57 protein-coding genes (2 of these 57 running past the window's edge) are annotated in these 55540 nt (G+C 73.9%); 29 read left to right on the top strand and 28 right to left on the bottom strand.

Translation table 11 applies throughout. From position 1 onward, the window contains the following. Window positions 1-455, bottom strand: partial view of a phosphatase PAP2 family protein gene (locus GGQ55_RS06385; protein ID WP_179715633.1) — the 5' portion only. Its footprint begins 1243 nt before the window's first position; the window shows 455 of its 1698 coding nt (coding positions 1-455); its start codon is at window positions 453-455; its stop codon lies beyond the left edge, outside the window. A gap of 86 nt (window positions 456-541) precedes the next feature. Here GGQ55_RS06385 and GGQ55_RS06380 point away from each other — a divergent pair, with 86 nt between their 5' ends. Continuing rightward, window positions 542-1447, top strand: a complete 906-nt coding sequence (locus tag GGQ55_RS06380) for an ABC transporter substrate-binding protein (protein WP_366488856.1) — start codon at window positions 542-544, stop codon at window positions 1445-1447. A gap of 86 nt (window positions 1448-1533) precedes the next feature. On the opposite strand, the gene GGQ55_RS06375 is transcribed toward GGQ55_RS06380, so the two are convergent. Further along, entirely contained in the window at window positions 1534-2709 is a 1176-nt protein-coding gene (locus tag GGQ55_RS06375) for an acyl-CoA dehydrogenase family protein (protein ID WP_179715631.1), read from the bottom strand. A 90-nt stretch (window positions 2710-2799) separates the two neighbouring features. Next, window positions 2800-3834 (bottom strand): YihY/virulence factor BrkB family protein, encoded by a 1035-nt coding sequence (locus GGQ55_RS06370; protein WP_179715630.1) that lies wholly within the window; start codon window positions 3832-3834, stop codon window positions 2800-2802. 291 nt (window positions 3835-4125) lie between these two features. On the opposite strand from GGQ55_RS06370, the gene GGQ55_RS06365 reads away from it, so the two are divergent. After that, window positions 4126-4287, top strand: a complete 162-nt coding sequence (locus GGQ55_RS06365) for a hypothetical protein (RefSeq protein WP_179715629.1) — start codon at window positions 4126-4128, stop codon at window positions 4285-4287. Window positions 4288-4348: 61 nt separating this feature from the next. Here GGQ55_RS06365 and GGQ55_RS06360 read toward each other — a convergent pair whose 3' ends face one another. The 3 genes from GGQ55_RS06360 to GGQ55_RS06350 all read right to left on the bottom strand — a co-directional run bounded on the left by GGQ55_RS06360 (window position 4349) and on the right by GGQ55_RS06350 (window position 8523). After that, window positions 4349-6142, bottom strand: coding sequence for an acyl-CoA dehydrogenase (locus tag GGQ55_RS06360; protein WP_179715628.1), 1794 nt, complete (start codon window positions 6140-6142; stop codon window positions 4349-4351). Window positions 6143-6211: 69 nt separating this feature from the next. Continuing rightward, entirely contained in the window at window positions 6212-7981 is a 1770-nt protein-coding gene (locus GGQ55_RS06355; RefSeq protein ID WP_179715627.1) for an MDR family MFS transporter, read from the bottom strand. Next, window positions 7978-8523: a MarR family winged helix-turn-helix transcriptional regulator gene (locus GGQ55_RS06350; protein WP_366488854.1), complete on the bottom strand. Its 546-nt coding sequence runs from the start codon at window positions 8521-8523 to the stop codon at window positions 7978-7980. Before GGQ55_RS06350 ends, GGQ55_RS06355 begins: the two co-directional genes overlap by 4 nt. A 195-nt stretch (window positions 8524-8718) precedes the next feature. Here GGQ55_RS06350 and hrpA point away from each other — a divergent pair, with 195 nt between their 5' ends. Then, window positions 8719-12657 carry an ATP-dependent RNA helicase HrpA gene (gene hrpA / locus GGQ55_RS06345; RefSeq protein WP_179715625.1) on the top strand — a complete coding sequence of 1313 codons (3939 nt, stop codon included), beginning with the start codon at window positions 8719-8721 and terminating at the stop codon, window positions 12655-12657. A 4-nt stretch (window positions 12658-12661) separates the two neighbouring features. Here hrpA and GGQ55_RS06340 read toward each other — a convergent pair whose 3' ends face one another. Further along, a complete protein-coding gene (locus GGQ55_RS06340) occupies window positions 12662-13030 on the bottom strand; it encodes a hypothetical protein (RefSeq protein WP_179715624.1) in 369 nt (122 codons plus the stop codon). 191 nt (window positions 13031-13221) lie between these two features. Here GGQ55_RS06340 and GGQ55_RS06335 point away from each other — a divergent pair, with 191 nt between their 5' ends. The 3 genes from GGQ55_RS06335 to GGQ55_RS28240 all read left to right on the top strand — a co-directional run bounded on the left by GGQ55_RS06335 (window position 13222) and on the right by GGQ55_RS28240 (window position 15265). Further along, on the top strand, window positions 13222-13608 hold the full coding sequence (locus GGQ55_RS06335) for an ATP-binding protein (RefSeq protein WP_179715623.1): 387 nt from the start codon (window positions 13222-13224) through the stop codon (window positions 13606-13608). Window positions 13609-13681: 73 nt separating this feature from the next. Beyond that, window positions 13682-13849, top strand: a complete 168-nt coding sequence (locus GGQ55_RS06330) for a hypothetical protein (RefSeq protein WP_179715622.1) — start codon at window positions 13682-13684, stop codon at window positions 13847-13849. A 66-nt stretch (window positions 13850-13915) separates the two neighbouring features. After that, window positions 13916-15265 (top strand): cytochrome P450, encoded by a 1350-nt coding sequence (locus GGQ55_RS28240; protein ID WP_179715621.1) that lies wholly within the window; start codon window positions 13916-13918, stop codon window positions 15263-15265. On the opposite strand, the gene GGQ55_RS06320 is transcribed toward GGQ55_RS28240, so the two are convergent. Beyond that, a complete protein-coding gene (locus GGQ55_RS06320; RefSeq protein ID WP_179715620.1) occupies window positions 15262-16491 on the bottom strand; it encodes a CynX/NimT family MFS transporter in 1230 nt (409 codons plus the stop codon). The two genes, GGQ55_RS28240 and GGQ55_RS06320, sit on opposite strands and share 4 nt — an antisense overlap. 118 nt (window positions 16492-16609) lie before the next feature. Here GGQ55_RS06320 and GGQ55_RS06315 point away from each other — a divergent pair, with 118 nt between their 5' ends. From GGQ55_RS06315 to GGQ55_RS06305, 3 genes are read left to right on the top strand one after another with little or no spacing between them, the layout of a single operon-like run. Further along, complete coding sequence (locus tag GGQ55_RS06315; protein ID WP_179715619.1) at window positions 16610-18889, top strand: xanthine dehydrogenase family protein molybdopterin-binding subunit; 2280 nt, start codon at window positions 16610-16612, stop codon at window positions 18887-18889. Further along, a complete protein-coding gene (locus GGQ55_RS06310; protein ID WP_179715618.1) occupies window positions 18889-19374 on the top strand; it encodes a (2Fe-2S)-binding protein in 486 nt (161 codons plus the stop codon). The genes GGQ55_RS06315 and GGQ55_RS06310 overlap by 1 nt, the downstream gene beginning before the upstream one ends. Beyond that, window positions 19371-20186, top strand: a complete 816-nt coding sequence (locus GGQ55_RS06305) for an FAD binding domain-containing protein (RefSeq protein WP_179715617.1) — start codon at window positions 19371-19373, stop codon at window positions 20184-20186. The genes GGQ55_RS06310 and GGQ55_RS06305 overlap by 4 nt, the downstream gene beginning before the upstream one ends. 69 nt (window positions 20187-20255) lie before the next feature. On the opposite strand, the gene GGQ55_RS06300 is transcribed toward GGQ55_RS06305, so the two are convergent. The 7 genes from GGQ55_RS06300 to GGQ55_RS06270 form a co-directional block, all read right to left on the bottom strand. Continuing rightward, the gene (locus GGQ55_RS06300; RefSeq protein WP_179715616.1) at window positions 20256-21566 is read right to left on the bottom strand and encodes a sulfate adenylyltransferase subunit 1; all 1311 of its coding nucleotides are present in this window, start codon (window positions 21564-21566) and stop codon (window positions 20256-20258) included. Continuing rightward, window positions 21566-22474 (bottom strand): sulfate adenylyltransferase subunit CysD, encoded by a 909-nt coding sequence (cysD, locus tag GGQ55_RS06295; protein ID WP_179715615.1) that lies wholly within the window; start codon window positions 22472-22474, stop codon window positions 21566-21568. The genes GGQ55_RS06300 and cysD overlap by 1 nt, the downstream gene beginning before the upstream one ends. A gap of 89 nt (window positions 22475-22563) precedes the next feature. After that, window positions 22564-23295: an inositol monophosphatase family protein gene (locus GGQ55_RS06290; protein ID WP_179715614.1), complete on the bottom strand. Its 732-nt coding sequence runs from the start codon at window positions 23293-23295 to the stop codon at window positions 22564-22566. Beyond that, window positions 23292-23993 (bottom strand): PaaI family thioesterase, encoded by a 702-nt coding sequence (locus GGQ55_RS06285; RefSeq protein WP_179715613.1) that lies wholly within the window; start codon window positions 23991-23993, stop codon window positions 23292-23294. Before GGQ55_RS06285 ends, GGQ55_RS06290 begins: the two co-directional genes overlap by 4 nt. A 30-nt stretch (window positions 23994-24023) precedes the next feature. Then, the gene (locus tag GGQ55_RS06280; protein ID WP_366488849.1) at window positions 24024-25574 is read right to left on the bottom strand and encodes a sensor histidine kinase; all 1551 of its coding nucleotides are present in this window, start codon (window positions 25572-25574) and stop codon (window positions 24024-24026) included. A gap of 13 nt (window positions 25575-25587) precedes the next feature. Continuing rightward, window positions 25588-26316 carry a response regulator transcription factor gene (locus GGQ55_RS06275; RefSeq protein WP_179715612.1) on the bottom strand — a complete coding sequence of 243 codons (729 nt, stop codon included), beginning with the start codon at window positions 26314-26316 and terminating at the stop codon, window positions 25588-25590. Between the two features lie 103 nt (window positions 26317-26419). After that, window positions 26420-27193, bottom strand: a complete 774-nt coding sequence (locus tag GGQ55_RS06270; RefSeq protein ID WP_366488847.1) for a siderophore-interacting protein — start codon at window positions 27191-27193, stop codon at window positions 26420-26422. Window positions 27194-27476: 283 nt separating this feature from the next. Here GGQ55_RS06270 and GGQ55_RS06265 point away from each other — a divergent pair, with 283 nt between their 5' ends. Both GGQ55_RS06265 and GGQ55_RS28235 read left to right on the top strand, forming a co-directional pair. After that, window positions 27477-27686: a hypervirulence associated TUDOR domain-containing protein gene (locus GGQ55_RS06265; RefSeq protein ID WP_179715611.1), complete on the top strand. Its 210-nt coding sequence runs from the start codon at window positions 27477-27479 to the stop codon at window positions 27684-27686. Window positions 27687-27727: 41 nt separating this feature from the next. Further along, window positions 27728-28150 carry a DUF2795 domain-containing protein gene (locus tag GGQ55_RS28235; RefSeq protein WP_179715610.1) on the top strand — a complete coding sequence of 141 codons (423 nt, stop codon included), beginning with the start codon at window positions 27728-27730 and terminating at the stop codon, window positions 28148-28150. A gap of 22 nt (window positions 28151-28172) precedes the next feature. On the opposite strand, the gene GGQ55_RS06255 is transcribed toward GGQ55_RS28235, so the two are convergent. Then, entirely contained in the window at window positions 28173-28889 is a 717-nt protein-coding gene (locus GGQ55_RS06255) for a hypothetical protein (RefSeq protein WP_179715609.1), read from the bottom strand. A 275-nt stretch (window positions 28890-29164) separates the two neighbouring features. Here GGQ55_RS06255 and GGQ55_RS06250 point away from each other — a divergent pair, with 275 nt between their 5' ends. Beyond that, window positions 29165-31159, top strand: a complete 1995-nt coding sequence (locus GGQ55_RS06250) for an LCP family protein (protein ID WP_366488845.1) — start codon at window positions 29165-29167, stop codon at window positions 31157-31159. 100 nt (window positions 31160-31259) lie between these two features. Here GGQ55_RS06250 and pstB read toward each other — a convergent pair whose 3' ends face one another. From pstB to GGQ55_RS06220, 6 genes are all read right to left on the bottom strand, one after another. Next, window positions 31260-32039, bottom strand: coding sequence for a phosphate ABC transporter ATP-binding protein PstB (gene pstB / locus GGQ55_RS06245; RefSeq protein WP_179715607.1), 780 nt, complete (start codon window positions 32037-32039; stop codon window positions 31260-31262). Between the two features lie 31 nt (window positions 32040-32070). Beyond that, window positions 32071-33153 (bottom strand): phosphate ABC transporter permease PstA, encoded by a 1083-nt coding sequence (pstA, locus tag GGQ55_RS06240; protein WP_179715606.1) that lies wholly within the window; start codon window positions 33151-33153, stop codon window positions 32071-32073. Window positions 33154-33156: 3 nt separating this feature from the next. After that, window positions 33157-34050 (bottom strand): phosphate ABC transporter permease subunit PstC, encoded by an 894-nt coding sequence (gene pstC, locus GGQ55_RS06235; RefSeq protein ID WP_179715605.1) that lies wholly within the window; start codon window positions 34048-34050, stop codon window positions 33157-33159. Window positions 34051-34212: 162 nt separating this feature from the next. Then, a complete protein-coding gene (gene pstS / locus GGQ55_RS06230; RefSeq protein WP_179715604.1) occupies window positions 34213-35346 on the bottom strand; it encodes a phosphate ABC transporter substrate-binding protein PstS in 1134 nt (377 codons plus the stop codon). A 165-nt stretch (window positions 35347-35511) separates the two neighbouring features. After that, window positions 35512-36426, bottom strand: a complete 915-nt coding sequence (gene mshD, locus GGQ55_RS06225) for a mycothiol synthase (protein ID WP_281371493.1) — start codon at window positions 36424-36426, stop codon at window positions 35512-35514. Between the two features lie 34 nt (window positions 36427-36460). After that, entirely contained in the window at window positions 36461-37213 is a 753-nt protein-coding gene (locus tag GGQ55_RS06220; protein WP_179715603.1) for a winged helix-turn-helix domain-containing protein, read from the bottom strand. A 63-nt stretch (window positions 37214-37276) separates the two neighbouring features. Here GGQ55_RS06220 and GGQ55_RS06215 point away from each other — a divergent pair, with 63 nt between their 5' ends. From GGQ55_RS06215 to GGQ55_RS06180, 8 genes are all read left to right on the top strand, one after another. Further along, a complete protein-coding gene (locus GGQ55_RS06215; protein WP_218859182.1) occupies window positions 37277-38068 on the top strand; it encodes an alpha/beta hydrolase in 792 nt (263 codons plus the stop codon). Beyond that, on the top strand, window positions 38065-38895 hold the full coding sequence (locus GGQ55_RS06210; RefSeq protein ID WP_179715602.1) for a hypothetical protein: 831 nt from the start codon (window positions 38065-38067) through the stop codon (window positions 38893-38895). Before GGQ55_RS06215 ends, GGQ55_RS06210 begins: the two co-directional genes overlap by 4 nt. Window positions 38896-38920: 25 nt before the next feature. Then, the gene (locus GGQ55_RS06205; RefSeq protein ID WP_179715601.1) at window positions 38921-39610 is read left to right on the top strand and encodes an LmeA family phospholipid-binding protein; all 690 of its coding nucleotides are present in this window, start codon (window positions 38921-38923) and stop codon (window positions 39608-39610) included. 55 nt (window positions 39611-39665) lie between these two features. Continuing rightward, window positions 39666-40112 carry a thioredoxin family protein gene (locus GGQ55_RS06200; protein ID WP_179715600.1) on the top strand — a complete coding sequence of 149 codons (447 nt, stop codon included), beginning with the start codon at window positions 39666-39668 and terminating at the stop codon, window positions 40110-40112. Window positions 40113-40260: 148 nt separating this feature from the next. Beyond that, the gene (locus GGQ55_RS06195) at window positions 40261-40704 is read left to right on the top strand and encodes a DUF4395 domain-containing protein (protein ID WP_179715599.1); all 444 of its coding nucleotides are present in this window, start codon (window positions 40261-40263) and stop codon (window positions 40702-40704) included. A gap of 27 nt (window positions 40705-40731) precedes the next feature. After that, window positions 40732-41565 carry a sulfurtransferase gene (locus tag GGQ55_RS27600; RefSeq protein WP_179715598.1) on the top strand — a complete coding sequence of 278 codons (834 nt, stop codon included), beginning with the start codon at window positions 40732-40734 and terminating at the stop codon, window positions 41563-41565. 2 nt (window positions 41566-41567) lie between these two features. After that, entirely contained in the window at window positions 41568-41861 is a 294-nt protein-coding gene (locus GGQ55_RS06185) for a DUF1416 domain-containing protein (RefSeq protein ID WP_179715597.1), read from the top strand. Window positions 41862-41970: 109 nt separating this feature from the next. Further along, entirely contained in the window at window positions 41971-42576 is a 606-nt protein-coding gene (locus GGQ55_RS06180) for an NADPH-dependent F420 reductase (RefSeq protein ID WP_179715596.1), read from the top strand. A gap of 45 nt (window positions 42577-42621) precedes the next feature. On the opposite strand, the gene GGQ55_RS06175 is transcribed toward GGQ55_RS06180, so the two are convergent. Further along, the gene (locus GGQ55_RS06175; RefSeq protein ID WP_179715595.1) at window positions 42622-43398 is read right to left on the bottom strand and encodes a DUF4184 family protein; all 777 of its coding nucleotides are present in this window, start codon (window positions 43396-43398) and stop codon (window positions 42622-42624) included. Next, window positions 43382-44077, bottom strand: coding sequence for a TetR/AcrR family transcriptional regulator (locus tag GGQ55_RS06170; RefSeq protein ID WP_366488842.1), 696 nt, complete (start codon window positions 44075-44077; stop codon window positions 43382-43384). Before GGQ55_RS06170 ends, GGQ55_RS06175 begins: the two co-directional genes overlap by 17 nt. 118 nt (window positions 44078-44195) lie before the next feature. Here GGQ55_RS06170 and GGQ55_RS06165 point away from each other — a divergent pair, with 118 nt between their 5' ends. The 3 genes from GGQ55_RS06165 to GGQ55_RS06155 all read left to right on the top strand — a co-directional run bounded on the left by GGQ55_RS06165 (window position 44196) and on the right by GGQ55_RS06155 (window position 47482). After that, the gene (locus GGQ55_RS06165) at window positions 44196-45125 is read left to right on the top strand and encodes an NAD-dependent epimerase/dehydratase family protein (RefSeq protein ID WP_179715593.1); all 930 of its coding nucleotides are present in this window, start codon (window positions 44196-44198) and stop codon (window positions 45123-45125) included. Window positions 45126-45260: 135 nt separating this feature from the next. Beyond that, entirely contained in the window at window positions 45261-45794 is a 534-nt protein-coding gene (locus tag GGQ55_RS06160) for a heme-binding beta-barrel domain-containing protein (RefSeq protein ID WP_179715592.1), read from the top strand. After that, window positions 45791-47482 (top strand): DUF885 domain-containing protein, encoded by a 1692-nt coding sequence (locus GGQ55_RS06155; protein WP_179715591.1) that lies wholly within the window; start codon window positions 45791-45793, stop codon window positions 47480-47482. Before GGQ55_RS06160 ends, GGQ55_RS06155 begins: the two co-directional genes overlap by 4 nt. Here the strand turns inward: GGQ55_RS06155 and GGQ55_RS06150 are convergent. Then, window positions 47429-48214, bottom strand: coding sequence for a hypothetical protein (locus GGQ55_RS06150; RefSeq protein ID WP_179715590.1), 786 nt, complete (start codon window positions 48212-48214; stop codon window positions 47429-47431). The genes GGQ55_RS06155 and GGQ55_RS06150 overlap by 54 nt on opposite strands. A 117-nt stretch (window positions 48215-48331) precedes the next feature. Between GGQ55_RS06150 and GGQ55_RS06145 the strand changes: the two genes are divergently transcribed. After that, window positions 48332-49045 carry a gamma carbonic anhydrase family protein gene (locus GGQ55_RS06145; RefSeq protein WP_179715589.1) on the top strand — a complete coding sequence of 238 codons (714 nt, stop codon included), beginning with the start codon at window positions 48332-48334 and terminating at the stop codon, window positions 49043-49045. On the opposite strand, the gene GGQ55_RS06140 is transcribed toward GGQ55_RS06145, so the two are convergent. The 3 genes from GGQ55_RS06140 to GGQ55_RS06130 form a co-directional block, all read right to left on the bottom strand. Then, window positions 49026-49724 carry a hypothetical protein gene (locus tag GGQ55_RS06140; RefSeq protein ID WP_218859181.1) on the bottom strand — a complete coding sequence of 233 codons (699 nt, stop codon included), beginning with the start codon at window positions 49722-49724 and terminating at the stop codon, window positions 49026-49028. The genes GGQ55_RS06145 and GGQ55_RS06140 overlap by 20 nt on opposite strands. 330 nt (window positions 49725-50054) lie before the next feature. Next, window positions 50055-51356 carry a Na+/H+ antiporter NhaA gene (gene nhaA, locus GGQ55_RS06135; RefSeq protein ID WP_179715587.1) on the bottom strand — a complete coding sequence of 434 codons (1302 nt, stop codon included), beginning with the start codon at window positions 51354-51356 and terminating at the stop codon, window positions 50055-50057. Window positions 51357-51428: 72 nt separating this feature from the next. After that, the gene (locus GGQ55_RS06130; protein ID WP_179715586.1) at window positions 51429-52277 is read right to left on the bottom strand and encodes an aminotransferase class IV; all 849 of its coding nucleotides are present in this window, start codon (window positions 52275-52277) and stop codon (window positions 51429-51431) included. A gap of 38 nt (window positions 52278-52315) precedes the next feature. On the opposite strand from GGQ55_RS06130, the gene GGQ55_RS06125 reads away from it, so the two are divergent. The 5 genes in view from GGQ55_RS06125 to GGQ55_RS06105 are tightly spaced (each overlapping or abutting the next) and all read left to right on the top strand, a layout consistent with a single transcriptional unit that may run on beyond the window. After that, the gene (locus tag GGQ55_RS06125; protein ID WP_179715585.1) at window positions 52316-52801 is read left to right on the top strand and encodes a Fur family transcriptional regulator; all 486 of its coding nucleotides are present in this window, start codon (window positions 52316-52318) and stop codon (window positions 52799-52801) included. Further along, entirely contained in the window at window positions 52798-53886 is a 1089-nt protein-coding gene (gene ygfZ, locus GGQ55_RS06120; protein WP_179715584.1) for a CAF17-like 4Fe-4S cluster assembly/insertion protein YgfZ, read from the top strand. The genes GGQ55_RS06125 and ygfZ overlap by 4 nt, the downstream gene beginning before the upstream one ends. Continuing rightward, window positions 53883-54731: a beta-keto acid cleavage family enzyme gene (locus GGQ55_RS06115; RefSeq protein ID WP_179715583.1), complete on the top strand. Its 849-nt coding sequence runs from the start codon at window positions 53883-53885 to the stop codon at window positions 54729-54731. Before ygfZ ends, GGQ55_RS06115 begins: the two co-directional genes overlap by 4 nt. Next, window positions 54728-55285 (top strand): RsiG family protein, encoded by a 558-nt coding sequence (locus GGQ55_RS06110; protein WP_179715582.1) that lies wholly within the window; start codon window positions 54728-54730, stop codon window positions 55283-55285. The genes GGQ55_RS06115 and GGQ55_RS06110 overlap by 4 nt, the downstream gene beginning before the upstream one ends. Further along, window positions 55282-55540, top strand: the 5' portion of a protein-coding gene (locus GGQ55_RS06105; RefSeq protein ID WP_179715581.1) for an asparaginase. Its footprint extends 710 nt past the window's final position; the window shows 259 of its 969 coding nt (coding positions 1-259); the start codon lies at window positions 55282-55284; the stop codon falls past the right edge of the window. Before GGQ55_RS06110 ends, GGQ55_RS06105 begins: the two co-directional genes overlap by 4 nt.

The following is a 55540-nucleotide window of genomic DNA, read 5'->3' as shown; positions in this document are numbered from 1 at the left end:
CGCGGACGTTGCAGCGCCAGGGCCATGCCCGAGGCGAGGACGACGACCAGCAGCCCGGTCCCCAGCCACACGAACAGGTGCCGCCACCGCCGGATGACGATCAGGGCCACGAGGTTGGCCAGCCAGATGACCTGCAGCGCGGCGGGGGTGGCGAGCACCCCGGTGACGGTGGCCACGCGGGTCAGCGCGGGGGACCGGATGCTCTCGAACGCCTGCAGCACCCGGGTGTCGGCGAGGTCGAACACCGAGACGCTGCCGGTGGCCCAGACGGCGATCCAGGCCAGGACGACGACGCCGGAGGCGACCAGCCACCACTTGCCGGACTTCGCCAGGTGACGCGGCAGCGGCGGGGGCTCACCGGAGGGACGGCGCCGGCGGCGGACGCGGCGCAGCGCGGGAGGTGCGGGCCGCGCGACCGTCCCCGCCGCGGTCGCTGCCGGCGGCAGCGTCGCCATGCCGAGGAATGGTCCTCCCGGACGGGTGCCGCCGACACCCCTTTCGCGCCTACCCTTGCCCCCTTCCCGCGGCGAGGGGAGGAGCCGTGCGTGCTCGCCGGGCGTCCTGCGCGGTGGTCGCGGCCGTCCTCGCGGGGGTCGTCGGCTGCACCGGCGGCACGCCCCAGCGGGCCGCGCCGCCGTCCGACGGGACGATCCGGTTCGTCGCCTACGACTTCTCCGAGAACCAGGTCCTGGTCGAGGTCTACGCCGAGGCGGTGCGCCGGACCGGCCTGCCGGTGACCGTCGACCGGGCCGGCGCGACCCGGGAGGTCGTGGAGCCGGCGCTCGAGCAGGGCGTGGTCGACGTCGTCATCGACTACCTGGGCACCGTCACCCAGTTCGCGCTGCGGCAGGAGGTCCGCGGCCGGCCGCCCGAGGAGGTGCGGACCGAGCTGGAGCAGGCGCTCGGCCCGCGGGGGGTCACGGTGCTGGACCCGGCACCGGCCGAGGACCAGAACGGCTTCGCGGTGTCGAGCACCTTCGCCGGCGAGCACCACGTCGGCCGGCTCTCGGAGCTGGCCCCGCTCGCCCCCGACCTGGTCTTCGGCGGCCCACCCGAGTGCCCCGACCGGCCGCTGTGCCTGCCCGGGCTGGAGGAGGTCTACGGCATCCGGTTCAAGGAGGTGCGCAGCATGCCCTCGCGCGAGGCGACCGTGGAGGCGCTGCAGGTCGGCGACATCGACGTCGGGCTGCTGGAGACCACCGACGCCCGCCGGTTCTCCGCGCCGATCATCCTGCTCATCGACGATCTGGGGCTCCAGCCGCACGAGAACGTCGTCCCGCTGGTCCGCACCGCCGTCCTGGACCGGTGGGGCGACCGGCTGCGCAGGGCCCTGGACGAGACCAGCGCGCGGCTGACCGCCCAGGAGGTGGTGGCGCTCAACCGTGCCGTCGACATCGACGACCTCACCCCGCAGGAAGCCGCCAAGCAGTGGTGGGAACGCCAGTGAGGCAGCCGACGTGAGTCGTCCGGCGTGCTCTCGGCCCCGTTCCGGGTCCCACCCTGAGCGTGCGAAGGGTGGGGAGAACGGGGTCCTTAAACGATGGCGCCTCTACCGGTGATCGCGCGGCCGACGATGAGGCTGTTCACCTCGCGGGTGCCCTCGTAGGAGTAGATCGCCTCGGCGTCGGCGACGTACCGGCCCACGTGGTTCTCCAGCAGGATCCCGTTGCCGCCCATCAGCTCCCGCGCCCAGCCGACGGTCTCGCGCATCCGCATCGTGCAGAAGGCCTTGGCCAGCGACGCCTGCTCGTCGGCGAGGCGGCCCTCGTCCTGCAGCTGCGAGACCCGCGTGCACATCGCCGCGGAGGCGGTGATGTTGCCCAGCATGCGCACCAGCAGGTCCTGGACCAGCTGGAACTCCGCGATCGGCCGCCCGAACTGGGTGCGTTCGCCGGCGTAGGCCAGCGCGTGCTCGTAGGCGCCGCGCGAGCAGCCCACCGCCGACCACGCGACGCTCGCGCGGGTCATCCGCAGCACGTTGGCGGTGTCGCGGAAGCTGTTCGCCTCCTGCAGCCGGTTCTCCTCCGGCACGTGCACGCCGTCCAGGGTGATCAGCGCGTTCTGCACCGCCCGCAGGGCGATCTTGTCCTCGAGGTCGACCGTGGAGAAGCCGGGGGTGTCCTTCTCGACGACGAAGCCGAGCACCCGGTCGGTCTCCTCGTCGCGGGCCCAGATGACGACCAGGTCGGCGAAGCTGGCGTTGCCGATCCACTTCTTGTGCCCGTCGATCACCCAGCTGTCGCCGTCCCGGCGGCAGGTGGTCCGCAGGCCGCGGGCGACGTCGGAGCCGGACTGCGGCTCGGTCAGCCCGAACGCGCCGATCAGCTCCATCCGGGCCATCGGCGGCAGCCAGCGCTGCTTCTGCTCCTCGGAGCCGCAGAGGTAGATCGTGCCCATCGCCAGGCCGCCGTGGACGCCGAAGAACGTCGCGATCGACGGATCGCCGCGCGAGAGCTCCATCGCCACCATGCCGTCGGTGAGGAAGGACCGGCCCGGGCAGCCGTAGCCGCGGTACGGGTTGCCGGCGATGCCGAGCTCGGCCAGCTCGGGGATGAGCGGCTGCGGGAACTTGCCGCGCGTCCACCACTCGTTGATGACCGGCTCGACCTTCTCGTCCATGAAGGTCCGGACCCGCCGCAGCAGCTCGCGGTCCTCGTCGGGGAGAAGCCCGGCCAGGTCGTAGAAATCGGAGGCGCTGATGGTGTCCATGGGAGTCCTTCCCGGCTGCGCCTGGAGATCATCACACGTCAGTGGCCCTCTCACGCGCGGTGAGAGGGCCACTGACGTGTGTCCATCGCGCTACGTCGTCTGCTTGTCCTTGGGCGTCGCGCGGGCGTCGAGCTGGATCTCCTTGTCCGCCCGCGGCACGCCCTCCTTCAGCTCGCGGCTGCGCTCGATCTCCGAGTCCAGCTCGATGCCGAACAGCAGCGCCACGTTGGTCAGCCAGAACCAGACCAGGAAGATGATCACGCCGGCCAGCGCGCCGTAGGTCTTGTTGTAGCTGCCGAAGTTGGCGACGTAGAACGCGAACAGCGCCGAGGCGGCCGCCCAGATCAGCAGCGCGGCGCCGGCGCCGGGGCTGACCCACTTGAACCCGCGGAGGCGGACGTTGGGGGTCGCGTAGTACAGGATCGCGATCATCAGGGCGACGAGGACGACGATCACCGGCCACTTGGCGATGTCCCACACCGTGGTCGCCGTGCTGCCGAGCCCGATCGCGTTGCCGAGGGCCTTCACGACCGGCCCGCTGAGCACGACCGCGGCGAGGATGATCGCCGCCATGACCACGCCGACGAGCGTGACCAGCAGCTGCAGCGGCTTCAGCTTCCAGATCTTGCGGCCTTCCGGCGTCTCGTAGACGACGTTGGCCGCGCGGGTGAAGGCGCCGACGTAGCCCGAGGCCGACCAGATCGCGCCGACGATCCCCAGCACCAGGCCGAAGCCGGCGGTGCCTGCGTGGCCGGCGACCTGGTCGACGACCTTGCCGATCGTCCCCTGGGCCGCTCCGGGGATCACCGTGGTCAGGGCATCGGTGAGCGTCTTCGGATCGGCGATCAGCCCGATGATCGACATGATCGCCAGCAGCGCCGGGAAGAGCGCCAGCACCCCGTAGTACGTGAGCGAGGCGGCCCAGTCGGTCATGTTGTCCTCGCTGAACTCCTTCGCCGTCCGCTTGAGCGTGGCGAAGAAGGTGGGTCGCGCGTCCGCGCCGGTGGGCGCGAAGTCGGCGCGCGTACCGCTGACGACGTCGTCCTGCGGGGCCGGGTCACCGGCGCGGTTGTCGGAGAAGCGGGTCTCCGTCTCGGTCCGGCTGGAGCCGGTTGCTCGGGCCATGAGAGGGGTCCTCCGGATCAGGGCGGTTGGTTCGGTTGTGCCCCAGCCGATCCGGTTCCATTCCGGTCGCGTCGCCCGGGCGAGTCACGACGCGCCGGGACGAGGTCCTCCGTCACGGAGGGTGGACGACGGAGGATGCGGGCACGCGCGGATGACTGTCGTCACACCCGGACGGGGGATTCCCGTTTCCGACGATTGGAACGGCACCGTTCCGGGGAAGAAGCTCTCCACGAGAACGTGCCGCTCAGGTCAGCCCGGGTGGCACGCACACCGAGTTGGGGGAGACAACCGATGGTCCTGTGGCCGGCCGTGAGCCTTGTCGGGTTCCTGGTGCTGACCGCCTTGGTGATCGCGCTGGGCACCCGCTCGACCGCGCGCTACGAGCGCGAGCAGCGACCCACCGTCTTCGAGGACAACACCGCCGCCGACCCGGCGCCCGCGATCACCGCGTAGGTAAGGACCCCACTTCCCCCCACCACTCGCAAGCTCGCGGCGGGCCCCTGAAGCGGGGCCTTCAGAGCCAGCTCTCGGCGGTGTCGAGGACTGTGCGGTCCAGCGACTCCAGCAGGTCGAACTGGACGTGCACCTTCGGCAGCTCCCAGCGGTGGAAGTACCGCGCCGCGACGCGCTTGCCCTCGTGGAAGTCGCTGGTGGCGGTGCCGGTCGCCAGCGCCTGCTCCAGCCACAGCCAGGCGACGACGAGGTGCCCGGCCGCCTCCAGGTAGGCGCTCGCGTTCGCCAGCGCCAGCTCGGCGTCACCGGTGCCCCAGAGCGTCGCGGTGACCGCGGCCAGCCGCTCGACGGCGGCGTCGAGGTCGGCGGCGAAGTCCGACCAGCCGGTCCCGGCCGCCCGCGCGGTCGTCGCCCGGATCGCCTCGACCAGCAGCCGCAGCCCCTCGCCGCCCTGCGCGACGACCTTGCGGCCGAGCAGGTCGAGCGCCTGGATCCCGTTGGTGCCCTCGTGGATCGGGTTGAGCCGGTTGTCCCGGTAGAACTGCTCGACCGGGTAGTCGCGGGTGTAGCCGTAGCCGCCGTGCACCTGGATCGCCAGGTCGTCGGCGACCGGCCCCCACTGCGACGGCCATGCCTTGGCGATCGGGGTGAGCGTGTCCAGCAGCAGGTGCGCGCGGGCGCGGTCGGCGGCGTCTTCGGCGGTCTGCTCCTCGTCGACCAGCCGGGCGCAGTAGAGGCCGAGCGCCAGCCCGCCTTCGGCGTAGGACTTCGCGGCCAGCAGCATCCGGCGCACGTCGGGGTGCTCGATGATCCGCACCGGTGCAGCCGCGGGGTCCTTCGCCGCGGCGGGCCGGCCCTGCGTGCGGGTCTTGGCGTACTCCAGGGCGTGCAGGAAGCCGGTGTAGCCGAGCACCGTCGCGCCCATGCCGACGCCGATCCGGGCCTCGTTCATCATGTGGAACATGTAGGTCAGCCCGCGGTGCGGCTCGCCGACCAGGTAGCCGACCGCGCCGGCCCGCCCGCCCGGGGTGTGCACGCCCTCGCCGAAGTTCAGCAGGGTGTTCGTCGTCCCGCGGTAGCCCATCTTGTGGTTCAGCCCGGCCAGGACGACGTCGTTGCGCTCGCCGAGCGAGCCGTCGTCGTCCACCAGGAACTTGGGGACGACGAACAGCGAGATGCCCTTCACCCCGGCCGGACCGCCGGGGATCTTGGCCAGCACGAGGTGGACGATGTTCTCGGTCAGCTCGTGGTCGCCGGCCGAGATCCACATCTTGTTGCCGGTCAGCCGGTAGGTGCCGTCGTCCTGGGGCTCGGCGCGCGTGGTGATGTCGGCCAGCGACGAGCCGGCCTGCGGCTCCGAGAGCGCCATCGTGCCGAACCAGCGGCCCTCGACCATCGGCCCGACGTAGGTCCGCTTCTGCTCCTCGGAGCCGTGGGTGAGCAGCAGCCGCGCGTTGGCCATGGTGAGGAACGGGTAGGACGACGTCCCGACGTTGGCGGCCTTGAACCAGGCGAACACCGCCTGCCCGACGGTGTGCGGCAGCTGCATGCCGCCGTAGGCCTCGTCGAACTCCCCGGCCATGAGCCCGGCCTCGGTGAACACCTTCAGCGCGGCGGCGACCTCGGGGATGAGCACGACCTTGCCGTCGACCATCCGCGGCTCGTTCTCGTCGGCCGTTCGGTTGTGCGGCGCGAAGTGCTCGGTGGCGATCTCCTCGGCCAGGTCCAGCACCGCGTCGAAGGTCTCGCGCGAGTGCTCGGCGTAGCGGGGCCGCTTGATCAGGGTCTCCACCTGCAGCCACTCGTGGAGCAGGAAGTCGAGGTCGCGGCGGGACAGGACGGTCGACGAGCGCACCGACCCACAGTAGGCCGAGGGCCCCTCCCCGCCGGAGCGGGAAGGGGCCCTCTGATGACGTGGCCGGTGTCAGCCCTGGGGGTCCTTGGGCTTTCCGGCGGGCGGCGGTGTGGACGTCGGTGCCGCGGCCCCGACGGCGTTGGCCGTCTCCTCCTCGCGCGTCCGCTCGACGGCCGGCGGGACGGCGTCGGCCGCGGCCGCACCGGCTGCGGCCTCCTGCTGGGCCTGGATGCCCGACAGGTTGCGCAGCGGCACCTCCGGCAGGAACCACAGGACGAAGAAGCCGACCGCCACGACGGCCGCGGCCACCAGGAACACGGTGGAGATCGCGTTCGAGAACCCGATGTTGAACGGCTCGACCAGCAGCGGGAAGCGGTGGATGCCGCTGGTGTCGGCCAGCACGCTGTCGGCGCCGGCCTGCTGCAGCTGCGCGGCCTGCTGGCCGGCCGCGGGATTGGCCGCGACGGCCTGCCGGATCTGGTCGGGGATCTCGCTGCCCAGGCGGGTGAACAGCAGCGACAGGAAGGCGGCGACGCCGATCGTGCCGCCCATCTGCCGGAAGAAGGTCACCGACGAGGTCGCGACACCCATCTCCCGCGGGTTGACCGCGTTCTGGACCGCGAGGATCACCGGCTGGAAGTTGAAGCCGAGGCCCAGGCCCAGAAGGATCATGAACGGCACGAGGGTCCACACCGAGGTGTGCGCGTCGATCACGAAGGCCATCGACACGAGCGCGGCGACGATCAGGACGATGCCGATCAGCGGGAACGCCTTGTACCGGCCGGTCTTGGAGATCGCGATACCGGAGCTCATCGCGCCGGTCATGATGCCGGCGACCAGCGGGATCATCTGCAGACCGGCGACGGTCGGGCTCGAGCCGTGGACGACCTGCAGGTACTGCGGCAGGAGCAGGATGCCGCCGAACATGCCGGCACCGAGCACGATGCTGCCGACGGCACCGACGGAGAAGCTGCGGTTCTTGAACAGCCGCAGCGGCAGCAGGGCGTCGTCCTTGTAGGCGCGCTCGGCCAGGATGAACAGCACGAGGCCGATGGCGCCGATGACGTAGCAGAGCACCGACCGGCCCGAACCCCAGCCCCAGCTGCGGCCCTGCTCGGCGACGATCAGCAGCGGCACCAGGCAGACGATCAGCGCGATCGCGCCCGGCCAGTCGATCCGGTGGTCGCGCCGGGTGTGCGGCAGGTGCAGCACGCGCATGACGACGAGGAACGCGGCGATGCCGAGCGGCACGTTGATGTAGAAGATCCAGCGCCAGCCGGTGATGCCCAGCAGCGAGGCCTGGCCGGCGAAGAAGCCGCCGATGACCGGACCCAGCACGCTCGAGGTGCCGAAGACGGCCATGAAGTAGCCCTGGTACCGGGAGCGCTCGCGCGGCGGCACGATGTCGCCGATGATCGCCAGCGCCAGCGACATGAGGCCACCGGCGCCGATGCCCTGGAAGGCGCGGAACGCGGCCAGCTGGTACATGGAGGTGGCCAGGCCGCAGAGCATCGACCCGATGACGAACGTGCCGATCGCGAACAGGTAGAACGGCCGGCGCCCGTAGAGGTCCGACAGCTTGCCGTAGAGCGGGGTGGCGATCGTCGAGGTGATGAGGAACGCCGTGGTCGCCCAGGCCTGCAGGTCGTAGCCGTGCAGGTCGTCGGCGATCGTCCGGATCGCGGTCGAGACGACGGTCTGGTCCAGCGCGGCGAGGAACATGCCGAGGATCAGGCCGCCGAGGATGGTGAGGATCTGGCGGTGGGTGAAGACACCGCTCTCGTCCGGCGCAGCGGCCGCCGCCCGGGCGTCCCGGCGGGTGGTGGAGGTCTGGCTCATCGCTTCTCTCTCGAGACGGGCAGGTCGGTCGGGACGGCAGGGGCGTCGTTGCCCGGACCGCAGGGGTAGCCGGGGAGACCGGCGGTGAGGTCGTCGATCAGGCGGCTGAAGAGCGTGGTGAACGTGGCCAGCTCGGCCTCGCTCCAGCCGCCGGTCACCCGTTCCAAGAGCGCGTGGCGCTCGCGCCGCAGCTGCTCCAGCTCGGCGTGCCCGGCGTCGGTGACGACCAGCCGGCTGGCCCGCCCGTCGGTCTCGTCGGCGACGCGCGTCACCAGACCGCGTTCGACCAGCGAGGTGACGTGCCGGCTGACGGTCGAGGGGTCGGCGTGCACCAGTTCGGCCAGCGCGCCCTGCCGCAGCGGACCGAGACGGACCAGCGGGAAGAGCAGCACCAGCGCGGCCCGGTCACGGCCCTCGGTCGCCTGCTGCGCCTTGAGCGCGTGCACGAGCCGGCCGAAACGCGGCAGCTGGTCGGAGAGCGCCTGCAGGTGCTCCCGCCGCTGCTCGGCGTCGGTCGACGCAGGCGTGGAGGTGGTGGTCACCGGTGCTCCGGAGGGGAACGGGGACAAAACGTATGCACGGTACAACATGTTGTGAGCTGCACACAATAAGTTGCATGGAACAAGAACATGTGACGCGGACGACGGCCGCGCGGGAACGCGCGGTGGGATCCTGGGCACGGGTACCCGTCCCGGTGATCACTACCCGACCCTGCTGACAGAAAGGAGCCCGCCGCCGTGAGCGCGCCGCCCGACGCCCTCCGCGCCCGGCTCGACGGGCTCACCCTCGAGGACGCCCACCGGCTGGGCCGTCGGCTCGAGGGTCTGCGCCGCGTCCGCGATCCCGAGGCACGCTCCAGGCAGCGGGAGCGGATCGCCGCGGACGTCGCCACCGCCGAGGAGCGCATCGCCCGCCGCCGCGCCGCCGTCCCGACGATCACGTACCCGCCCGAGCTGCCGGTCAGCGCCCGCCGCGACGACATCGCCGCCGCCCTGCGCGACGCCCAGGTCGTCGTCGTCGCGGGGGAGACCGGATCGGGCAAGACCACCCAGCTGCCCAAGATCGCCCTCGAGCTGGGCCGCGGCCTGCGCGGGCGCATCGGCCACACCCAGCCGCGGCGGATCGCCGCCCGCAGCGTCGCCGAGCGGATCGCCGAGGAGCTGGGCAGCCCGCTGGGTGAGGCCGTCGGCTTCAAGGTGCGGTTCACCGACCACGTCAGCGACACGACGGTGGTCAAGCTCATGACCGACGGCGTCCTGCTCGCCGAGATCGCCCGCGACCGGCTGCTGCGCCAGTACGACACGATCATCCTCGACGAGGCGCACGAGCGGAGCCTCAACATCGACTTCCTGCTGGGCTACCTGGCCCAGCTGCTGCCCCGCCGTCCCGACCTCAAGCTGGTCATCACCTCGGCGACCATCGACGTCGAGCGGGTGGCCCGGCACTTCGGCGACGCGCCGATCGTCGAGGTCAGCGGCCGCACCTACCCGGTCGAGGTGCGCTACCGCCCGGTCGTCGATCCCGACGACCCGGAGGCGGACCCGGATCGCGACCAGGTCGGCGCGATCCTCGACGCCGTCGACGAGCTGACCGCCGAGGGGCCGGGCGACATCCTGGTGTTCCTCGCCGGCGAGCGGGAGATCCGCGACACCCAGGACGCGCTGGGGGAACGCGGGCTCGCCGACACCGAGATCGTCCCGCTGTACTCCCGGCTGTCGGCGGCCGACCAGCACAAGGTCTTCGCGCCGCACACCGGCCGCCGGATCGTGCTGGCCACGAACGTCGCCGAGACGTCGCTGACCGTGCCGGGCATCCGCTACGTCGTCGATCCCGGCACCGCGCGCATCTCGCGGTACAGCCATCGGACGAAGGTGCAGCGGCTGCCGATCGAGCCGATCAGCCAGGCCTCGGCCCGGCAGCGGGCGGGGCGCTGCGGCCGCACGGCGGACGGCATCGCGATCCGGCTCTACACCGAGGAGGACTTCCTCGCCCGGCCGGAGTTCACCGATCCCGAGATCCTGCGCACCAACCTCGCCTCGGTGCTGCTGCAGATGGCCGCCCTCGACCTCGGGGACGTCGGGGAGTTCCCCTTCGTCGACCCGCCGGACCGCCGCGCGGTCGCCGACGGGCTGGCGCTGCTCGAGGAGCTCGGCGCGCTCGACGCCGACCGCCGGCTCACCGATGCAGGGCGCGCCCTGGCCGCGCTGCCGCTCGACCCGCGGATCGCGCGGATGGTGGTCGAGGCCGACCGCCGCGGCGTGCTGGAGGAGGTCCTGGTCATCGCCGCCGGGCTGACCATCCAGGACCCGCGCGAGCGCCCGGCCGAGCACCAGCAGGCGGCCGACCAGGCGCACGCCCGCTTCGCCGACGAGCACTCGGACTTCCTCGCCCTGCTCAACCTGTGGCGCTACCTCGCCGAGCAGCAGGACGCCCTCTCCGGCAACCAGTTCCGCCGGTCGGTCAAGCGGGAGTTCCTGCACTACCTGCGCATCCGCGAGTGGCAGGACCTGCACGGCCAGCTGCGCGGCACCGCCCGGCGGCTGGGGATGAACCTGGGCGACCTGGCGACGGAGCCGGACGAGCGGGGCATCACCACGGCCCTGCTCGCGGGGCTGCTCTCGCACGTGGGACTGCAGGCGGAGCCCACCAAGAGCCGCGACGGGAAGCCCGGGCGGCCCAGCCGCGAGTACCTGGGCGCGCGCGGCACCCGCTTCGTCATCGCTCCCGGCACACCGCTGGCGAAGAAGCCGCCGCGCTGGGTCGTGGCCGCCGAGATCGTCGAGACCAGCCGATTGTTCGCCCGCACGGTGGCCCGCGTCGATCCCGACGACGTCGAGAAGGTGGCCGCGCACCTGGTCACGCGGCAGTACGCCGAACCGCGGTGGGACGCCAAGCGGGGCTCCGTCGTCGCCGGCGAGCGGGTGACGCTGTACGGCATCCCGCTGGTCGTGGGCCGGCGCGTGCAGTACGGCGCGATCGACCCGGTCCTGTCCCGCGAGCTGTTCATCCGGCACGCGCTCGTGCAGGGCGAGTGGACGACGCACCACCGGTTCTGGGCCGAGAACCAGCGGGCGATCGAGCGGGTCGGCGAGCTGGAGGAGCGGGCCCGGCGCCGCGACATCGCCGTCGACGACGAGACCCTCTTCGAGCTCTACGACGCCCGGATCCCGGCCGGCATCGTCTCCGCCCGGCACTTCGACAAGTGGTGGAAGACCGCCCGCCGGCAGACCCCCGACCTGCTCACCCTCACCCCGGAGATGCTCACCAACGCCGCCGCGGCCGGGCAGGTGCGGGTGGAGGACTTCCCGGACGCCGTGGAGCTCACGCAGGGGCTCTCCCTCCCGCTCTCCTACGCGTTCGCGCCGGGGACCACGACCGACGGCGTCACCGTCGACGTCCCGCTCGGGGTGCTCGACGCCGTCGCCGACCGGACGTCCGGGGAGTCGCTGGCCTTCACCGTGCCGGGCATGCGGGAGGAGCTGGTCACCGCGCTGCTGCGCACGCTGCCCAAGCAGGTGCGCCGGGCGCTCGTGCCGATCCCCGACCGGGTCCGCGAGGTCCTGCCGCACATCGACCCGGGCGAGCCGCTGCTGCCCGCGCTCGAGCGGGAGCTGCGCCGTGCCGCGGCGGTCGTCGTCCCGCCGGACGCCTGGCAGCCCGACCAGGTGCCCGACCACCTGCGCGCGACGTTCCGGGTGCTGGACGACGCCGCCCGCCCGCTGGCCACCGGCAAGGACCTCGCGGCGCTCAAGGCCCAGGTCGCGCCGCAGGCGCGGGCCTCGCTCGCGCGGGCGGCGTCCGACCTGGAGCGCACGGGCCTGACGTCGTGGGACGTCGGCACCCTGCCGCGCACGGTCGAGGTGCGCCGCGGCGCCCACGTGGTGACCGCCTACCCCGCGCTGGTCGACGAGGGGTCGACCGTCGGCGTCCGGGTCGTGGCGACCGAGGCCGAGGCGAGCCGGCTGATGTGGTCCGGCGCGCGCCGGCTGCTGGTGCTCGCCGCCGGCTCGCCGGCCCGCCAGGTGGTCAGGGGGCTGTCGCCGACGACGCGGCTCGCCCTGCAGTTCAACCCGGACGGCGAGATCCCCGCGCTGGTGGACGACGTCGTCGACGCCGCCGCCGGTGAGCTGATCGCCGCCGCCGGAGGCCCGCCGCACGACGAGGCCGCGTTCGCGGCGCTGGTCGGGCGGGCGCGCGCCGAGCTGGCGCCGCTGACCACCGAGGGGGTGCGCCGGGTGGAGGCGGTCCTCACCCAGGCGCGCGAGGTGGCCGTCGCGATCGGGCAGGCGCCGGGACGGCGGGTGCCCGAGGCCGCGATCGCCGACCTGCGCCGCCAGATGGGCGGCCTGCTGCACCGTGGCTTCGTCGCCGACGCGGGACTGCGCCGGCTGCCCGACCTGGTCCGCTACCTGCGGGCCATGGCGTACCGGCTGGAGAAGCTGCCGGCCAACGCCGCCCGGGACGCGCTGTGGACGGACACCGTCGCCGCGGTCACGGCGGAGTACGAGCAGCTGCGCCGGCAGGTCCCCGCGACAGGGGCGCCCGACGACCCGGTGGGCCGGGTCCGCTGGATGATCGAGGAGCTGCGCGTGGGGCTGTTCGCGCAGGGCATCGGCACGCCCCGGCCCATCTCGGAGCAGCGGATCTACAAGGCGATCGACGCCCTGGTGGCCTAGCCGGTCAGCCTGCGGCCTCGTCGTCGGCGCGCTCGCGGAGCAGGGCGGAGATGCGCTGCCGGGTGACCCCGAACAGGGCGGCGATCCGGTTGATGCTCACGCGCTCGCTCTGCAGGGCGTGGGCCTGCTCGCGGCGGAAGGCGCTGCCGGTCCGGGCGAGCGTGGACAGGACGGCGCTGACCGACTCCACCACCAGCGGGCGGCTCTCGGCGGTCACGATGTCCAGCCACGAGACGCCGTCGGCCCGGGACGCCAGCAGCTGCTCCGCCCGCGCGCGGCTGTGCTGCAACTGCTCGACGCACTCGTCGATGGCGGCGACGAGCTCTTCGAGCGCCTTCGTCGCGGCATCGGTCGCGCTGGGGAGCTCGGTCACGGCGCCCCCTTCCAGGAGTTAGATTGCACACTACAGGATTGAACGGCCATTGCGTGCAACAGGTATTGCACAGGATCGCACCGGCGTGCATAGTTGCCCGCGAGTGGATGGCGCGCAACGGGCGGCGCCCGGATCACCACATCGCGGTGGAGGTCGCTCGACGTCCCCGCAGCCTCAGATCGGAACTCCGCGTGTCCAGCTTCGCCGCCAGCCTCGACCTGCCGCCGGTTCCTCACAGCGCTCCTCTGGCTCGGCACGTCACGGTCGACCTGCTGCGCGTCTGGCGGGCGCCGCACGACCGCGACGACGCCGCGCTGCTGGTCACCGAGCTGGTGACCAACGTGGTCGACCACGTGGGCGGGGAGGCCTCGTTCACCCTCGAGCTGGAGCTGGCCGACGGCTGGCTGCGCGTCGCGGTGGTCGACGGCTCGTCGGTGCTGCCCGTCGTCCGCGAGCTGAACGCCGAGCGCCCCCGCGGCCGCGGGCTGCGCCTGGTGCAGGCCATCGCCGAGCGCTGGGGCTGCGACGAGCACGACGGCGGCAAGCGGGTCTGGTTCGAGCTCGCGCCCCCGGTCTGAGCGTGGTTTGCCACCCCTCCCGACCGGGGAGGCAGGTGGGGACCGAGTGCGCCGGACCGAAGGAGACTGCGCGATGAGCGAACCCAGCAGCGGCACCCACGCGGCGGGAGAGGGCCTGTCCGACGAGGAGATGGCGCAGCGGGTCGCCGACCAGACCGCGAGCGACCTGCCCGAGAACGCCGACAAGGCCGGCAAGGACTGGAACGGCGACCCCGGCGACGCGCCGGCCCCCACCGAGTAGGAGCCTCGCGACGGCGCCGTCCCCGACCAGGGACGGCGCCGTCGTCGTGCCTGCCAGACTGCCGGGGTGACCTCCACCGGAACCCGGCCGGCCGAGCCCGCTGCCGTCGCCCGCCCGAGCCGCACCTCGCACCGGACGCTCGTCCGCTGGGGCGTCCGGCACGGCCTGCCGGCCGCCTACCTGTCGCGGGCCGCGCGGCGCGGTGACCTGACCGGGCGGCTGCTGCGGGACCCCGCCCAGCGCGAGCAGCCGTACGAGCTCTACGAGCAGCTGCGGGCGATCGGGCCGCTCGCGCCGGGCAGCCTCGGGCCGGTGACCACGTCCCACGCCGTGGCGGGCGAGGTGCTGCGGTCGGAGGCGTTCGGGGTCGGCTGGGACCGCTCCGCCGCGCCGCGGGCGATCCGCTGGGCCCTGGAGTACGGCGACGAGCTGGACGCGACCGGCGTCGCCGAGCCGCCGTCCATGCTCGTGGTCGACCCGCCGGACCACACCCGCTACCGGCGGCTGGTGAGCCGGGCGTTCACCCCGCGGGCCATCGCGGCGTTCGAGCCGATGATCCGCCGCACCGCCGACGAGCTGCTCGACGCGCTCGAGCGCCGCGCCGACGGCCCGGTCGACCTCGTCGAGGGCTACGCCGAGCAGCTGCCGGTGCTCGTGATCGCCGAGCTCCTGGGCGTGCCGACCGACCGGCGGGAGGACTTCCTGCGCTGGGGCTCGGCCGCGGCCGCGACGCTGGACCCCGGCCTGCCGTTGCGCCGCTACGTCGCGGCCGAGAAGGCGCTGCGGGCGATGCACGCCTTCCTGCGCGGGCACTTCGACCGGCTGCGCCGCGACCCGGGCGACGACCTGGTCAGCCGGCTGGTGGGGCTGCCCGGCGAGGAGGCGCTGACCGAGCGGGAGCTGCACGCCACGGTGATGCTGCTGCTCGGGGCGGGCTTCGAGACGACGGTGAACCTGCTCGGCAACGCCGTCGTCCTGCTCGACGCGCACCGCGACCAGTGGAACGCCCTCCGGGCCGCGCCCGAGGGGTGGGCGAACGCGGTCGAGGAGGTGCTGCGCCACGACAGCCCGGTGCAGATCACCGGGCGCAACGTGCGCACCGACGTCGAGGTGGCCGGGCAGCGGTTCCGGGCCGGCGGCCGGGTGACCCTGCTGCTCGGCGCGGCCAACCGCGACCCCGAGGTGTTCGCCGACCCCGCGCGCTTCGACGTGACCCGCGCGAACGCCCGCGACCACCTCGCCTTCTCCGGCGGTATCCACTACTGCCTGGGCGCCGGCCTGGCGCGGCTCGAGGGCGTCGTCGGGTTGCAGGCGCTCAGCGAGCGGTTCCCGGGCCTGCGGGTCGACGGGCGCCCGGTGCGCCGCGACCTGCAGACGCTGCGCGGCTTCGAGGTCCTGCCGGTCCGCCTTCGCTAGACGGGCACGGCGGGCTCGCCCGGGTCGACGACGGCGTCGCGGGCGGCGCCCCAGCCGGCCCAGATCATCGGCAGCAGCAGCACCAGCAGCAGGGCGAGCGGCCACTGCCAGCCGCCGGTCAGGTCGTGCAGCCAGCCGAGCACGAACGGGCCTGCGGCGGCGAGCAGGTAGCCCAGGCACTGCGCCACCCCGCCCAGCCGGGCCGAGGTCAGCGGCGTCGGGCTGCGCAGCACGATGAGGGTGAGCGCCAGCGCGAAGCCCGACCCCTGGGCGATCCCGAAGGCGAGCACCCAGAGCACGGTCGCCGTGCCGGGCGCGAGCAGCAGCCCGCCGAGGCCGATCGCGTAGAAGGCCAGGACGACGAGCACCAGCGGCCGCTGGGTGCGCATCCGGCCGGCCAGCGCGGGCAGCAGCAGCGCGCCGCCGGCCCCGACCACGTTGGCCAGGCCGAGCAGCAGGCCGCCCTCGCTGACCGGCACCCCCGCGTCGGCCAGCAGCGTCGGCAGCCACGCGGCGACGGCGTAGAACTGCACGCTCTGCAGCCCCAGGTACGCGGTCACCTGCCGGGCGAGCGGCTGCCGGAGCAGGCTCCACGAACCGCCCGCGACCAGGCCGGGACCCGTGCGGTGCTCCTTGCCGGTGCCGGCGACGACCAGCCAGACCACCAGCGCGACGAGCGCCAGCACCAGCCACATCCCGAGCCCGCCGCGCCAGGACAGACCCAGCGCGGTGGCCACGGGCACGGTGAGCGCGGCGCCGGCGGCCGCGCCGACGTTGAGCGACGCCGAGTAGAGCCCCATCACCGGGCCGGGGCGGAGGAACTCGCGCTTGACGTAGGCCGGCAGCAGCACGTTGGCGATCGCGATCGCCGCCCCGGCGACGAAGCTGCCCGCGTAGAGCAGGACCACCGGCGGGAACAGCCGCAGCGCGATGCCGGCGGCCAGCAGCACCAGCGACAGCGCCACCGCCGTCTCCAGGCCGATCCGGCGGGCCAGCCGCGGGGCGAACGGTGCGAACGCGCCGAAGCAGAGCACGGGGACGGTGGTGAGCAGCCCGGCGAGGGCGGCGGACAGGCCGGTGTCGGCGCGCAGGTCGCGCAGCACGGGGGCGACGGCGACGACCGCCGGGCGCTGGTTGAGCGCCACGGCGACGATGGCCACGAGGACGGCGACGGTCGCCGCGCGTGTCCGCGTGGCCGGGCTCGCCGCCGTCCGGACGTCGTTCATCGCGCACCACTCCACCACACGCCGCGAAGCCCCGGAGACCCGCCGGGGAACCCCCGCGTGAGCGCGCTCACACCCTCTGACAAGCTGCGGGGGACTCCATCCCAGCTGAGGGGGCCGCATGAGCATCATGGGCACGCGCGTGGTCCGCACGGAGGACCCGTTGTTCCTCACGCGCGGCGCGACGTACACCGACGACCTGGTCGACGACCGGCTCGCCGGCGCGCTGCACGCCACCTTCGTCCGATCCCAGGTGGCCCACGGCCGCCTGCTGTCCGTCGACGCCTCGGCCGCCCGCGAGGCGCCCGGCGTCGTCGCCGTCTACACCGCCGAGGACATCGACCTCGATCCGCTCCCGGCCGGGCTGCCGATGGTGCCGCCGGCCATGCAGCGGCCGTGGCTCGCCCGCGACACGGTGCGCTTCGTCGGCGATCTCGTCGCCGTCGTCCTCACCGAGGAGCGCTACCAGGGCGAGGACGCCGCCGAGCTGGTCGCCGTCGACATCGACCCGCTGCCGGCCGTCGTCACCACCGCGGACGCGGCGACCGACAAGGTGCTGCTGTTCCCCGAGGCCGGCACGAACGTCATGGCCACCTTCGGGGAACCGGCGCCGGCGAACTTCTTCGACGGCTGCGAGGTCGTCGTGACCCAGCCGATCGTCAACCAGCGGGTCGCGGCCGTGCCGCTGGAGACCCGCGCGACCGCCGCCGCCTGGGGCGAGGACGGGCGCGTGACGATCTGGTGCACCAACCAGGGCGCGCAGCAGGCCAAGGGCGAGATCGCCGGCTGGCTGGGGCTCGACCCGGCGCAGGTGCGGCTGATCACCCCCGACGTGGGCGGCGGGTTCGGGGCGAAGATCGGCGCCGACCCCGAGTACGCGTTCGTCGCCTGGCTGGCCAAGCAGGCGGGCCGTCCGGTGCGCTGGTCGGAGAGCCGCTCGGAGAACCTGGTCGGGATGCTGCAGGGCCGCGCGCAGGACCAGGTGGTGACCATCGGCGGCCGCCGCGACGGCACCGTGGAGGCCTACAGCCTGCAGATCGACCAGGACGCCGGCGCCTACCCGCGGGTCGGGCTCGTCCTGCCCACGCTGACGATGCTGATGACCTCGGCGGTCTACGCGTTCCCCAAGGTGCACTCCTACGCGCGGGCGCTCGCGACCAACACCACCTCGATCGGCGCCTACCGCGGCGCCGGGCGCCCGGAGGCCACCGCGGCCGTCGAGCGCGCCCTCGACGCCTTCGCCGCCGAGATCGGCATGGACCCCGCCGAGGTGCGCCGCAAGAACCTGATCCCGAAGTTCGACGAGCCGTACACCACGAAGAGCGGTGCCACGTACGACACCGGCGACTACACCGCGGCGCTCGACCGGGTGCTGCAGGCCGCCGGCTACGACGAGCTGCGCGCCGAGCAGGCCCGCCGGCGCGAGCGCGGCGACGACCGCCAGCTGGGTCTCGGGATGTCGGTCTACGTCGAGATCACCGGGGCCGACACCGGATTCGGGGCGGCCGAGTCGGCCTCCCTGGAGGTGCACCCCGACGGGACGGCGACCGTGCTGACCGGCACCTCGCCGCACGGCCAGGGGCACGCCACCACCTGGGCCATGCTGGCCAGCGAGCAGCTCGGCATCCCGGTCGAGAAGATCACCGTGATCCACGGCGACACCGACCGGATCCCGCGCGGCGGCGGCACGATGGGCTCGCGCTCGCTGCAGCAGGGCGGGGCCGCGGTGCACAAGGCCGCGATCGAGCTGGTGGACCTCGCCAAGCAGCGCGCCGCGGAGGTCCTGGAGGCCGATCCGAACGACCTCGAGGTGGACCTGGCGTCGGCGGGCATCTCGGTGCGCGGCACGCCGGGCACCGGCGTCACGTTCGCCCAGCTCGCGGAGAAGGAGCCGCTGCTGGTGAACACCCGCTTCGAGGCGGCCGGCCCGACGTTCCCGTTCGGGGCGCACCTCGCGGTCGTCGAGGTCGACGTCGAGTCCGGCAAGGCCGAGCTCGTGCGGCTGGTCGCCGTGGACGACGCCGGCACGATCGTCAACCCGCTGCTCGCCGAGGGGCAGCGGCACGGCGGCTACGCGCAGGGCGTCGCGCAGGCGTTGCTCGAGGAGGTCCTCTACGACGCCGACGGGAACCCGCAGACCTCGACGCTGGCCGACTACCCGTTCGTCTCGGCGACCGAGCTGCCCAGCTTCGAGCTGGTCGACATGGTCACGCCGACCCCGGTGAACCCGCTCGGGGCCAAGGGGATCGGGGAGGCCGGCACGATCGGGTCGACGCCCGCCGTCCACAACGCCGTCGTCGACGCCGTGTCCCACCTCGGCGTCCGGCACATCGACATGCCCTGCACGCCCATGCGGGTGTGGCGGGCGATCCAGCACGCCCAGCAGGGAGGCGCGAACTGATGCAGGTCACGATCACGGTCAACGGGCAGCAGCGGACGGACGACGTCGAGCCCCGCCTGCTGCTCGCCCACTACCTGCGCGAGACGTGCGGTCTCAAGGCCACCAACATCGGCTGCGACACCACGTCCTGCGGCGCCTGCACGGTGATCGTCGACGGGCTGTCGGTGAAGTCGTGCACGGTGCTCGCGGCGTCGGCCGACGGCGCGACGGTCACCACGCTCGAGGGGCTGGCCGGTCCGGACGGCGAGCTGCACCCGATGCAGGCGGCGTTCCGCTCCGAGCACGGCCTGCAGTGCGGGTTCTGCACGCCGGGCATGGTGATGGCGGCGATCGGCGTCCTCTCCGACAACCCCGACCCCAGCGACCGCGAGGTCCGGGAGGGGCTCGAGGGCAACCTCTGCCGCTGCACCGGCTACCACAACATCGTGCGCGCGGTCCGCACCGCGGCCCAGGCCGGTCCCTCCGCCGGGCAGGTGCCGGCATGATCCCCGCTCCGTTCGAGTACGTGCGGGCCGGGTCGGTCGACGAGGCCATCGCCGCGCTGACCGAGCACGGGGACGACGCCAAGCTGCTGGCCGGCGGCCACTCGCTGCTGCCGCTGATGAAGCTGCGGCTGGCCGTGCCCGCCGTCCTGGTCGACATCAGCCGGATCCCGGAGTTCTCCTACGTCCGCGTCGACGGCGACGAGGTGGCGATCGGCGCCGGCACCCGGCACTTCGAGCTGGAGCGCTCCGACGTCGCCCGCGCCGAGGTGCCGCTGCTGCCGCACGTGGCCTCCCGCGTCGGCGACCCGCAGGTCCGGCACAAGGGCACGCTGGGCGGCACGGTCGCGCACAGCGACCCGGCGTCGGACCTGCCGACGGCGCTGCTGGCGCTCGACGGCTCGGTCGTCGTCCAGGGGCCCGGTGGCCGGCGCTCGATCCCGGTGACCGAGTTCTGGCTCGGGTTCTTCGAGACCGCGCTGGAGCCCGACGAGCTCGTCGTCGAGCTGCGGGTGCCGCGCACCGGCACCGCGGGCTGGGGCTACGAGAAGTTCACCCGGCGGGAGAACGACTGGCCGATCGTCGCGGCGGCCGCCGTGCAGGGCCGGGTGGCGCTGGCCAACATGGCCGGCTCGGTGGTGCGGGCGACCGCGACCGAGGAGGCGCTGGCGAACGGGGCGTCGATCGAGGAGGCGGCCGCGCTGGCCGACCAGGGCCTCGAGCCGTCGTCGGACATGCACGCCGACGCCGAGTACCGCCGCCACCTCGCCCGACTCCTCACCCGCCGCGCCCTGGAAACTGCCAGCCGCGGCTGAAGAGGACCCCCGGCCCCCTGCAGGGGCCCGCCGCGAGCGTGCGAGCGGTGGGGGGCAGGGGGTCCTTACTCAGCGGTGGGGCGGGAGCATGCCGGCGCCGACGGTGGCGTTCGTGCTCTCGTCGACCAGGATGAACCGGCCGGTCACGCGGTTGCGGTTGTAGTCGTCGGTGAACAGCGGCTGCGTGGTGCGCAGCCGGACCCGGCCGATGTCGTTGAGCCCGAGCTCGCCGGCCTCGAGGTCGCGGTGCAGCGTGTTCACGTCGAGCCGGTAGGTCAGCTCCTTGACCATGGCCCGCACCGTGCGGGTGGTGTGCTTGACCACCAGCCGCTGGCGGGGGCGCAGTGGCTCATCGGTCATCCAGCAGACCAGCGCGTCGAGGTCCTGCGTCGCCTGCGGGACGTTGCCGGGGCGGCAGATCAGGTCACCGCGGGAGACGTCGAGGTCGTCGGCCAGCCGCACGGTCACCGACATCGGCGCGAACGCCTCCTCGACCGGTCCGCGGGGGCCGTCGATGCCGGCGATCGTCGTCGTCAGGCCGCTGGGCAGCACCAGCACCTCGTCACCGGCCCGCAGCACGCCGCTGGCGACCGTCCCCGCGTAGCCGCGGTAGTCGTGGTGGGCGTCGGACTGCGGCCGGATCACGTACTGCACCGGGAACCGGGTGTCGACCAGGTTCCGGTCGCTGGCCACGTGCACGTGCTCGAGGTGGTGCAGCAGCGACGGCCCCTCGTACCAGGGGGTGTTCGCCGAGCGCAGGACGACGTTGTCGCCGTGCAGCGCCGAGATCGGGACGACGGTGAGGTCGGGGATCGACAGCTTCGTGGTGAACGCGGTGAACTCGTCGCGGATGCGCTCGTAGACCTCCTCCGACCAGTCGACGAGGTCCATCTTGTTGACCGCGACGACGAGGTGCGGCACCCGCAGCAGCGAGGCGAGGAAGGCGTGCCGGCGGCTCTGCTCGACCAGCCCCTTGCGCGCGTCGACCAGCACGATCGCGAGGTCGGCGGTCGAGGCGCCGGTGACCATGTTCCGCGTGTACTGCACGTGCCCGGGGGTGTCGGCGAGGATGAACGTGCGCCGAGGGGTGGCGAAGTACCGGTAGGCGACGTCGATGGTGATGCCCTGCTCGCGCTCGGCCCGCAGCCCGTCGGTGAGCAGCGCCAGGTTGACGTAGTCGCCGCCGGCCGAGGCCCGCTCGACCGCCTCGTACTGGTCCTCGAACACGGCCTTGCTGTCGAACAGCAGCCGGCCGATCAGCGTGCTCTTGCCGTCGTCGACCGAGCCGGCGGTGGCGATGCGCAGGATGTCCTTGCGGGCGACGGCGATGTCGTGGGCCTGCTCGGCGGCCGCCGAGTGCACGTCGATGGGGGCGCTCATCAGAAGTACCCCTCCTTCTTCCGGTCCTCCATGGCGGCGTCGCTGACCTTGTCGTCGCCGCGGGTGGCGCCGCGCTCGGTCATGCGGGTCACCGCGATCTCCGCGATGACCTCCTCGACGGTCCGGGCCCGGGAGCGGACCGCGGCGGTCAGGTTGGCGTCGCCGACCGTGCGGTAGCGGACGGTCTCGCGGAAGGGCTGCTCGCCCTCGCGCGGGCGGATGAACTCGTTGACCGCGTAGAGCATCCCCTGCCGCTCCACGACCTCGCGCTCCTCGGCCAGGTACAGCGGCGGGATCGCGATCTCGTCCCGGGCGATGTACTGCCAGACGTCGAGCTCGGTCCAGTTGGACAGCGGGAAGACGCGGATCGACTCGCCGAGGTGGATCCGGCCGTTGTAGAGGTCCCACAACTCGGGCCGCTGGTTCTTCGGGTCCCACTGGCCGAACTCGTCGCGGAAGCTGAACACCCGTTCCTTGGCCCGGGCCTTGTCCTCGTCGCGTCGCGCGCCGCCGAACAGCGCCGTGAAGCCGTGCTGCTCGACCGCGTCGAGCAGCACCGGCGTCTGGATCCGGTTCCGCGAGCCGTTCGGCTCCTCCTTGACCAGCCCGGCGGCCATAGCCTCGGGCACCGAGGCGACGATCAGCTGCACGCCCAGCTCGGCGACCCGCTTGTCGCGGAACTCCAGGACGTCGGGGAAGTTGAGGCCGGTGTCGACGTGCATCACCGGGAACGGGATGCGGGCCGGCGCGAACGCCTTGCGCGCCAGCTCCAGCATCACGATCGAGTCCTTGCCGCCGGAGAACAGCAGCACCGGCCGCTCCAGCTCGGCGGCGACCTCGCGGATGACGTGGATCGACTCCGCCTCGAGCGTCTCCAGCTGGGTCAGCCGGTAGTCAGGTGTGGTCACGCGCACGGGCTCCGGAGGTCGACAGCGGGGGCTCGAAAGGACTGCAACCGCACCGATTCGATGCGGATTCCCGGTCCCAGTGTCCCCGATCACCCGGCCCGGAGGGCCGTGAGGATGGTCTCCTTCAGCTCCGGACGGCAGACCAGCAGGTCGGGCAGCGAGGGATCGGGCTCGTTGTAGCGCAGCGGGGAGCCGTCCAGCCGGAGGGCGACCAGGCCCGCGGCGAGGGCGACGGCGACCGGCGCGGCGGAGTCCCACTGGTACATGCCGCCGGCGTGCACGTAGGCGTCCACTTCGCCGCGCACCACCGCGCTCACCTTGTAACCGGCCGACCCGAGCGGGACGAGCTCGCCACCCAGGGCCCGCGCCACCCGGTCGGCGTGCACCGGGGGCCGGGTGCGGCTCACCGCGATCCGCGGCGGCCCGCCGCCGGCCGATGGCACGGCAGGCGGCGGGTCGGTGGTCAGGACGGCGTCCACCCCGGGCAGCGCCACCGCCGCCGCGGTCAGCGCACCGGCCGACCACAGCGCCACGTGCACCGCCCAGTCGGACCGGCCCTCCCCGTACTCACGGGTGCCGTCGAGGGGGTCGACGATCCACACCCGGTCGGCCGACAGCCGCTGCGGGTCGTCGGTCGCCTCCTCGCTGAAGACGACGTCGTCCGGGCAGCGCTCCGCGAGCACCGCCACGATCGCCGCCTGCGCTTCGGCGTCCCCGCGGTCGCCGAGGGCGCGCCCGCCGAGCCCGCCGTCGGAGCGCAGCCGGAGCAGCACGCGGGCGGCCGCCGCCGCGGCGGTCCGGGCGGTCCCGACGTCGCTCACGACCCGTTCCGCTCCGGGTCGAGCGCGGTGGCGTCCGTGGGGCGCCCGGGCGGGGAGTGCCGGCCCGCGGCGTCGGTGATGGCCGAGAAGTAGCTCTCGACCTTGTCCGGGCGCGGTGTGACGAAGACCCCGCGGGCCTCCACCAGCGCGCTGTCCGGATCGGCCGCCAGCGCGATCGAGCCGCTCACCACCGTCTTGCGCCCGGCCTCCTCCTCCACCCGGGCCCGCAGGACCAGCGGCGTCTCCAGCGGCACGGGCCCGCGGTAGTCCAGCTCGAGCCGCGCGGTCATCCCCCACAGCCCGGCGGCGATGGCCGCGCTGCCGAGCAACTGGTCCATGAGCAGGCCGCTCATGCCGCCGTGCAGGAACCCGGGCGGCCCCTCGTAGGCCAGCCCGAGCGTGGTGAGCGCGACGACCCCACCCTCCTCCTGGCGGATGTGCAGGGGCGGTGCGATCGCGCTGCCGACCCCGGTCACGGGGCTGAAGACGCGCCGGAACGCGATGGGGTCGTCGAGGGCCGGCAGCTGGGTCGGCGGGCGCTGGGCGGCGGCCAGCCGGCCGGTGATCCGGCGCGCCTCCGCCGCGGCGACCGCCAGCTCGTCCGCGCCGACCGTCGTCCGCACCGAGGCGTCGACGAGTTCGCGCAGGGCGGAGCCCAGCTCGGTGACGGCGGCCAGCAGCGACCTGTCGAGTGCCACGTCCGGACGGTAGCCACCGCCGTCCGGGGGCTACTCCTCCGGCCCCGACCGGCGCAGCCGGACGCTGAAGACGGCGCCCTCGCCCGGAGCGGTCTCCAGGTCGACCGTCCCGCCGTGCGCGGCGACCAGCGAGGCGACGATCGCCAGCCCCAGGCCCGTGCCGCCGGCCTCCCGTGTCCGCGACGTGTCGGCCCGGTAGAACCGCTCGAACACCCTCTCGGCGTCGGCCGTGGCCATGCCCGGGCCCTCGTCGGCGACCCGGACGACCAGCACGTCGGGGTCGGCGTCCTCGGCGACGGTGACGGTGACCCGCGCCGTCCCCGGGGTGTGGGTGAGCGCGTTGGTGACCAGGTTGCTCATCACCTGGCGCAGCCGCGCCTCGTCGCCGAGGACGACGGGGACGTCGCTGAGCGACTCGTCGAGGTGCAGGCTGATCGGCCGGTCCGGCTGGACGGCGCGCGCGTCGTGCACGGCGTCGCCGGCGATCTCGGCGAGGTCGACCGGCACGATGGTCAGCGGCCGCTGCTGGTCCAGGCGGGCGAGCTGCAGCAGGTCCTCGACGAGCAGGCCCATGCGGGCGCCCTCGGACTCGATCCGCTGCATGAGCCGGCGGGTCTCCTCGGGACTGCGGACGGCGCCCTGCCGGTACAGCTCGGCGAAGCCGCGGATCGAGGTGAGCGGGGTGCGCAGCTCGTGGCTGGCGTCGGCGACGAACCGGCGCATGCGGTCCTCCGACGCGCGGGCCTGGGCCTCGGAGGCCTCCTGCGCCCGGAACGAGCTCTCGATGCGGGCGAGCATCCCGTTGAGCGCGGTCGACAGCCGGCCGACCTCGGTGCGCTGGGAGGCCTCCGGCACGCGCTGGGAGAGGTCGCCGGCGGCGATCGCCCGCGCGGTGTGCTCCACCTCGGTGAGCGGCCGCAGGCTGTTGCGGACTAGCCCGTAGCCGGCCGCGACGAGCACCACCAGCACGATGAGCCCGACGACCACCTCGATGGTCACCAGGCGTTCGATCGCCGCCTGGTCGCGGGAGATGTCCGAGCCGATGACCACGGTCCACCCGCCGGGCAGGCTGCCGCCGATCAACCGCCAGGCGGAGCCGCCGTCGGCCGACGGCACGGTGGTCACGTCGCTCTCGGCGAGGTCCTCCGCGGTCGGCGCCGTGACCTCGGGCAGGTCGCCCTCGTCCGGAGGGCCGAGCACGACCACGAGGGAATCGCTGTTCGGGGGGAGGCAGGCGTAGTAGGTGCCGTTGGGTGCGCGCTGGCTCAGACCCTGCAGGCAGGCCTGGAAGATGTCCGGGCGCTGCTGGGCGCTGTGCAGCTCGTAGGTCAGGGCGCCGTCCTGCTGCTCGGTCAGGTAGTTGCGCAGCAGCGAGGTCGCGGTGATGCCGGTCGCGCCGAGGCCGACCGCGACCAGCAGCGCCATGAGCGCGACCAGGGTGATGCGCAGCGGGACCCGCGGCACCCGGCCGGTGCGGGGCGGGCGCGGTTCCTCGACGTCGGGATCGCTCTCCACGAGTCCCTCGCTGGTGGTCGCGGCGTCCGTCGGTGGGACGAGGCCGGTGTTCGTCGCGATGGTCACGTCCCCTGCTCGCTCAGGAACCACGCGGGAGCCGCAGCGTGTAGCCCACGCCGCGGATGGTGTGCAGCAGCCGCGGCTCGGTCGTGTCGATCTTGCGGCGCAGGTAGGAGATGTAGGACTCGACGACGTTCGCCTCGCCGTTGAAGTCGTAGTTCCACACGTGGTCCAGGATCTGCGCCTTGGACAGCACCCGCCCGGCGTTGGCCATCAGGTAGCGCAGCAGCTTGAACTCGGTGGGGGAGAGGCTGACCACGTGGCCGGCCTTGATCACCTCGTGGGACTCCTCGTCGAGCTCGATGTCGGCGAAGGTGAGCCGCGGGGCCTCGGTCGCCCGCTGCGGCCCGCTGCTGCGGCGCAGCACCGCCCGGATCCGCGCCAGCACCTCGTCGAGGCTGAACGGCTTGGTGACGTAGTCGTCGCCGCCGAGGGTCAGGCCCGACACCTTGTCCTCCGCGGCGTCGCGCGCGGTCAGGAACAGGACGGGCGTGTGCCGGCCGCTCTGCCGGAGCCGGCGGACGACGCCGAACCCGTCGAGGCCGGGCATCATCACGTCGAGCACCAGCAGGTCCGGCCGGAAGGACGCGGCGAGGGCCAGCGCCTGCTGCCCGTCCGCGGCGGTCGCCACCTCGAAGCCGGCGTAGCGCAGGCTCGCCGACAGCAGTTCGCGGATGTTCGGCTCGTCGTCCACCACGAGCAGACGCGCCTCGGGAGCGGGGCGACCGTTGGGCTGGCTGGCGGTCACAGCTCCTCCTGCAGGGCGTGCAGATGCCGTCGTCATGACTGGGAGCCTCCTGACAACGGCTTCGGCCGCTCTGGACGGTACCTGTGAACTGCCTGGGAAACTCCTAACCGGAGGGGGACATCGCCCGGCCGCGACGCCAGTAGCCGATCGCGTGGTGCTGCGCCCGGCCCAGCCCCCACCGGCCGCGCAGGTCCGCGCGCACGGTCCGGACGGCGGCCGACTCGGCGGCCACCCAGGCGAACAGGTCCTCGCCCTCCGGGCGGTCGAGCGCGGCCACCGCGTCGGCGAGCAGCGTGCTCTCGCCCGGCGGGGTCCCGCCGCGGTGCAGCCAGCGCACCTCCACGCCGTCCGGCGCCGGCAGCGGTTGCTCCTCCTCCGGGCCGGCCACCTCCACCAGGGCCAGCCCCCGGGTGGACGGCGGCGCCGCGGCGAGCAGGCGCGAGATCGCCGGCAGCGCCGTCTCGTCGCCGGCCAGCAGGACGGTGCCCGCCGGTCGCTCCCCCAGCGGAGCACTACCGGCGAACGCCAGCGGGGCGCCCTCCTCCGCGGCGGCGGCCCAGGCGGCCGCCGGGCCGGTGCCGTGCAGCACGAAGTCGATCTCCACGGTGCCCGCCTGCGGGTCCTGGCGACGGGCCGTGTAGCTGCGCAGGCTCACGCCGTGGCTGCCCTGCGGCCACACGATCCGGCCGTCCCGGGCGATCGCCGGCCACTGCGGGTCGGTGTCGCCGACGCGCGGGACGAGCAGGTGCACCGTGGGCCCGGCCGCGGCGGCCGCCTCCGGCGTCCCGCGCAGCAGCACCCGGCGCACCGTCGGGGTCACGTCGGTCACCGAGGCGACGGTGAGGACGTCGACGGGGCGGGCAGCGAGCGCATCCACGGGCAGCCAGCGTAGAAGCGGGCCGGCCCGGCCGACCCCGGGGGAATGGGGTCGACCGGGCCGGCGATCGAGGACGGGAAGCGTTCTCACCCTCGGTAGTCGGCTCCGGCGTGCCGACCAGCGCCGATGGGTGACGCCCCCGCGTCGGCGACCACGCTACGTCACCAGAGGGCGGTTGCCATGGCCCTCAGGGGTGAGACCGCGTTCCGTTCGGGTGATGTGTGCCCGACGGCGCTGGGGGGCAGGGGCAGGACGACCCCGTGACCCGAGCAGAGGAGCAGCCATGGCCCGCGACCTGGAGAAGGGTGACCACGTCACGTGGAACAGCCACGGCAGCACCGTGGAGGGCACCGTCCGGCGGGAGATCACGGAGGACACCGAGGCATCCGGGCGGACGGTGCGCGCGAGCGCGGACGAGCCGCAGTACGAGGTGGAGAGCGACGCGAGCGGCAGGACGGCGGTGCACAAGCCCGGCGCCCTGCACCGGAAGTGACCGGTAGGACTGGACAACGCAGAGCAGCACAGGAGGCATCGGTGACCGAGAGCAGCGAGTTCGCATCCGGCCGCAGCACCAAGCACAACCCGCGGGTGGACGAGGAGCTCGAGCACGAGATGCAGGGGATGCTCAAGGCCGAGCGGCAGACCCGCGCCGAGGAGTGGCGTGAGGTCGAGCCCAGCGCGGAGGGCGATCCCGACGTGGACGCCGACCCGGAGGGCACGCTGACCGGCGGCACTCCCGTCGGCATGGACGCCGACGCGGTCACCGCCCGCGCGGAGATCGCCCGCTGGCTGGACCGCGCCGACTACCCCAGCGACGGTGCGGGCCTGGTCGAGGCCGCGCGCGACCACCGGGCGCCGGACGCCGTGGTGGCCGAGCTGCAGCGGCTCCCGGCGGGGCAGACCTTCGAGCGCGTGGGCGACGTCGTCCGGGCCCTGGGGTACCCGACCGAGACGTGAGCGACGGGGCGCCGCCGGGGTCTCAGGCCCCGGCGGTCTCCGTCCCGTCCTCCTGCGCGATCTCCTCCGCGCCCCGGCGACGGAACAGCCGGGAGCCGGGGAAGCCCTTCACCACCTGGCGGAGGTCCTGCATCGTGTCGAGCAGGTCGTGCACGTCGTCGCCGACGTTGTCCATGTTCGCCAGCGCCGGCAGGACGTTTTCGTCCAGCCGCTGCACGATGTCCGGCAGCCGGTCGATCAGCTGGACCATGGCCTCGACCTCGTCGGGGTCCAGCGTCTCGGCCAGGCGCCCGATCGACGGGGCCAGCCGGCGCAGCGGCTCGGTGTACTCGCCGACCAGCGGCTCCATGCGGTCCACCAGCCCGCCGGCCCGCGTCAGCGTCTCCCCGGCGCGGGTCGTCGTCCGCTCGACGGCGGTGATCGCCTCGTCGGCCTTCTGCTGGGTCGCGCCGACCCGCGCGATCGCCTCGTCCGCCTTCTCCTGCGTCCCGGTGACGCGGTCGACGATCCCCTCGGCCCGGGTGCGGGTGGCCTCGAGCCCGGTGAGCGCCGCGTCGGCGCGGTCGAGCACGGTGCCGGCACGGTCCACGAGGGTCGAGACGCGCCCGACGAGCTCCTCGACCCGGCCCACGACCACGCCGAGCCGGGGCACGAGGGCCAGCGCGTCGCTGATCCCCTCGCGCACCCCCTCCACCGCGGAGAGGACATCGCCCGGACCTGGGAGGGAGGGCAGTTTCACCCGCCAGACGCTACGTCCGGTAGGCGCACGGCGCCTCTTCGTACAGGCGAGTTGACCCGACCGGGGCATGGTCTGCCCGTATCGTGGGGAAACCGCCGCACGGATGCGCGGGCGCTGGCGCCTGCGCCGGTGTGGTCCGGGCAGGCAGCGCACACAGCCACGACGGAAGAAAGACAGCGGTGGGGGAACAGCCGAATCGGGACGACGGCGACGACCGTCGCGTCCCCGGCAGGTCCCGAGCCCGCGCCGACCAGCCCGGCGCCCAGCCGCTCACGGTGGAGCAGCTGCTGGCCCGGCAGGGCGGTCCGGCGACCGGCCGGCGCCGCGCGGCCCGCCGGGGCGAACCGGGTCCGCACGAGACCGGCCGGCGCGAGCCGGCGCGGGGCGAGTCCCCGAGGCTGAGGGCGCCCGACGCCCCGCCGTCCGGCACGCGCGGTGGGCTGCCGCCGGTGCCCGGCGGCAGCCCGCCCCAGCCGCCGCCGTCCACGCCGCCGTCGTCGACCACCCCGCCGCCGTCCGGTCGCCGCGCGGGCCTGCCGCCGGTACCCGACGCCGGGGCGCGGCCGTCCCGGCCCGTGCCGCCGATGCCCTCGCGTCCGGTGCCGCCCCTGCCGAACACCCCGTCGGGGCGCGTACCGACCTTCCCGCCCCCGGACGTCGAGCCCGGCGTCCGGCCCTCCCGCCCGGTCACGCCGCTGCCCCCGCTGCCGGGCCGCCGCCCGCCGAAGGAGCCGCGCGAGCGGCCGGTCGCCGGCTTCGCCCACCGCGCGAAGCGCTCGGCCACCGCGACCGCGGGACGCCGCCGGTTCACCCGCGTGATCATGGCCCTGGTCGTCGTCGTCGGCCTGGTCGCGCTGTACCACCTGGGCCTGTACTTCTACGTCGACCGCAGCATCGGCCGGGTCGACGCGCTGGCCACCGACGGGCCCGAGGTGCTCGCCCCGCAGTTGCAGGCCGACACCCAGACCTACCTGATCGTCGGCACCGACGTCCCGGGGCAGAAGGGGCCGGCCTCGGTGGCGACCCTGATCGCCTCGGTCTCCGGCGACCAGGAGCACGCCGTGCTGGTCAGCGTCCCGCCGACCGCGTTCGTCGACACCCCCGAGTGCCACGCTGCCGACGGCTCGCTGCGCGCGCCGAGGACCGAGGCGTTCGCGTCCTCGCTGCTCGACGGCGGCCCGCAGTGCATGGTGCGGGCGGTCCAGCAGGTCTCCGGCCTGCGCATCGACCACTACCTCGCGGTCAACCTCGACCGGCTGCCGGGCATGGTCGACGCGCTGGGTGGGGTCTCGATGTGCGTGCCCGACTCGCCGGCGATCGCGGCGGCGGCCACGCCCCTGCCGGCGGGCTCGAACGAGCTGTCCGGCCCCGCGGCCACCGGTTACCTGAAGCCCGGGGACGCCGGCTCCGACGTCACCGGGGCCGCGGTGGCCGAGCGGGCGCAGCTGCTGCTCACCGCGACGCTCCGCGGCGCGATGTCGACCGGCACGCTGCTCAACACCGTCGAGCTGACCACCTTCCTGCACCGCGCCGCCGGCGCCCTCACCGTCGACGAGCAGACGACGCTGGGCGACCTGCGCGGCCTGGCCGGCGCCCTCGGCAGCCTCCCGGAGGGCGCGGTGCAGCGCGCGGGGCTGCCGGTGTCCCAGGTCGGCTACGTGCCCGCCGGCACCGACCAGGCCTACGTGCTGCTCGACCAGAGCGGCACCCGGTCGCTGTTCGACGCGGTGATCGACCGCACGCAGCTGCCGCCGGAGGTGCTGGCCGCGGCCGACCCGTCGGCCGCGGAGCAGACCGGCGGGGACGCCGCCGCGTCCTCGGCCGCGGAGCCCAGCGCGTCCGCCGAGGCGCAGGCCCCCGCGTCCGCCGCGGGCACCGAGCCGCTCACCGCGGCGCCGAGCACGATCACCGTCGACGTCCTCAACGGCACCGGGACCACCGGGCTGGCCGGGCAGGTGGCCGACCAGATGCGCGCCCAGGGCTTCGCCGTCGGCGCCGTCGGCAACGAGCCGGGCGCGGTCAGCCAGACCCTGGTGCGCTTCGGCCCGAACGTGGCCGAGCAGGCGCGCACCGTCGCCGCCGCCGTCCCGGGCGCCGTGCTGCAGCCCAGCGACTCGATCGGCGACGCCGTCCAGCTGGTGCTCGGCCCGGGCTTCTCGAGCGTGGTGCCGGTGACGATCGGCGCGCCCGCGGCGAGCGAGGCGCCGGCGCCGGACACCACCGCCTCCGCGTCCGCCTCGCCGACGCCCACCGCCCCGCCCTGCACCTGACCTCCGCGCAGCAGTGATCAGGTGACCTGATCGATGACTGTCCTCCCGCAGCAACGCTCGTGCGGGAGGACAGCGAGTGATCAGGTCACCTGATCAACGCTCATCCGAAGCGGCCGGAGATGTAGTCCTCGGTCGCCTTCTGGTCGGGGTTGCTGAAGATCTTCTCGGTCGGGTTGAACTCGATCAGCCGGCCCGGCTGCCCGACGCCGTTGAGGTTGAAGAAGCCCGTGTACTCGCTCACCCGCGCCGCCTGCTGCATGTTGTGCGTGACGATGACGATGGTGAAGCGCTCCTTGAGCTCGCTCATGAGGTCCTCGATCGCCAGCGTGGAGATCGGGTCCAGCGCCGAGCAGGGCTCGTCCATGAGCAGGACGTCGGGCTCGACGGCGATCGCGCGGGCGATGCACAGCCGCTGCTGCTGACCTCCGGAGAGCCCGGCTCCCGGACGGCCGAGCCGGTCCTTGACCTCGTCCCACAGGTTGGCGCCCCGCAGCGACTTCTCCACCAGCGCGTCGAGCTCGGCCTTCTTCATCTTCTTGGCGTTCAGCCGCACCCCGGCGATGACGTTGTCGTAGATCGACATCGTCGGGAACGGGTTCGGCCGCTGGAAGACCATGCCGATCTGCCGCCGGACGTCGACCGGGTCGGTGTCCGCGGCGTAGAGGTCCTGGCCGTCCATCACGACCTTGCCCTCGACGTGCGCGCCCGGGATGACCTCGTGCATGCGGTTGAGCGAGCGCAGGAAGGTCGACTTCCCGCAGCCCGAGGGGCCGATCAGCGCGGTGACCGCGCGCGGCTCGATGGAGACGGTGACGTCCTGAACGGCGCGGAAGCTGCCGTAGAAGATGTTCAGGTCCGAGACGTCGATGCGCTTGGCCACTGCGTCCTCCGTTAGCTGGGTGGCGGGTCGGTCAGCGACCGGTCTTGGGGGAGAAGATCCGGCTGATCAGCCGGGCGATGAGGTTCAGCACCAGCACGATGACGATGAGCACCATCGCCGCCGTCCAGGCCCGGTTGATGCCGTACTCGGGCGGCACGCCGGGCTGGGTGAGCTGGTAGTAGGCGTAGACCGGCAGCGTGGCCATCCGGCCGTCGAACGGGTCGAGGTTGGTCGCGTTGGTGATGCCGACGGTGACCAGCAGCGGCGCGGTCTCACCGATCACGCGCGCGATCGCCAGCGTGACCGCGGTGCCGAGGCCGGCCAGCGCGGTCGGCAGGACGACCTTGACGACGGTCCGCCACTTCGGCACCCCGAGCGCGTAGGAGGCCTCCCGCAGCTCGTTGGGCACGAGCTTGAGGACCTCCTCCGAGGACCGGACGATCACCGGGATCATCAGCACCGACAGCGCGACCGCGCCGGCGAAGCCCATGCGGACCCCGGGGCCGAAGAAGATCACGAACAGCGCGTAGGCGAACAGGCCGGACACGATCGACGGGATGCCGGTCATGACGTCGACCAGGAAGGTGATCCAGCGCGCCAGCGGGCCGCGGCCGTACTCGACCAGGTAGATCGCGGTCAGCAGGCCGACCGGGACCGACATCACCGCGGTGATGCCCGTGATGATCAGCGTGCCGAGGATGGCGTGGTAGGCGCCGCCGCCGGGGCCGACGATCCCGACCATCGAGGAGTTGAAGAACTCGCCGTCCAGGCGGGCCAGACCCTTGCTGATCACCTCGTAGACGAGGCTGACCAGCGGCACCATCGCGAGGAGGAAGGCGCCGTAGACCAGGCAGGTCACGAACCGGTCGGTCGCCTTGCGGCGGCCCTCGACCGCGCGCGAGGCGGCGACGACGACCAGCGTGCCGACGATCGCGACGGACAGCACGACCAGGACGGTGTTCAGGCCCGCGACGAGCTGGAGCACGACGCCGACGACGAGCAGCGCGCCGAAGACCGCGGGGGTGAACCAGCGCGACAGCGGCCGCCCGACGCGCGTCGGCTCGAGTTCGGGGAGGGCGGGGCTCGTCTCGGGGGCCCGGGTAGGGGTGCTCATCGGTTACTCCGAGAACTCGGCCCGGCGGTTGACGATCGACCGGGCGAAGAAGTTGACCGCGAAGGTGATGACGAACAGCGCCAGGCCGCTCGCGATGAGGGCGTTGACCGCCAGGCCGCTCGAGTCGGGGAAGTTCAGCGCGATGTTCGCCGCGATCGTCGAGGGGTTGGTGCTGCTGATCAGGTTGAAGCTGACCACGCCGGGCGACACCGAGAGCACGATGGCGACGGCGAGCGTCTCGCCCAGCGCCCGGCCCAGGCCGAGCATCGCGCCGCCGATGACGCCGGAGCGGCCGTAGGGCAGCACCGCCATGCGGATCATCTCCCAGCGGGTCGCCCCGAGGGCGAGCGCGGCCTCGCGGTGCAGGGCCGGCGCCTGGCTGAAGACCTCGCGGGAGATCGCGCTGATGATCGGCAGGATCATGACCGCGAGGACGAGCCCGGCGGTGAGCATCGTGCGGCCGGTGGGCGAGGCCGGGCCGGAGAACAGCGGTATCCAGCTCGCGTGCTCGGCCAGCCAGTCGTAGAGGGGCACCAGCCGCGGGGCGAACCACGAGATGCCCCAGAACCCGAAGACGATGCTCGGGATCGCGGCGAGCAGGTCGACGACGTACCCGAGGCCCTGGGCCAGCCGGCGCGGCGCGTAGTACGTGATGAACAGGGCGATGCCGACCGCGAGCGGGGTCGCGACGAGCAGCGCGATGATCGCGGCGAGCAGCGTGCCGAACAGCAGCGGCCAGACGTAGGCCACGATGCTCTTCCCGCCCGGCAGGTCGGCGGCATCGGCGGTCAGCGCCGGCACCGACTGGGCGACCAGGAAGGTCGCGACCCCGGCGAGGACGACGAGGATCAGGATCCCGGCTCCGGTGGCGCTGCCGGAGAAGAGCCGGTCACCCATCCGGCGCACGGTGCGCCGGTCGGGGGCTTGCGAGGTTGTCGTCACTCCTGCTCCGCGGGCTCGGGACGGTTCGGTTCGTGGGGCGGGCCGCCCCGTACCGGGCGGCCCGATGGCCCGGGGCGTCTCGCAGGACGCCCCGGGCCACCGGTCAGCAGGTCGGGATCACTTGCCGGCGATCGCGTCGACCGCCTTCTGGCTCTGCTCGCGCAGGGTGTCCGAGATCGGCGAGGAGCCGGCCTGGTCGGCCGCGGCCTTCTGGCCGTCCTCGCTGATCACGTAGCTCTCGAACGCCTGGACCAGCTTGGCCTTGGCGGCGTCGTCGTACTGGATGCAGCCGATGTGGTAGCTGACCAGCACCAGCGGGTACTGGCTCGGGTCGGTCGGCGTGCGGTTGATGTCGTAGGCGAAGTCGTACTGGCCGCGGCCCGACTTGACCTGCGAACCCTCGACGACCGCGGCCGCGCCCTCGGCGGATGGCTTCACGAAGTCGCTGCCGACCTTGATCTTGGCGACCCCGAGGGAGCCGGCCTGGCTCTCGTCGGCGTAGCCGATCGCGCCCTCACCGGCCTGCACGGCGCTGATCACGCCGGAGGTGCCGTTGGCCGCCTCGCCACCCTGGGTCGGCCACTCGTCGACGGCGCCGCCGGTCCACGAGTTCGGGGCCGCCTTGGCCAGGTAGTCGGTGAAGTTCTTCGTGGTGCCCGACTTGTCACCGCGGTGCACCGGGGTGATGGCCGTGCTGGGCAGCTGCGCGTTCGGGTTGTCGGCCTTGATCGCCGGGTCGTCCCAGGTGGTGATCGCGCCGGAGAAGATCTTGCCGACGGTGTCGGGCGACAGGTTCAGGTCGCTGACGCCGGGCAGGTTGTAGACGACGGCGATCGCCGAGATGTAGTTCGGCAGCTCGAAGACGTCGCCGCCGCCGCAGCGGTCCTTGGCCTTCGTCACCTCGTCGTCGCTGAGGTAGGCGTCCGAGCCGGCGAAGTCGACGCCGCCGGAGAGGAACTGCTCACGGCCACCGCCGGAGCCGACCGGGTCGTAGTTGACCGTGACGTCGGGCTGGGACTTGCTGAAGCCGGCGGTCCAGCCCTGCATGGCCGCCTGCTGGGCGCTGGAGCCCGCGCCGTTGAGGGTGCCGCTCAGCTGCTCGGCACTGCCGCTGGCGTCGCTGCTCCCGCTGCCGCTGTTCGACTCGTTCGACGCGCCGCACGCGGCGAGCGCGAGAGAGCCGGCGAGCGCCATCGCCACAGGGAGGGCGCGCGTCTTGGTGCTGAGCTTCAACTCGATGCCTCTCGACATGGCCCGGACGTCTCTGCCGGGCGCACTGGACCAACGTCGAGGAAGTTAGGGAGCCGAAGTGGCCGCTCCACGGGCGATCGGTGAACGGTGGATGAACGGCCGTCGAGCGTTTTCCGACCGGGTGAGAACCACCTCACAAAGGGCAGGTGAACCGGTGCGTGTCGGCTACGAGCGGGAGCTGTCCCGTCGCCACGAGACGTCGACGGAGAACCGCCGGAAGCCGGTGCGCTCGTACAGCGCGACGGCGGCGACGTTGTCCTCCTCGGTGTAGAGGAGCACCTCACCCAGCCCCCGCCCGCGCAGGTGCGCCAGGCCCAGATCGGTGAGCGCCCGCCCCAGCCGCAGCCCCTGCGCGTCGGGGTCTACCGCGAGGACGTAGATCTCGCCGACGGCGTCCTCGCCGGCGTCCCCGGGCGGGTGGACCTTCGTCCAGTGGAAGCCGAGCAGCGTGCCGCCGTCGTCCGGGTCACCGCGCCAGGCGAGCAGGAAACCCGCCGGGTCGAACCAGGGCTCGGCCTCGCGCACCGCCAGGTCGTCCGGCGTCCAGCGGCCCTGCTCGGGGTGCCACGCGAAGGCGCGGGCGTTGACCCGCAGCCACGCCTGCTCGTCCCGGCCGGGGCGGAACGGCAGCACCTGCACGTCCTCGGGCAGCGCCGGGTGCGGCTCGGGGTCGACGCCGGCCAGGTCGCGACGCATCTGCAGCAGCACGCGGGCGCGCCGGTAGCCGCGGCGCTGCGCCAGGGCGGTCGCGGCGGGCAGGTCGCCGTGGGCCCACACCGACAGCGGCCGGTCGCCGGCCACCTGCTCCACGTGCGCCAGGAGAGCGGTGCCCACCCCGGTGCCGCGGGCCGCGGGGGCCACGACCAGCTCGGCCGCGGCCTCGCCGTCGGTCTCGACGCGGGCGTAGCCGAGCAGGGCGCCGTCCCGGCCCTCGGCGAGGACGTCGCGGCCGCCGGGCGGGCCACCGTGCTGCAGGCGCAGCTGGGTCTCCTCCGAGACCGGCCGCACGCCGTCGGCGGCGCTCGCGGCGGTGAGCAGGGCGAGGACCTCGGCGACGTCGTCCGGGGGGAGCCGGTCCAGGTCGCGGAGCTGCGGTGTGGAGGTCAGGGCTGCCTCAGGCCAGCGGGGCCGGCGCCGACTCGGCCTCGACCTTGGCGGCGGCCGCCGCGGCGTCGGCGACCTGCTGGTCGAGCTTGTAGCCGACGTTGCGGACCGTGCCGATCAGCGCCTCGTGCTCCGTGCCGAGCTTGGCCCGCAGCCGGCGCACGTGGACGTCGACGGTGCGGGTGCCGCCGAAGTAGTCGTAGCCCCAGATCTCCTGGAGCAGCTGCGCCCGGGAGAACACCCGGCCCGGGTGCTGGGCCAGGTACTTCAGCAGCTCGAACTCCTTGTAGGTGAGGTCGAGCGGGCGGCCGCGCAGCTTGGCCGAGTAGCTGTGCTCGTCGATGACCAGCTCGCCGGCCTTGGTCACGCCGCCGTCGGGGCCGTCGACCGGGGTGGCCGCGGCCAGCCGGCGGCCGGTAGCCCACTTCAGCCGGGCGTCGACCTCGGCCGGTCCGGCGGTGTCGAGCAGGACGTCGTCGACACCCCAGTCGGCCGACAGCGCGACCAGCCCGCCCTCGGAGAGGACGGCGACCAGCGCACCGGCCACGCCCGTGGAGGACAGCAGCCCGCAGAGGGTGCGGGCATGGATGAGGTCGTGCCGGGCGTCGACCAGGACGACGTCGCCGGACGTGCCGTCGAAGGGGCCGTCGAGCAGGCTGGAGAGGTCCGGGGCGACCACGTGCACCTGGTGGGCGAGCAGCCCCAGGGCGGGCAGCACCTCGGTCGTCGCCTGGCGCGCCGCGGTCATGAGCACGAGTCGCATGCTGTCTCCTCGGGTGGGAGGCCCCGACGGCGCTGTCGAGCGGGAGAACGCAGGATAGCCGACGTGCTGTTAGCGCACCCACCACAGAGTGACCACCGTGACCTGCGGGTCGTCACGTCCGACGCGGTCGCGCTGTCCGGGATCGCCGCCGCGTCGACCGCGACGGTCCCCGCCGGCGACCGGCCCATCACCTTCGTCGTGGCCCACGGGTTCACCAACACCGTCGCCTATCCGCCGTTCCTCCGCCTGGTCGGCTGGCTGCGGCGGTTCGGTGCGGTGCGCGCCCTCGACTTCCGCGGGCACGGCCGCTCGGGCGGTGCCTCGTCGGTCGGCGGGGACCCGGAGGTCGCCGACGTCGACGCGGCCGTGGCCGCCGCCCGGGCCGACGGCGCCGATGCCGTCGTGACCCTGGGCCTGTCGATGGGCGGCGGGGTGGCGCTGCGCCAGGCCGCGCTGGGGCAGCACCGTCCCGACGCCGTGGTCTGCGTGAGCGCGGTGAGCCGCTGGTACGTGCGCGACACCCGGCCGATGCGGCGGGTGCACTGGCTGCTCGAGACGACGGCGGGCCGGGTGCTCGGCTCCCGGGTCGTGCGGCTGCGGCTGGACGAGCCGTGGCGGACCCTGCCGCTGTCGCCGCTGCAGGTGGTCCACCGCATCGCGCCCACACCGCTGCTGCTCGTGCACGGCGACCGCGACGAGTACTTCCCGATCGAGCACTTCCGCACGCTGGTGCAGGCAGCGGGCCCGGCGGCGACCGCCTGGGCCGTCCCGGGCCTCGGGCACGCAGAAAGCGCGGTCACCGCCCCGCTCGTCGAGCGGATCGGGCGCTGGGCGTCTGCCACGATCAACCCGTGACGTACGCCGCAGAGGACGAGGAGACGGGGGTCGAGGTCTCGCGCTGGGGGCACCACCTCCCCGCGGCCGGCCTGGTCGTCCTCGCCGTGGCGGCGCTCATCGGGGGTGCCCGGTACGGCGGTGACGCCGGTCGGGTGGGCTCCGTCCTGCTCGTGCAACTGGCGGTCGTGGCCGGCGTCGTGCTGGCCACCGGCGCCGGGCTCGGGACGGCGGTCGTCGGCATCGCGGCCTCGGCCGGTGCGCTCGCCGCGCTGGAGCTGCCGGCCCGCCCGCACCTCGGCGGGCTGCTCGCCGTCCTGGGGCCGGCCTTCCTCGTCGTCGTCCTGGAGCAGATGCTGCGCCGGCACCGGCAGGACGTGGTCGCGACGCTGTCGGTCGGCGTGCTGCTGGTCACCGCCGTCTCGGCGCTGGCCGTGTGGCTGCTGGTCGGGCGCTCGACCTCGACCACCGGGCTGGACACCACGGCCCTGCTGGTGGTGGGGGCAGCGCTGCTGGTCGGGCACGTGGTCGACCTGGTGCTGCCGCGGCCGGCGCTCGCGCTGGACGTGCCCCGCGGGCTGCTCGGCCTGGTCCTCGCGGTGGCCGCGGGGGCGGCGGTGGCGGTGCTCCGCCGCGGGGTGGGCGGTGTGGGCGGGGCGATCCCCGTGGTGATCTTCGGCGGGGTGCTCGGCGCGGTCGCGGCGCTGGTCGCGGTGGCGGCCAGCTACGTCGCCGTCGAGACCGAGCCGACCGGCCGGGCACGCGCGGCCGGGCTGTCGCTGGTGCAGGCCCTGCTCCCGATCGCCGCCTGCGCGCCGGTGGCCCTGGCGTTGCAGACGGCGCTCTGAGGCATCCGACGGGAGACTGGCCCGGGTGAAGGGGCTGCTGATCACTCTCGTCGTCCTGGTGGGCCTGGCGGTCGTCGCCGACCGGGTCGCGGTCGGGTTCGCCGAGGACAAGGTCGCCGAGCAACTGGCGAGCAAGGGCCACCTGGCCGGTACGCCGTCGGTGGACATCGCCGGCTTCCCCTTCCTCACCCAGGCGTTCGCGGGCGACTACGAGGACGTGCGGATCGCGCTGTCCGCGAAGGACCTGGACCAGCCGGCGGGCACCAGCGCCGACGTCCGGCTGCACGGGGTGCACGTGCCGCTGTCGAGCGTGCTGTCCGGCTCGGTGGAGGAGGTCCCGGTCGACCGCATCGACGGGACGGCGACGCTGTCCTACCAGCTGCTGGCCGCGCAGCTCGGCGGGGACACCACGCTGCGCCGCGAGGGCGACGGCCTGCGGATCACCAAGACCGTCCAGCTCGCCGGCTACACCCTGCCGCTGACCGCCGCGGGCACGGTCACCCTCGACGGCGACGACCTGGTCGTCGACGTGCAGAAGGCGTCGGGCGCCGGCGTCGACGTCCCCGGGTTCCTGGTCGGCAAGGTCAGCGACCTGCTCGACCTCCGGTACACGATCCCCGCGCTGCCGTTCGGGCTGCAGCTGACCTCGGTGCAGCCCGCGGACGACGGCGTCCACATCACGGTCGCCGCGAAGGACACCGTCCTGCGCGGCTGAATCCGATCGACTCGATCGGGAATACCGCCGGACCGGCCGCCGGTTGCGCCCGGAGATGAGTCCGATCGGGGTGGCCGTGCTGGCCGGGGCGCTGGTGCTGACCGCGTGCGCGGCCCGGTGGCTGCGCACGCGCGACGGTGCGCTCCGCGCGCCGGTGGACGGGAGGGACGACGTGGCCGGTCCGCTGGCGGTGCTGGCGCGGCTCGGCGTCCGGCCGCAGGACGCCGACCTGACCGTCGTGCAGTTCTCCACGGCGTTCTGCGCCCCGTGCCGGGCCACCCGCGCCCGGCTGCAGCAGCTGCAGAGCAGCCGGCCGGGCCTGGCGCACGTCGAGATCGACGCCGAGTCGCAGCTCGACGCCGTCCGCGAGCTGGACGTCCGCCGGACGCCCACGCTGTTCTACCTCGGTCGCGACGGGAGCCTGATCGGCCGCAGCAGCGGCGCCCCGCGTCCGGACGAGCTGACCGCCCTCGTGAACGCGCATGCAGGGACGCCGACGTGATCCGTTACCCTCGCCTCGTGGGCATCCTGCTGACCTCGCGCCGCACAGTGGACCTGTGCCGCGTCGGCAGCTGCCTGTGTCCGACCTCCTGAGGTCGGTTCCCGACCGGCCAGACGTGCCCTTGTCCGCCGTCCGAAGGTCTGTCCCCATGACTGCACCGTCGCGTGAGGTCGACGTGCGGGGCCCCCGGTTCTCCGCGTGGGTCACCACCGTCGTCCTGGCCGTCGTCCTGCTCACCGGCAGCGGGTGGCTGCTCGCCGCCCAGGCCGTCGTCTTCGCCGTGGGTGCGTTCGCCGGCCTGCGGTACGCGCCCTACGGGGTGCTGTTCCGGGTCCTGGTCGCGCCGCGGCTGGGTCCGGCCCGCGAGCGGGAGCCCGAGGCGCCGCCCCGGTTCGCCCAGTTCGTCGGGTTCGTCTTCGCCGTGGTCGGCACCGTCGGCTACCTGCTCTCCGCGCCGCTGCTCGGCGCGATCGCCACCGGCTTCGCTCTGGTGGCGGCCCTGCTCAACGCGGCCACGGGCTTCTGCCTGGGCTGCGAGATGTACCTGCTCATCCGGCGGGTGGCGTCCCCCCGCGCCAGCACCGCTGCCTGACCGACTCACTCAGGAAAGGAACGTCCCATGAGCCGCAACGACGTGCTCGTCACCGCCGACTGGGCCCAGGAGCACCTCGGTGAAGCCGGCCTGGTCTTCGTCGAGGTCGACGAGGACACCAGCGCCTACGACAAGGGCCACATCGAGGGCGCGGTGAAGCTGGACTGGAAGGCCGACCTCCAGGACCCGCTGCGCCGCGACTTCGTCAGCAAGGAGCAGTTCGAGAAGCTGCTCTCCGAGAAGGGCATCAGCAACGACGACACCGTCGTGCTGTACGGCGGCAACAACAACTGGTTCGCCGCCTACGCCTACTGGTACTTCAAGCTCTACGGCCACGAGAAGGTGCTGCTGATCGACGGCGGCCGCAAGAAGTGGGAGCTGGACAGCCGTCCGCTCTCCGAGGACGCGGTCAGCCGTCCGGCCACGCAGTACCAGGCCAAGGACCCCGACACCTCCATCCGCGCCTTCCGCGACGAGGTCGTCGCCGCGATCGGCCAGAAGAACCTGGTCGACGTCCGCTCGCCCGACGAGTTCGCCGGCAAGCTGGTCGCCCCGGCGCACCTGCCGCAGGAGGGCGCGCAGCGTCCCGGCCACATCCCGACCGCGGTGAACGTGCCGTGGAGCAAGGCGGCCAACGAGGACGGCACCTTCAAGAGCGACGACGAGCTGCGCCAGCTCTACGCCGACGCGGGCCTGGACACCAGCAAGGACACCATCGCCTACTGCCGGATCGGCGAGCGCTCGAGCCACACCTGGTTCGTGCTGCGCGAGCTGCTCGGCGAGCCGAACGTGAAGAACTACGACGGCTCGTGGACCGAGTACGGCTCCCTCGTCGGCGTCCCGATCGAGAAGGGGGCCTGAGCATGTGCGGAGCCCCGAAGCAGGGCGGTGGCCTGGCCGGCATCGACCTGGACACCCAGACGGTGATCCAGGGCCAGGTCTGGCACGACGGAGCCCCGGTGGCCGGCGCCTACGTCCGGCTGCTCGACGCGACCGACGAGTTCACCGCCGAGGTGGTGACCTCGCCGGAGGGCCAGTTCCGGTTCTTCGCCGCGCCGGGCGCGTGGAAGGTCCGCTCGCTGGCCCCCGTCGGCAAGGGTGAGCGCAGCCTCTCCGCCGACGTCGGCCTCAACGAGACGACCGTCGTCCTCGACTGAACGACTGACGAGCGGAGTGCCACGGCGCGGAGATCGCGCCCGTGGCACTCCGCTCGTCGCGTCTCCAGGGGTCTTGTCCTGACCCGGTGCCCGGAGTGAGCTGACCGGCATGGAGATCGGGATCCTCGGCAGCGGCGTCGTCGGCCGGGCGCTCGCCGCCGGTTACGCCCGGCACGGGCACGGCGTGCGCATCGGCACCCGGCAGGCGCAGGTCGAGGGCGTGCCCTCCGCCCCGCCCGCGGAGGTGGTGCGCGGCGCCGACCTGGTCGTCATCGCGGTGAACGGCCACGTCGCGGTCGACCTGGTCCGGTCGGTCGCCGCCGAGCTCGAGGGCAAGGTGCTCGTCGACGCGACCAACCCGCTGGAGCCCTCCGAGGGCGGGATGGGGCTGTTCGTCGGGACGACCGACTCGCTCGGCGAGCAGATCCAGCGCGCGGTGCCGGGTGCACGTGTGGTCAAGGCCTACAACACGGTGGGCAACGCGCTGATGGTCGACCCCGACCTACCCGGCGGCCCGCCGACGATGTTCCTGGCGGGGGACGACGTCGACGCCAAAGCCCTGGTGACCTCGCTGCTGGAGGAGACCGGCTGGGACGTCGCCGACCTCGGCGGCATCGAGGCCAGCCGCTGGCTCGAGGCGATGTGCATGGCCTGGGTCGCCTACGGCGCGCGCACCGGCACCTGGACCCACGCCTTCCGCCTGCTCAGGTCCTGACCCGCGGCGGTGGGCCACGATCAGGTCACCTGATCCGAACGCTTCCTAGCTCATGTCCTGACGTGAGCCAGGAACACGCGCGGTGAGGGAGGACGACCGGCGCCGGGTGAGGTGCCACCCGATCGCGAGCAGGACGGCGATCAGCAGCACCGTGCCGCCGGCCCACTGCGCGGCGGGGAAGACGGCGTCGTCCAGGCTGCCGGCGGCGAGGCCGGCGACGGTGCCCGCACCCACGGCCAGGACGGCGAGCAGCGGCCACACCCACCGGGCCGCCGGCTCCGCCCGGGTCGGGACGGCGGGCGTGCGCCGCCACCACCGGACGAACCAGACGAGCAGAACCGCGAGCCCCACCACGCTGCTGGCGTACTGCAGCCAGCGGTAGCCCGGCAGCGGTCCCCAGCTCTCCGCGAGCACGGAGAGGTGTTCGGCGCCCCAGCGGCGGGCGTGCGTGAACGCGTCCCAGGCCAGGTGGGTCGCCGTTCCGAGCACCAGGGCGACGACGAGCAGCACGACCTGCCGCACCGAGGCGATCCGCACGGCCAGGCCCGGTGCGACGCCTCCGGCGAGACGGCCGCGCAGCGCCGCCGGCGCCGTCGCCGATGCCGGCTCGGCGAGCAACCCGTGCCACAGCGCCCAGGCGAGCAGACCGAGGAGCAGGTCGGTCGTGACGCCGGCGAGCCAGGTGTGGGTCGGGTACCACTGGGGGAGCGGCAGGTAGAACGGCAGGTCCGGGGCCATGCTGCCGATCACGAGCGCCGAAGCCGGCAGCGGTGTGCGCAGGAACGGCAGCACCGCCGCCGGGTGGCTACCGGTGAACGGCACGGAGCCCGATGAGCCCGGCGAGCTCGGTCATGGTGAGGTCGAAGTAGCGGTCGCCGTCCTCCACGGACCCGACGAAGTGCCCGAACAGCTCGAAGCTGATGGTCCCGTAGATCGCGCTCCACGCCAGCAGCGCCCGGACCCGGACGGCGTCGTCGAGGTCGGGGTGGTCCCCGCCGAGGACGGCGACGGCGTCGTCGCTCACCAGTCGCGGGTCCCGCTCGACTCGCGCCGGCGGGGGGAGCTGCCCGGCGCGGGCGGCGTCGCCGAGCACCATGCCCAGCCGCACCCCCACCCGTGACGCGGCCGGGACGGTGTCCTTCGGCGCCTGGTAGCCGGGCACCGGCGAGCCGTAGAGCAGCGCGTACTCGTGCGGGTGCTCGCGGGCCCAGTGGCGCACTGCCCGGCAGATCGCCAGCCAGCGCTCGAGCGGCGGCGCTGCGGGGTCGTCGGCCTTCTCCGCCGCCTCCCCCAGCGCGTCGTAGCCGTCGATGATCAGCCTGGTCAGCAGGTCGTCGCGGCTCGGGAAGTACCGGTAGAGCGCGGACGACGCCATCCCCAGCTCCCGCGCGACAGCGCGCAGCGAGAGGGCGGCAGCGCCGACCTCGGCCAGCTGGCGGCGGGCGGCCTCGGTGATCTCCGCGGTCAGCTCCGCGCGGACGCGTTCACGGGCGGTGGGCACGTCGCCATGGTGCGGTACGAGAACAGTGAACGCAAGTGAGAGCACTGCTCTTGACAGGTCGACATGAAGAGGTGAACAGTGGCCGCATTCGAGAGCAGCGCTCACAAAGGAGAACGTCATGGCACTGCACGTGATCGTCGGCAAGGGCCCGGTCGGGATGACGACGGCGGAGCTGCTGACCACGCACGGCCACGAGGTGCGGGTGCTGTCCCGCAGCGGCGGCCGGTCCGCCGACGGCATCGAGCACCGCCAGGTGGACGCCACGGACGCCGGTGCGCTCGCCGCCGCCGCGCAGGGCGCCGCCGCGCTCTACAACGCGGTCAACCCCGCCTACCACCGCTGGGCCACCGACTGGCCGCCGGTCGCGGCGGCGCTGCTCGGTGCGGCCGAGCGGACCGGCGCCGTCCTCGTGACCATGGGCAACCTGTACGGCTACGGCCGCCCCACCGGCCCGATGACGCCGGACTCGCCCCTGGCCGCCACCGACACCAAGGGCCGCGTCCGCGCGCGGATGTGGGCCGACGCGCTCGCCGCGCACGAGGCCGGCCGCGTCCGGGTGACCGAGGCGCGCGCCGCCGACTTCGTCGGACCCCAGGTGCCGGCCGACCACTCGCACCTCATGCGGCAGCTGCCGGCGCTGGAGAAGGGCCGGCGGGCGTGGGTGGTCGGCGACCCCGACGTCCCCCGCGGCTGGTCCTACCTGCCCGACGTGGCCGCGACGCTGGCGGTGCTGGCCACCGATGAACGCGCCTGGGGCCGGGCCTGGCACGTGCCGAGCGCGATCCGCTCGCAGCGCGAGGCCCTCACCGACCTCGCGGCCGCGCTGGGCAAGCCGGCGCCGAAGGTCAGCGGCATGCCGTGGTGGGTGCTGCGGGCGGCCGGCCTGGGGGTGCCGTTTCTGCGCGAGGTCGTCGACGTCCGGCACCAGTTCGACCAGCCCTACGTGATCGACGCGACGGGGACCACCGACACCTTCGGGCTGACCGCCACCCCCTGGGCCGACGTCGTCGCCGCGTCGGTGGCGACGGCCCGCTCGGCAGCCGCCTGACGAGGCACGACCCCGCCGTCCTACGGTGGACGCCATGGTCTCTGCCTGGGTCCTGGTCACCCTGGCCACCCTCGTGGCGCTGGCCTGCGCGTACGGCGCCTACCGCGTCGGCCGGCGGCCGAAGGGTGTCCGCCGGTGAGCGAGCCGACCGAGCTGCCGCTGCCCGACACCGCCGACGTCCGCAGCGGGCCGGAGGTCTCCGACGAGCTGCTCGCCGTCCTGCCGCTCCTGGGCGAGTGGCACGGCGAGGGGCAGGCCGCCGGCCCCGACGGCGACCACCGCTTCGGCCAGTGGATCCGCTTCGCCCACGACGGCCGGGGTTTCCTCGCCTACGAGGCGCGGTCGTGGCGGCTGACCGACGACGGCCAGATCGTCGGCCCCGATGCGCGGGAGTCGGGCTTCCTGCGGCCCCGCGGCACGGACGACGTCGAGCTGCTGGTCGCCAGCCCGGACGGCTGGGTGGAGATCTACGCCGGCCGGGCCAGGACGACGACCAGCTGGGAGCTGGCCACCGACGTGCTCGCCCGTACCCCGGAGGCGCCCGACGTGGTGCACGCCGTCCGGCTCTACGGCATCGTCGAAGGCGCGCTGATGTACGCCATCGACCGCGCAGGGCCCGACCGCCAGCTGCGTCCGACCATGTCCGCCCGACTCGAACGGATCCGATGAGCACCACGCCCCGCGAAGTCGCCGACGCCTTCGTCGAGAAGATCTCCGACCTGGACCCGATCGTGGCCACCGGGCTGGGCAACCGCCCCGGCGACGACCGGCTGCCCGACCTCTCCCCGGAGGGCATCGAGGCCGAGGCCGACCTGGTCCGCGGCACCCTCGCCGAGCTCGACCGCGTGCTCGTCGAGAACCCCGCGCTCGAGGACGACGCCGTCGAGCGGCGCTGCGCCCGCCTGCTCCGCGAGCGGCTGGAGACCGATCTCGCCGGCCACGAGGCCGGGGAGGGCTACCGCAACCTGTCCAACCTGTTCAGCCCGGTGCACGCCGTCCGCCAGGTGTTCTCGCTGATGCCGGCGCAGAGCGAGCAGGACTGGTCGGTGCTCGGCCGGCGGCTGGCGCGGGTGCCGGAGGCCTACGACGGCTACCGGGCGTCGCTCGAGGAGGGCTCGCGCCGCGGGCTGTTCGTCGCGCCCCGGCAGGTGGAGACCGTCGTCGGGCAGCTCGGCGAGTGGCTGGCCGGCCCCTACTTCGCGACGTTCGTGCAGGCCGGTCCCGAGTCGTTGCGGGGGAAGCTGGAGTCCGCGGCCCGCGACGCCGACGAGGCGGTCGCCGGCATCCGCGACTACCTGCGCGACACCTACCTCCCGCGCACCGCCGGCACGCCGGACGCCGTCGGCCGCGACCGCTACGCCGTCGCCGTCCGCCGCTGGAACGGCGCCGATCTCGCCGCCGGTGGCCGGCTCGAGGAGGCCTACGCCTGGGGCTGGTCGGAGCACCAGCGGATCCTGGCCGAGCAGCGCATCGAGGCCGACAAGGCGGTGCCCGGCGCGACGCCGATGGAGGCCATGCGCTGGCTGGACGTCAACGGCGAGGCCGTGGACGGCGTGGAGACGATCCGCGAGCGGCTGCAGGCGATGATGGAGGAGGCGATGGACGCCCTCGACGGCACCCACTTCGACCTCGCCGAGCCGGTCCGCCGGGTGGAGGCGATGATCGCGCCCCCGGGCAGCGCCGCCGCGCCGTACTACACCCGCCCGTCGCTGGACTTCGCCCGGCCCGGCCGCACCTGGCTGCCGACCCTCGGCCGCGAGCGGTTCCCGATGTGGGACCTCGTCTCGACCTGGTACCACGAGGGCGTCCCCGGTCACCACCTGCAGCTCGCGCAGTGGGTCTACGTGGCCAAGGACCTCTCCACCTACCAGACCTCGCTGGGCTCGGTCGGCGCGAACGCAGAGGGCTGGGCGCTCTACGCCGAGCGGCTCATGGACGAGCTCGGCTTCCTGAGCGACTCCGGCGCGCGGCTGGGCTACCTGGACGCGCAGCAGATGCGCGCGGTCCGCGTGGTGGTCGACATCGGCATGCACCTCGGGCTGCCGATCCCGGACGACGCCGAGGGCGCCGTCGCCGAGCACCGCGGGAAGCCGTGGACGCCGGAGCTGGCCCGCGCCTTCTTCGGCGAGAACTGCGGCCGCGACCCGGAGTTCCTCGACAGCGAGCTGGTGCGCTACCTCGGCATCCCCGGGCAGGCGATCAGCTACAAGCTCGGCGAGCGGGCGTGGCTGGCCGGCCGGGAGGCGGCCCGCAAGAACCGTGGCGCCGACTTCGACCTCAAGGCCTGGCACATGGCGGCGCTGTCACAGGGCTCGCTCGGCCTCGACGACCTCGCCACGGAGCTCGCCCAGCTGTAGCCGCGGCGGCACGAGCGCCAGGACGGCGACGGCGAACCCCCAGGCGAGGCAGAGCACCGACCACGTGGGGGAGAAGCCCGCCCAGGTGTCGGGGAAGGCGACCGAGACCAGCCCGAGGTAGGCGGCCGAGAGCCCGGCCGAGACGCCGAGGTGCCGCCGTCCCCGCGGCCAGACGGCGGCCAGCGACGGCAGGGCGATCAGCGCGAGGGCCAGCGCACCTTGCACGGCGTAGTGGTCGACCCCGTTGGTGCGGTCGCCGATGCTCTCCCCGGCGTCGCGCCGGTTGTCCGCGAACACCGCGCCCGCGTGCACCAGCCAGGGCACCGCGCCCGCCACCGCCGCGACGAGCAGCGGGAGCGACGGCCGGCCGAGCACCGGGCGCAGCGGTTCCCGCCACGGCCGGAGCAGGGCCAGCAGCACCGCCGTCTGGACAGCCAGGACGCCGGCGTAGCCGAGCACCTGCGGCTCCAGACCGGCGGCGGCGCAGACCAGCAGCGCGGCGAGCGCGATCCCGAGGGTCAGCAGCGCCGGGGCGGTCCGGCGCGGGCGGACGGCGACGACCAGGAACGAGCCCCCGACCAGCACCGTCATGAACACGCCCCAGCTGGCCTCCAGGACGACCGGCCAGCCCGGGTCCCAGGTGACGGAGAGGTCGATCAGGCCGAATCCCGGGAAGATCCACCAGGTCAGCGCCCAGAGGAAGGCGACGAGGCGGACGGTCAGCAGACGCACCGGCAGAGGATGCCGGGGAGGCCGGCCACGGTCCAGCACCTACGCCGTCGGCTCGGTCGGCGGTACTGTCGCGGCCTCGCCGAAGGCTCAGCTTCTCGAGCAGAGGGAAGGCCGGCCATGGTCGTTCCGGAGCCCTACCTGCACCCACCCGGCCGAGGGGCGATGTTCGTCGTCCACCGCAACGGCCGCCCGACGGTCGACGAGTCCGTGTACGTCGCGCCGACCGCCGTCGTCTCCGGCGACGTCACGATCGGGCCGCACAGCCGGGTCCTCTACGGGGCCGTCCTGACCGCCGAGGGCGGCCCTGTCGTGATCGGCGCGAACTGCATCGTCATGGAGAACGCGGTCGTCCGCGGCGTGCCCCGGCACCCGACGCGCCTCGGCGACAACGTCCTCGTCGGTCCGCACGCGCACCTGACGGGCTGCACCGTCGACGGCGACGCCCGGATCGCGACCGGGGCGATGCTCTACAACGGTGCGCACCTGGAGCGCGGCGCCGACGTCGAGGTCGGCGCCGTCGTCCACGTGAACACCCGCGTGCCCGTGGGCGTGGTCGTGCCGATGGGCTGGTTCGCCGGCGGGGATCCCGTGGAGCTCGTGCCCCCGGGCGACCGGGACCGCATCCGGGCGCTGATGGGTCCGCTGGACTACCCCGGGACGGTCTTCGGCGTGAGCCCGGAGCCAGGGGAGTCGGCGATGCCGGACATCGCCCGCCGCTACACGCGCGCCCTGGCGCTGCACCGCTACGACGTCCTGACCGAACCCGCCCCGCACGCCGTCCTGGGCACCGACTGGGACGACGCCGGGACCCCTAGTCCGGCGGCGGGTTGACCCGGTCGCTGTCCGGCGTCACCGCGTCGCCGGGCTCGGCCGGCCACGCGTCGAGGCCGTCGTCGTCGAGGACGGCGCGCACCGCTGCGGCGCTGCCGCCGACGTAGGTGCTCATCAGGTCGATGTCGGTGACCACGCACCACGCCCGGTCGGCGGGGAACCACAGGCTCGGGCCCTGCTCCGCGGGCTCGGCCGCGAAGTTCGCCGCGGCCAGCGCGACCGGACCGCGGACCAGCCGGAACGCCCGTCGACCGAGGTGGAGGGCGGTGCTGTCGGCGTCGTCGGTCCAGGCCCCGAACCAGCAGTCGCCGGGATCGGCGGTGTGCGCGGCGAGGACGGCGGCCAGCCGCGCGGCGACCGGGGCGAGCAGGTGCCCCTCGGCGGGGGAGTCGTTCCAGAGCTCCGGTTGGTCGTCCTCGCCCACGAAGTCCCAGGAGCCGGTGATCGCCGGCCACTGCATCTGCCGGTGCGCGGTCCGGTCGTTGAGCGCGGCCACCGCGGACCACGGCACCTCGACGTCGTCGTCCCCGTCGTAGCGGATGGCCGGGTGCAGCACCCGGCCGTAGGCCTCGAAGACCGGCGGCACGAGGGAGGCGAGCGTCGGAGGCTCGGGCGGGGCGAGGGCGGCGGCGATCCAGCCGGCGGCGGAGAGGTCGGTCTCGACGGGACAGCCGGCCACGTTCACCCCGGAAAACTACCCGGAAGAACGGACAACCCCCGGGCTGCTCCGCGGCGCTGGACCCTGCGGTGCAGGGGAGCGGCTCGCGGGCCGACTGGACAAATGTCGGCAGCCCGGGGGTCGGGTGACTGTCCGGTTCTCGCTCGCCGCCGTACGACGGACGGGCGATCATGCCGTCGTTCGAAAAAGTCTCCGAACGGGCGGCCCATCTGGACGGCGGCTAGCGGACAGCCACCTCACGAGTCCGATAAGCATGCAAAGTACGGACCACCTCCTCTCTCGTGTACCTCGACGGTACGACGCCGGTCCGGGCGGCGGCAACGGCATAAATCAGCCGTCGGCGAAATCCGGTCCGAACACGTCCGGAACGCCGTCGCCGTCCGCGTCGACCTGCTCGAGGGCCGCCAGCCGGCGGTAGCGGCGGTTGCGCAGCCGGAGCAGGACCGCGGCCAGCAACGCCGCCGCCACCGTGCCGACCAGAACGCCCACCTTGGCGTGCTCGTCGCGGACCGATCCCGCGCCGAACGCCAGCTCGCCGATGAGCAGCGAGACGGTGAAGCCGATCCCCCCGAGCAGTGCCAGGCCGACCACATCGGGCCAGCCCAGCTCCTCGTCCAGCCGGGCCCGCGTGAAGCGGGAGACCAGCCAGGTCGCCCCGCTGATCCCGATCGTCTTTCCGACCACCAGCCCGACGACCACGCCGAGCGCTACCCGGTCCTGCAGCGAGTCGACCAGCCCGGACAGGCCGCCGATGGTCACGCCGGCGGCGAAGAAGGCGAAGACCGGGACGGCGATCCCGGCCGAGAGCGGGCGGAAGCGGTGCTCGAAGTGCTCGGCCAGCCCCGGTCCGGCGTCCGGACCGCCCGCCGCCTCTGACCGGACGACCGGCACGGTGAACGCGAGCAGCACCCCGGCCACCGTCGCGTGCACGCCCGAGGCGTGCACCAGCCCCCACGTGAGCGCGGCGAGCGGCAGCAGCAGCCACCACGACCGGACCCGCCTCTGCACCAGCACCCCGAACGCGGCCAGAGGCAGCAGCGCCAGCAGCAGCCAGGGCAGGTGCAGTTCCGAGGTGTAGAAGATCGCGATGATCGTGATGGCCAGCAGGTCGTCGACGACGGCGAGGGTGAGCAGGAAGGTGCGCAGCCCGCTGGGCAGGTGCGTGCTGATCACGGCCAGGACGGCGAGCGCGAACGCGATGTCGGTCGCGGTCGGGATCGCCCAGCCCCGCAGGCCACCGCCGCCGAGGTTGACCAGCGTGTAGATCACCGCGGGGACGGCCATGCCGCCGACCGCGGCCGCCACCGGCAGCGCCGCCCGCCGCGGATCGCGCAGGTCGCCGGCGACGAACTCGCGCTTGAGCTCGAGCCCGGCGACGAAGAAGAAGATCGCGAGCAGCCCGTCGGCCGCCCACTCGCCGAGGGTCAGGTGCAGGTGCAGCGCGGCCGGGCCGACCTCGGTGTCCCGCAGCGCCTCGTAGGACGCCGACCAGGGCGAGTTCGCCCAGGCGAGCGCGAGCACGGTGCCGGCCAGCAGCAGGACGCCGCCGACCGTCTCCTTGCTGAGGATGTCGGCGATCCGGCGGGTCTCGGCCCACGACCCGCGGGCGAACAGGCGGACGGGACCAGGCATGGACGGCGGCTCCAGGATCAGGGGTCGGGTCGGACCTGCCGACCAGACTTCCCGGCGCACCTGATGACCAGGCTACCGGTCGAGCAGCTCCCGCACCCGCGCCGAGAGGCCTGCGTCGCCGCGCCGGACGCCGTCCAGGGTGTGCACCGTCGCCGCCCCGCGGACGCCGGACACCAGCCACACCGCGTCCGCGGCGTGCAGGTCGGCGACCGTGCCGGGCACGACCTCGGTCGGCCACCCCGCGTCGGCCGCGCGGGCGAACAGCCGGCCCATCGTCGTCCCGGCGAGGATCCCGGTCTCCAGCGGCGGCGTGCGCAGCGCGCCGCCGGCCGCCCAGACGACGGTCGACGTCGGCCCCTCCAGCAGCCCGCCCTCCAGCGAGGTGAAGACGACGTCGTCGGCACCTTGCGCGTGCGCGTGCCGCAGAGCGGCCATGTTCACCGCGTAGGAGAGCGTCTTCGCCCCGCCCAGCAGCCACGGCGCGTGGGCGCGCAGATCGGCCGGGACGCCGAGCTGCAGGCTGACGACGGCGATGCCCTCCGCACGCTGGCGCAGCACCTCAGCCGACACCGGGGACAGCACCGCGAGCACCGTCGGCGGCACCCCCTCACCCAACCCCCGGGTCAGGTAGAGCCGGCAGGCGCCCTCGACGTCGTCCGGCCACTTCTCCACCAGCGCGTCGACCAGCGCGCGCCAGACCGCCGCCCCGGGGTCGGCGAGCTCCAGCAGCGCGGCCGAGCGGGCGAGCCGGGCCAGGTGCGCGTCGAGGTACGGCGTGCCACCGCCGATGACGTCGACCGACTCGAAGACGCCGTCCCCGCGGGCCAGGCCCTGGTCGAAGGCGGTCACCACCGGCTCGTCGGCCGCCGCCAGCTGCACCTCGCCGTTGCGCCACAGCGCCACTCTCAGGTCGTCCGCCACGTGCCCAGCCTGCCCCACGGGCGGCCTACGCTCGCCACGTGGCGCACGAACACGCGCACCGGGGCGGCCCGGGCGACGGGTCCGCGCCCCTGGCCGAGCGGCTGCACGCCCAGGGGCTGCGGCTGACCGCACCGCGCCGCCAGGTGCTCGCCGCGGTCGACGCGCTGCGCCACGCCACGCCGGAGGCGATCGTCGCCTGGCTGCGCGAGCAGGCCGGGCCGGCCGGCACCCCGCCGGACACCTCCACCGTCTACCGCAACCTCGAGGTGCTCGAGCGCCTCGGCCTGGTCTGGCACACCCACCTCGGCAAGGGTGCGCCGGTGTACCACGCGGCCGCCGAGCACCCGCACCTGCACGTGGTGTGCGCCTCCTGCGGCACGATCGACTCGGCCGACCCCGACCTGCTCGACAGCGCCGCGGAACGTCTGGCCGCCGAACTGGGTTTCACCGTGGACGTGGGGCACGTCGCGCTCTCGGGGACGTGCCGCAACTGCCGCGAGAGAGCTGGATCGGAGAACGCATGAACCCCCTCCTGGGACGCCCGGGCGCCGTCGCCGTCGAGAACGGTGCCGTCGCCGCCCACTACGGCGACCCCCTGCGCGAGCAGCGGCAGCTCGCCGAGGGCGCCGGCCTGGTCGACCGCAGCGACCGCGACGTCCTCGCGATCCCCGGTGCCGACCGGCTGACCTGGCTGCACAGCCTGACCAGCCAGCACCTGGAACGGCTGGCCGACCGCACCGGCACCCAGGCGCTGGTCCTCTCCCCGAACGGGCACGTCGAGCACCACCTCGTGCTCGCCGACCTCGACGGCACCACCTGGGCCGACGTCGAGCCCGGCACCGGCGCCGAGCTGCTCACCTTCCTGCAGCGGATGGTGTTCATGCTCCGCGTCGAGCCGGCCCTGGCCACCGACCAGTGGGCCGTGCTGTCCCTCGTCGGGCCGCGGGCGGACGCCGTCCTCGACGCCGCTGGTCTCCCGGTCCCGGACGCGGTCACCCCGCTGGACGGCGGCGGTTTCGTGCGCCGCATGCCGCCGATCGGCGACGGCGCCCCGGTGATCGACCTCCTCGTCCCCCGGGCCTCGGTGGCCGAGGTCGCCGACCGGCTGCTCGCCGCCGGCGCGACCCTGGCCGGCCTCGACGCCTACGAGGCGCTGCGGGTGGAGGGCCGCCGGCCGCGGTTCGGCGTCGACACCGACCACCGCACGATCCCCAACGAGCTGGAGTGGCTGCGCACCGCCGTCCACCTCGAGAAGGGCTGCTACCGCGGTCAGGAGACCGTCGCCCGCGTGCACAACCTCGGCCGCCCGCCGCGGCGGCTGGTGCTGCTGCACCTGGACGGCGTCAGCGAGGAGCTGCCCACGCCCGGCACCCCGGTGCAGGCCGGCACCCGGGACGTCGGCCGGGTCGGCACCGTCGTCCGGCACCACGAGCTGGGGGTCGTCGCCCTCGCGCTGGTCAAGCAGTCCGTCGCGCCCGACGCCGCGCTGACCGTCGGCGGGGCCACCGCCGCGATCGACCCGGACGACGCCCCGGCCGAGGTCGACGCCGAGGTCGCCGCCGCCCGGGAGCGCGTGCGCGCCGTCCGGTCTGCGAACATGCGGGCGTGACCCCGGGCACCCTCATCACCCTCGCGCCCACCGGCGCGGAGTCGGCGAAGGCCGACGTCCCGGCGCTGCCGGTGACCGTCGACGAGGTCGTGGCCACCGCGCGCGACTGCCAGGCGATCGGCGCCGCGGTGATCCACCTGCACGTCCGCGGGGAGGACACCCGCCCGACGCTGGACCTCGGCCGCTGCCGGGAGGTCGTCCAGGCGGTGCGCGAGGCGACCGACCTGGTCGTGCAGATCTCCAGCGGCGGCGCGGTCACCGACCCGTTCGACCAGCGGCTGGCCGTCCTCGACGTCGAGCCGGACGCCGCCTCGCTCACCCTGGGCACGGTCAACTTCGGCCGCGACGTCTTCTCCAACCCGTGGGACCTGATCGTCGAGCTGCACACGCAGATGCAGCAGCGGGGGATCGTGCCCGAGTACGAGGTCTTCGACCTCGGCCAGCTGGCCACGCTGCAGCGGCTGCTCGACAAGCACGGGGCGCCGCACGGCGGTCGCGTGCACGTCGACCTGGTCATGGGCGTCCCCGGCGGCATGCCCGGGACGACGCAGGCGCTCGCCGCCTGCCTGCCGCTGCTTCCTCAGGGATCGACCTTTGCCGCTACCGGCGTCGGGCGTACCTCGCTGCCGGTGATGCTCGCCGCGCTGTCGGCCGGCGGCCACCTGCGGGTGGGTATGGAGGACACGCTCACCTACGCTCCCGGCGAACCGGTCCGGGACAACGCACAGTTGGTGGCACGGGCGGCCGGGCTGGCCCGCATCGCCCAGCGCCCGCCGCTGACCACCGCCGAGGCCCGGGCGTTCCTCGGCATCGACAACCGCACGACCGTGGAGGCCGCACCGTGAGTCCCAGGAAGCCGACCGCCGCGGGCGGCGCCGCCGTCGACGCGCTGCTCGACCCGTCGTTCCTCGATGGCGCGGAGACCCTGCCGATGGCCGAGGTGCGCCGGCTGCGCCGGCAGGCCGAGCAGGAGGAGGTCAACCTCTCCTACACGCGGCGGCTGCTGCAGGGGCGGCTCGACATCGTCCGGCGCGAGCTGCAGCGCCGCGCCGACAACGACGGGCGCTCGCTGATGGACCTGCTGCCGGAGATCCTCGCCGAGAAGGGCCGGGGCCCCGCCCACGGCCTGGGCCGGCACCAGACCGTGCAGCCGTCGTCCCCCGAGGAGTTCGAGTCCTGGGTCAACGGGCTGACCGACGTCGACCTCTCCTCGATCCAGGAGCTGTCCGACGCCAAGCTCGAGAAGGCCGCCCGGGCGCTCGCCGAGGCCGAGAAGGGGCTCTCCGAGCGTCGCCGCGGCGTGCAGAACGTGATGGACGCCCTCGCCGGTGAGCTGGGGCGCCGCTACCGCGAGGGCGAGGCCGACGTCGCCGCGCTGCTGGCCGACGAAGGCCGATGAACTTCTGGCCTGACAACCCCGTCCTGGTGGAGGTGTGGCGCTCCGGGTTCCTGGAGTCGGTGCACCGGGGGGCGCTCGTCGTCCTCGATGCCGACGGCGACGTGCTCTTCGCCGCCGGCGCGATCGACCAGCCGATCCTGCCCCGCTCGTCGAACAAGCCGGTGCAGGCGACCGCGATGCTCGCCTCCGGCTGGGCGCCGCGGTCGACCGAGGAGCTGGCCATCGGCGCCGCGTCGCACAACGGCGAGGACGGCC

It is taken from the genome of Petropleomorpha daqingensis (assembly GCF_013408985.1).
GTDB classification, from domain to species: Bacteria; Actinomycetota; Actinomycetes; order Mycobacteriales; family Geodermatophilaceae; genus Petropleomorpha; species Petropleomorpha daqingensis.
The sequence above is the reverse complement of the archived record's forward strand: the minus strand, read 5'-3'. Positions and strand labels throughout refer to the sequence as shown.

What these genes read in the sequence shown, in the direction of transcription:
- GGQ55_RS06370 (WP_179715630.1), bottom strand. Translation starts at nt 3,834, where the DNA reads ATGGCCCGAGCAACCGGCTCCAGCCGGACCGAGACGGAGACCCGCTTC.
- GGQ55_RS06300 (WP_179715616.1), bottom strand. Translation starts at nt 21,566, where the DNA reads ATGAGCGCCCCCATCGACGTGCACTCGGCGGCCGCCGAGCAGGCCCAC.
- GGQ55_RS06185 (WP_179715597.1), top strand. Translation starts at nt 41,568, where the DNA reads ATGTGCGGAGCCCCGAAGCAGGGCGGTGGCCTGGCCGGCATCGACCTG.
- pstS (WP_179715604.1), bottom strand. Translation starts at nt 35,346, where the DNA reads ATGTCGAGAGGCATCGAGTTGAAGCTCAGCACCAAGACGCGCGCCCTC.
- pstC (WP_179715605.1), bottom strand. Translation starts at nt 34,050, where the DNA reads ATGGGTGACCGGCTCTTCTCCGGCAGCGCCACCGGAGCCGGGATCCTG.
- GGQ55_RS06305 (WP_179715617.1), top strand. Translation starts at nt 19,371, where the DNA reads ATGATCCCCGCTCCGTTCGAGTACGTGCGGGCCGGGTCGGTCGACGAG.
- pstA (WP_179715606.1), bottom strand. Translation starts at nt 33,153, where the DNA reads ATGAGCACCCCTACCCGGGCCCCCGAGACGAGCCCCGCCCTCCCCGAA.
- GGQ55_RS06310 (WP_179715618.1), top strand. Translation starts at nt 18,889, where the DNA reads ATGCAGGTCACGATCACGGTCAACGGGCAGCAGCGGACGGACGACGTC.
- GGQ55_RS06315 (WP_179715619.1), top strand. Translation starts at nt 16,610, where the DNA reads ATGAGCATCATGGGCACGCGCGTGGTCCGCACGGAGGACCCGTTGTTC.
- nhaA (WP_179715587.1), bottom strand. Translation starts at nt 51,356, where the DNA reads ATGCCTGGTCCCGTCCGCCTGTTCGCCCGCGGGTCGTGGGCCGAGACC.
- GGQ55_RS06195 (WP_179715599.1), top strand. Translation starts at nt 40,261, where the DNA reads ATGACTGCACCGTCGCGTGAGGTCGACGTGCGGGGCCCCCGGTTCTCC.
- GGQ55_RS06355 (WP_179715627.1), bottom strand. Translation starts at nt 7,981, where the DNA reads ATGAGCCAGACCTCCACCACCCGCCGGGACGCCCGGGCGGCGGCCGCT.
- GGQ55_RS06330 (WP_179715622.1), top strand. Translation starts at nt 13,682, where the DNA reads ATGAGCGAACCCAGCAGCGGCACCCACGCGGCGGGAGAGGGCCTGTCC.
- ygfZ (WP_179715584.1), top strand. Translation starts at nt 52,798, where the DNA reads ATGAACCCCCTCCTGGGACGCCCGGGCGCCGTCGCCGTCGAGAACGGT.
- GGQ55_RS06145 (WP_179715589.1), top strand. Translation starts at nt 48,332, where the DNA reads ATGGTCGTTCCGGAGCCCTACCTGCACCCACCCGGCCGAGGGGCGATG.
- GGQ55_RS06165 (WP_179715593.1), top strand. Translation starts at nt 44,196, where the DNA reads ATGGCACTGCACGTGATCGTCGGCAAGGGCCCGGTCGGGATGACGACG.
- GGQ55_RS27600 (WP_179715598.1), top strand. Translation starts at nt 40,732, where the DNA reads ATGAGCCGCAACGACGTGCTCGTCACCGCCGACTGGGCCCAGGAGCAC.
- GGQ55_RS06220 (WP_179715603.1), bottom strand. Translation starts at nt 37,213, where the DNA reads ATGCGACTCGTGCTCATGACCGCGGCGCGCCAGGCGACGACCGAGGTG.
- GGQ55_RS06265 (WP_179715611.1), top strand. Translation starts at nt 27,477, where the DNA reads ATGGCCCGCGACCTGGAGAAGGGTGACCACGTCACGTGGAACAGCCAC.
- GGQ55_RS06180 (WP_179715596.1), top strand. Translation starts at nt 41,971, where the DNA reads ATGGAGATCGGGATCCTCGGCAGCGGCGTCGTCGGCCGGGCGCTCGCC.
- GGQ55_RS06320 (WP_179715620.1), bottom strand. Translation starts at nt 16,491, where the DNA reads ATGAACGACGTCCGGACGGCGGCGAGCCCGGCCACGCGGACACGCGCG.
- GGQ55_RS06365 (WP_179715629.1), top strand. Translation starts at nt 4,126, where the DNA reads ATGGTCCTGTGGCCGGCCGTGAGCCTTGTCGGGTTCCTGGTGCTGACC.
- GGQ55_RS06155 (WP_179715591.1), top strand. Translation starts at nt 45,791, where the DNA reads ATGAGCACCACGCCCCGCGAAGTCGCCGACGCCTTCGTCGAGAAGATC.
- GGQ55_RS06200 (WP_179715600.1), top strand. Translation starts at nt 39,666, where the DNA reads ATGAGTCCGATCGGGGTGGCCGTGCTGGCCGGGGCGCTGGTGCTGACC.
- GGQ55_RS06375 (WP_179715631.1), bottom strand. Translation starts at nt 2,709, where the DNA reads ATGGACACCATCAGCGCCTCCGATTTCTACGACCTGGCCGGGCTTCTC.